At 62.8% G+C, this 56,907-nt stretch carries 52 protein-coding genes and 5 pseudogenes (1 of these 57 only partly in view); 25 read left to right on the forward strand and 32 right to left on the reverse strand.

All coding sequences use genetic code 11. From position 1 onward, the window contains the following. Positions 1-720 (forward strand): acetyl-CoA C-acyltransferase (locus tag AC1RWI_RS21895; RefSeq protein ID WP_492868723.1); only part of this gene is annotated, 720 nt, incomplete at its 5' end. A 128-nt stretch (positions 721-848) separates the two neighbouring features. On the opposite strand, the gene AC1RWI_RS21900 is transcribed toward AC1RWI_RS21895, so the two are convergent. The 14 genes from AC1RWI_RS21900 to AC1RWI_RS21965 form a co-directional block, all read right to left on the reverse strand. Continuing rightward, on the reverse strand, positions 849-1,697 hold the full coding sequence (locus AC1RWI_RS21900) for an IclR family transcriptional regulator (RefSeq protein ID WP_043354061.1): 849 nt from the start codon (positions 1,695-1,697) through the stop codon (positions 849-851). Positions 1,698-1,702: 5 nt separating this feature from the next. Beyond that, on the reverse strand, positions 1,703-3,355 hold the full coding sequence (locus AC1RWI_RS21905; RefSeq protein ID WP_492868725.1) for a fatty acid--CoA ligase: 1,653 nt from the start codon (positions 3,353-3,355) through the stop codon (positions 1,703-1,705). A gap of 32 nt (positions 3,356-3,387) precedes the next feature. Then, positions 3,388-4,179 carry an alpha/beta fold hydrolase gene (locus AC1RWI_RS21910; protein ID WP_492868727.1) on the reverse strand — a complete coding sequence of 264 codons (792 nt, stop codon included), beginning with the start codon at positions 4,177-4,179 and terminating at the stop codon, positions 3,388-3,390. Next, a complete protein-coding gene (locus AC1RWI_RS21915; RefSeq protein ID WP_492868729.1) occupies positions 4,176-5,090 on the reverse strand; it encodes an alpha/beta hydrolase in 915 nt (304 codons plus the stop codon). Before AC1RWI_RS21915 ends, AC1RWI_RS21910 begins: the two co-directional genes overlap by 4 nt. 11 nt (positions 5,091-5,101) lie before the next feature. Then, on the reverse strand, positions 5,102-5,911 hold the full coding sequence (locus AC1RWI_RS21920; RefSeq protein ID WP_043354075.1) for an enoyl-CoA hydratase/isomerase family protein: 810 nt from the start codon (positions 5,909-5,911) through the stop codon (positions 5,102-5,104). A gap of 16 nt (positions 5,912-5,927) precedes the next feature. After that, the gene (locus AC1RWI_RS21925) at positions 5,928-6,401 is read right to left on the reverse strand and encodes a DUF6841 family protein (protein WP_492868732.1); all 474 of its coding nucleotides are present in this window, start codon (positions 6,399-6,401) and stop codon (positions 5,928-5,930) included. Between the two features lie 30 nt (positions 6,402-6,431). Then, positions 6,432-7,418 carry a Bug family tripartite tricarboxylate transporter substrate binding protein gene (locus AC1RWI_RS21930; protein WP_492868734.1) on the reverse strand — a complete coding sequence of 329 codons (987 nt, stop codon included), beginning with the start codon at positions 7,416-7,418 and terminating at the stop codon, positions 6,432-6,434. A gap of 33 nt (positions 7,419-7,451) precedes the next feature. Next, positions 7,452-8,228: an SDR family NAD(P)-dependent oxidoreductase gene (locus AC1RWI_RS21935; protein WP_043354079.1), complete on the reverse strand. Its 777-nt coding sequence runs from the start codon at positions 8,226-8,228 to the stop codon at positions 7,452-7,454. 257 nt (positions 8,229-8,485) lie between these two features. Next, positions 8,486-10,195, reverse strand: a complete 1,710-nt coding sequence (locus AC1RWI_RS21940) for a GMC oxidoreductase (protein ID WP_492868737.1) — start codon at positions 10,193-10,195, stop codon at positions 8,486-8,488. 36 nt (positions 10,196-10,231) lie between these two features. Further along, a complete protein-coding gene (locus AC1RWI_RS21945; protein ID WP_492868739.1) occupies positions 10,232-10,933 on the reverse strand; it encodes an OmpW/AlkL family protein in 702 nt (233 codons plus the stop codon). 199 nt (positions 10,934-11,132) lie between these two features. Continuing rightward, positions 11,133-11,936, reverse strand: coding sequence for an SDR family oxidoreductase (locus AC1RWI_RS21950; protein WP_492868740.1), 804 nt, complete (start codon positions 11,934-11,936; stop codon positions 11,133-11,135). Beyond that, positions 11,933-13,393, reverse strand: a complete 1,461-nt coding sequence (locus tag AC1RWI_RS21955; protein ID WP_492868741.1) for a class I adenylate-forming enzyme family protein — start codon at positions 13,391-13,393, stop codon at positions 11,933-11,935. The genes AC1RWI_RS21950 and AC1RWI_RS21955 overlap by 4 nt, the downstream gene beginning before the upstream one ends. Positions 13,394-13,443: 50 nt before the next feature. Beyond that, a complete protein-coding gene (locus AC1RWI_RS21960; RefSeq protein ID WP_492868743.1) occupies positions 13,444-14,376 on the reverse strand; it encodes an alpha/beta hydrolase in 933 nt (310 codons plus the stop codon). Next, a complete protein-coding gene (locus tag AC1RWI_RS21965) occupies positions 14,373-15,347 on the reverse strand; it encodes an enoyl-CoA hydratase/isomerase family protein (RefSeq protein ID WP_492868745.1) in 975 nt (324 codons plus the stop codon). The genes AC1RWI_RS21960 and AC1RWI_RS21965 overlap by 4 nt, the downstream gene beginning before the upstream one ends. Before the next feature lie 158 nt (positions 15,348-15,505). Between AC1RWI_RS21965 and AC1RWI_RS21970 the strand changes: the two genes are divergently transcribed. From AC1RWI_RS21970 to AC1RWI_RS22030, 13 genes and pseudogenes are all read left to right on the forward strand, one after another. Next, entirely contained in the window at positions 15,506-16,222 is a 717-nt protein-coding gene (locus AC1RWI_RS21970; protein ID WP_082055103.1) for a TetR/AcrR family transcriptional regulator, read from the forward strand. Positions 16,223-16,288: 66 nt separating this feature from the next. After that, positions 16,289-16,900 (forward strand): TetR/AcrR family transcriptional regulator, encoded by a 612-nt coding sequence (locus AC1RWI_RS21975; RefSeq protein ID WP_492868747.1) that lies wholly within the window; start codon positions 16,289-16,291, stop codon positions 16,898-16,900. 150 nt (positions 16,901-17,050) lie between these two features. Further along, positions 17,051-17,224 (forward strand): annotated as a pseudogene (locus AC1RWI_RS21980) (SDR family NAD(P)-dependent oxidoreductase); the annotation flags it as partial. 95 nt (positions 17,225-17,319) lie between these two features. Continuing rightward, complete coding sequence (locus AC1RWI_RS21985) at positions 17,320-17,784, forward strand: DUF2147 domain-containing protein (RefSeq protein WP_043354092.1); 465 nt, start codon at positions 17,320-17,322, stop codon at positions 17,782-17,784. 8 nt (positions 17,785-17,792) lie between these two features. After that, positions 17,793-18,794 carry an NADP-dependent oxidoreductase gene (locus AC1RWI_RS21990; protein ID WP_492868749.1) on the forward strand — a complete coding sequence of 334 codons (1,002 nt, stop codon included), beginning with the start codon at positions 17,793-17,795 and terminating at the stop codon, positions 18,792-18,794. Between the two features lie 247 nt (positions 18,795-19,041). Continuing rightward, complete coding sequence (locus tag AC1RWI_RS21995) at positions 19,042-19,731, forward strand: Crp/Fnr family transcriptional regulator (protein ID WP_043354095.1); 690 nt, start codon at positions 19,042-19,044, stop codon at positions 19,729-19,731. Between the two features lie 154 nt (positions 19,732-19,885). Further along, a pseudogene (locus AC1RWI_RS22000) lies at positions 19,886-20,146 on the forward strand (HD family phosphohydrolase); the annotation flags it as partial. Between the two features lie 101 nt (positions 20,147-20,247). Further along, the gene (locus AC1RWI_RS22005) at positions 20,248-21,627 is read left to right on the forward strand and encodes an MFS transporter (RefSeq protein ID WP_063778461.1); all 1,380 of its coding nucleotides are present in this window, start codon (positions 20,248-20,250) and stop codon (positions 21,625-21,627) included. Between the two features lie 21 nt (positions 21,628-21,648). After that, entirely contained in the window at positions 21,649-22,785 is a 1,137-nt protein-coding gene (locus AC1RWI_RS22010) for an alpha/beta hydrolase (RefSeq protein WP_492868751.1), read from the forward strand. A gap of 1 nt (position 22,786) precedes the next feature. After that, on the forward strand, positions 22,787-24,466 hold the full coding sequence (locus AC1RWI_RS22015) for a fatty acid--CoA ligase (RefSeq protein WP_043354101.1): 1,680 nt from the start codon (positions 22,787-22,789) through the stop codon (positions 24,464-24,466). Positions 24,467-24,507: 41 nt separating this feature from the next. Further along, complete coding sequence (locus tag AC1RWI_RS22020) at positions 24,508-25,266, forward strand: class II aldolase/adducin family protein (RefSeq protein WP_201777400.1); 759 nt, start codon at positions 24,508-24,510, stop codon at positions 25,264-25,266. A 67-nt stretch (positions 25,267-25,333) separates the two neighbouring features. Beyond that, positions 25,334-26,056, forward strand: a complete 723-nt coding sequence (locus AC1RWI_RS22025) for a haloacid dehalogenase type II (RefSeq protein ID WP_144409948.1) — start codon at positions 25,334-25,336, stop codon at positions 26,054-26,056. A gap of 237 nt (positions 26,057-26,293) precedes the next feature. Then, positions 26,294-27,457 (forward strand): porin, encoded by a 1,164-nt coding sequence (locus AC1RWI_RS22030; RefSeq protein WP_043354104.1) that lies wholly within the window; start codon positions 26,294-26,296, stop codon positions 27,455-27,457. A gap of 499 nt (positions 27,458-27,956) precedes the next feature. Here AC1RWI_RS22030 and AC1RWI_RS22035 read toward each other — a convergent pair whose 3' ends face one another. From AC1RWI_RS22035 to AC1RWI_RS22055, 5 genes are all read right to left on the reverse strand, one after another. After that, positions 27,957-28,700, reverse strand: coding sequence for an SDR family NAD(P)-dependent oxidoreductase (locus tag AC1RWI_RS22035; RefSeq protein ID WP_492868754.1), 744 nt, complete (start codon positions 28,698-28,700; stop codon positions 27,957-27,959). An 84-nt stretch (positions 28,701-28,784) separates the two neighbouring features. Continuing rightward, on the reverse strand, positions 28,785-29,648 hold the full coding sequence (locus AC1RWI_RS22040; protein WP_043354108.1) for an alpha/beta fold hydrolase: 864 nt from the start codon (positions 29,646-29,648) through the stop codon (positions 28,785-28,787). 128 nt (positions 29,649-29,776) lie between these two features. Next, complete coding sequence (locus tag AC1RWI_RS22045; RefSeq protein WP_492868756.1) at positions 29,777-30,565, reverse strand: SDR family NAD(P)-dependent oxidoreductase; 789 nt, start codon at positions 30,563-30,565, stop codon at positions 29,777-29,779. A gap of 85 nt (positions 30,566-30,650) precedes the next feature. Beyond that, positions 30,651-31,745 (reverse strand): alkene reductase, encoded by a 1,095-nt coding sequence (locus tag AC1RWI_RS22050; RefSeq protein WP_492868758.1) that lies wholly within the window; start codon positions 31,743-31,745, stop codon positions 30,651-30,653. A gap of 148 nt (positions 31,746-31,893) precedes the next feature. Then, positions 31,894-32,733 carry an alpha/beta fold hydrolase gene (locus AC1RWI_RS22055; RefSeq protein WP_043354114.1) on the reverse strand — a complete coding sequence of 280 codons (840 nt, stop codon included), beginning with the start codon at positions 32,731-32,733 and terminating at the stop codon, positions 31,894-31,896. 133 nt (positions 32,734-32,866) lie between these two features. Here AC1RWI_RS22055 and AC1RWI_RS22060 point away from each other — a divergent pair, with 133 nt between their 5' ends. Together AC1RWI_RS22060 and AC1RWI_RS22065 are read left to right on the forward strand one after the other, a co-directional pair. Continuing rightward, a complete protein-coding gene (locus tag AC1RWI_RS22060) occupies positions 32,867-33,448 on the forward strand; it encodes a TetR/AcrR family transcriptional regulator (RefSeq protein WP_043357917.1) in 582 nt (193 codons plus the stop codon). Between the two features lie 6 nt (positions 33,449-33,454). Next, the gene (locus AC1RWI_RS22065; RefSeq protein WP_492868761.1) at positions 33,455-33,991 is read left to right on the forward strand and encodes a TetR family transcriptional regulator C-terminal domain-containing protein; all 537 of its coding nucleotides are present in this window, start codon (positions 33,455-33,457) and stop codon (positions 33,989-33,991) included. Between the two features lie 78 nt (positions 33,992-34,069). On the opposite strand, the gene AC1RWI_RS22070 is transcribed toward AC1RWI_RS22065, so the two are convergent. Further along, complete coding sequence (locus tag AC1RWI_RS22070; RefSeq protein ID WP_492868763.1) at positions 34,070-35,026, reverse strand: LysR family transcriptional regulator; 957 nt, start codon at positions 35,024-35,026, stop codon at positions 34,070-34,072. A 161-nt stretch (positions 35,027-35,187) separates the two neighbouring features. Here AC1RWI_RS22070 and AC1RWI_RS22075 point away from each other — a divergent pair, with 161 nt between their 5' ends. From AC1RWI_RS22075 to mmsB, 3 genes are all read left to right on the forward strand, one after another. Further along, entirely contained in the window at positions 35,188-36,501 is a 1,314-nt protein-coding gene (locus tag AC1RWI_RS22075; protein ID WP_492868765.1) for an MFS transporter, read from the forward strand. A gap of 111 nt (positions 36,502-36,612) precedes the next feature. Next, positions 36,613-38,136 carry a CoA-acylating methylmalonate-semialdehyde dehydrogenase gene (locus AC1RWI_RS22080; RefSeq protein ID WP_492868767.1) on the forward strand — a complete coding sequence of 508 codons (1,524 nt, stop codon included), beginning with the start codon at positions 36,613-36,615 and terminating at the stop codon, positions 38,134-38,136. A 17-nt stretch (positions 38,137-38,153) separates the two neighbouring features. Then, the gene (gene mmsB / locus AC1RWI_RS22085) at positions 38,154-39,050 is read left to right on the forward strand and encodes a 3-hydroxyisobutyrate dehydrogenase (protein WP_043354119.1); all 897 of its coding nucleotides are present in this window, start codon (positions 38,154-38,156) and stop codon (positions 39,048-39,050) included. A 124-nt stretch (positions 39,051-39,174) separates the two neighbouring features. Here mmsB and AC1RWI_RS22090 read toward each other — a convergent pair. Next, positions 39,175-39,446 (reverse strand): annotated as a pseudogene (locus AC1RWI_RS22090) (transposase); the annotation flags it as partial. Positions 39,447-39,676: 230 nt separating this feature from the next. Between AC1RWI_RS22090 and AC1RWI_RS22095 the strand changes: the two are divergent. The 3 genes and pseudogenes from AC1RWI_RS22095 to AC1RWI_RS22105 form a co-directional block, all read left to right on the forward strand. Further along, positions 39,677-39,877, forward strand: coding sequence for a hypothetical protein (locus AC1RWI_RS22095; protein ID WP_043354123.1), 201 nt, complete (start codon positions 39,677-39,679; stop codon positions 39,875-39,877). A gap of 95 nt (positions 39,878-39,972) precedes the next feature. Beyond that, positions 39,973-43,482, forward strand: a complete 3,510-nt coding sequence (locus tag AC1RWI_RS22100) for a pyruvate carboxylase (protein WP_492868770.1) — start codon at positions 39,973-39,975, stop codon at positions 43,480-43,482. Positions 43,483-43,487: 5 nt separating this feature from the next. Further along, positions 43,488-43,966: pseudogene (locus AC1RWI_RS22105) on the forward strand (cytochrome c biogenesis protein DipZ); the annotation flags it as partial. Positions 43,967-44,789: 823 nt separating this feature from the next. On the opposite strand, the gene AC1RWI_RS22110 reads toward AC1RWI_RS22105, so the two are convergent. The 8 genes from AC1RWI_RS22110 to AC1RWI_RS22145 all read right to left on the reverse strand — a co-directional run bounded on the left by AC1RWI_RS22110 (position 44,790) and on the right by AC1RWI_RS22145 (position 51,269). After that, the gene (locus tag AC1RWI_RS22110) at positions 44,790-46,046 is read right to left on the reverse strand and encodes an MFS transporter (RefSeq protein WP_492868772.1); all 1,257 of its coding nucleotides are present in this window, start codon (positions 46,044-46,046) and stop codon (positions 44,790-44,792) included. Positions 46,047-46,187: 141 nt separating this feature from the next. Then, entirely contained in the window at positions 46,188-46,508 is a 321-nt protein-coding gene (locus AC1RWI_RS22115) for a hypothetical protein (protein ID WP_492868774.1), read from the reverse strand. A gap of 16 nt (positions 46,509-46,524) precedes the next feature. Then, on the reverse strand, positions 46,525-46,992 hold the full coding sequence (locus AC1RWI_RS22120) for a hypothetical protein (RefSeq protein WP_492868776.1): 468 nt from the start codon (positions 46,990-46,992) through the stop codon (positions 46,525-46,527). 20 nt (positions 46,993-47,012) lie between these two features. Next, positions 47,013-47,639, reverse strand: coding sequence for a 3-keto-alpha-glucoside-1,2-lyase-like domain-containing protein (locus AC1RWI_RS22125; protein WP_043354140.1), 627 nt, complete (start codon positions 47,637-47,639; stop codon positions 47,013-47,015). Between the two features lie 35 nt (positions 47,640-47,674). Further along, positions 47,675-48,133: a chromate resistance protein ChrB domain-containing protein gene (locus tag AC1RWI_RS22130; RefSeq protein WP_492868778.1), complete on the reverse strand. Its 459-nt coding sequence runs from the start codon at positions 48,131-48,133 to the stop codon at positions 47,675-47,677. Beyond that, positions 48,130-49,050, reverse strand: coding sequence for a Fe-Mn family superoxide dismutase (locus AC1RWI_RS22135; RefSeq protein ID WP_043354146.1), 921 nt, complete (start codon positions 49,048-49,050; stop codon positions 48,130-48,132). Before AC1RWI_RS22135 ends, AC1RWI_RS22130 begins: the two co-directional genes overlap by 4 nt. A 23-nt stretch (positions 49,051-49,073) precedes the next feature. Then, complete coding sequence (locus tag AC1RWI_RS22140; RefSeq protein WP_052494967.1) at positions 49,074-50,276, reverse strand: chromate transporter; 1,203 nt, start codon at positions 50,274-50,276, stop codon at positions 49,074-49,076. A gap of 30 nt (positions 50,277-50,306) precedes the next feature. Then, positions 50,307-51,269 (reverse strand): chromate resistance protein ChrB domain-containing protein, encoded by a 963-nt coding sequence (locus AC1RWI_RS22145; RefSeq protein ID WP_492868781.1) that lies wholly within the window; start codon positions 51,267-51,269, stop codon positions 50,307-50,309. 722 nt (positions 51,270-51,991) lie between these two features. Between AC1RWI_RS22145 and AC1RWI_RS22150 the strand changes: the two genes are divergently transcribed. From AC1RWI_RS22150 to AC1RWI_RS22160, 3 genes and pseudogenes are all read left to right on the forward strand, one after another. Beyond that, the gene (locus AC1RWI_RS22150; protein ID WP_492868783.1) at positions 51,992-52,306 is read left to right on the forward strand and encodes a hypothetical protein; all 315 of its coding nucleotides are present in this window, start codon (positions 51,992-51,994) and stop codon (positions 52,304-52,306) included. Positions 52,307-52,486: 180 nt separating this feature from the next. Then, positions 52,487-52,849, forward strand: a pseudogene (locus tag AC1RWI_RS22155) (ATP-dependent Clp protease proteolytic subunit); the annotation flags it as partial. A 720-nt stretch (positions 52,850-53,569) separates the two neighbouring features. Continuing rightward, positions 53,570-53,965, forward strand: coding sequence for a hypothetical protein (locus AC1RWI_RS22160; protein ID WP_492868785.1), 396 nt, complete (start codon positions 53,570-53,572; stop codon positions 53,963-53,965). A gap of 21 nt (positions 53,966-53,986) precedes the next feature. Here AC1RWI_RS22160 and AC1RWI_RS22165 read toward each other — a convergent pair whose 3' ends face one another. The 3 genes in view from AC1RWI_RS22165 to AC1RWI_RS22175 are tightly spaced (at most 43 nt apart) and all read right to left on the reverse strand, a layout consistent with a single transcriptional unit that may run on beyond the window. Beyond that, on the reverse strand, positions 53,987-54,652 hold the full coding sequence (locus AC1RWI_RS22165; protein ID WP_492868800.1) for a DUF2894 domain-containing protein: 666 nt from the start codon (positions 54,650-54,652) through the stop codon (positions 53,987-53,989). Positions 54,653-54,695: 43 nt separating this feature from the next. Further along, positions 54,696-55,343 (reverse strand): OmpA family protein, encoded by a 648-nt coding sequence (locus AC1RWI_RS22170; protein ID WP_043354157.1) that lies wholly within the window; start codon positions 55,341-55,343, stop codon positions 54,696-54,698. Then, a protein-coding gene (locus AC1RWI_RS22175) for a DUF802 domain-containing protein (RefSeq protein ID WP_492868787.1) crosses the window boundary here: on the reverse strand, positions 55,340-56,907 show its 3' portion. It continues 1,420 nt past the right edge of the window; the window shows 1,568 of its 2,988 coding nt (coding positions 1,421-2,988); the start codon falls outside the window, past its right edge; its stop codon occupies positions 55,340-55,342. Before AC1RWI_RS22175 ends, AC1RWI_RS22170 begins: the two co-directional genes overlap by 4 nt.

The following is a 56,907-nucleotide window of genomic DNA, read 5'->3' on the forward strand; positions in this document are numbered from 1 at the left end:
ATCCACATGGGCGTCACCGCCGAGAATGTGGCCAAGGAGTACGACATCTCCCGCGTCCAGCAGGACGAAGCCGCGCTAGAGTCGCACCGTCGTGCATCGGCGGCGATCCGCGCCGGCCACTTCAAGGACCAGATCCTGCCGGTCACGCTCAAGGGCCGCAAGGGCGACGTGACCTTCGATACCGACGAGCATGTGCGCCACGACGCGGTCATGGAAGACATGACCAAGCTCAAGCCGGTCTTCGTCAAGGAGAACGGCACGGTCACCGCGGGCAACGCCTCGGGCTTGAACGATGCCGCCGCCGCCGTGGTGCTGATGGAGCGTGCCGAGGCTGAGAAGCGCGGCCTCAAGCCGATGGCGCGCCTGGTCTCCTATGCGCATGCCGGCGTCGATCCCAAGACCATGGGCATCGGCCCCGTGCCGGCCACGAAGAAGGCGCTGGAACGCGCTGGCCTGACCGTGGCAGACCTCGACGTGATCGAAGCCAATGAAGCCTTTGCCGCGCAAGCCTGCGCGGTCACCAAGGCGCTCGGCCTCGATCCGGCCAAGGTCAACCCGAACGGCTCGGGCATCTCCCTGGGCCACCCGATCGGCGCCACCGGCGCGCTGATCACCGTCAAGGCCCTGTACGAGCTGCAACGCGTGCAAGGCCGCTATGCACTGGTGACCATGTGCATTGGGGGCGGGCAGGGCATCGCTGCCATCTTTGAGCGGGTCTGAACCAAGGCCAAATGGTTGCGCTTGGCGCTGGACGAGGGAGGGGCGGTCAGGGCGTGGAAAAAAGGGGGAAATCCGGCAGGAAGCGCGCGGGTTTCGTACCCGCGTCCCTCAGTTCTTTTCGGACCCTGCTAGGCTTGCAGCCAGTTGCGTTTGTAGCGATTCTCGATGATCTTGGCTGCTGTCATCACGCGGGGGCGAACGTCCGAGATGAATGTCTGCGCTGATACCGTCCTGGCGGGCGCAGCGGCGTTGATCACTACCGGGGGCAGCGCATTGCCGAGCTTCAGGGGCACTGCGACAGCATTGATTTCCTTGTTCCAGTCACCGAACGACGTCACGCACCCGAGTTCCGCAATATCAAGGAATGCCTTCGAGATGCCGTGCTCGAGCGCGGGCCAGTTGGCCTCGCTCAACGCTCGCAGACGATCGAGAACGATTCGACGTTCGGCAACGCCCATGATCGTTATGTGCGCGCGGCCCATTGCCGTTGTTCCAAGTGGCAATCGCGAACCGATATCCAGATTCAGCGTAATCGCAGTTGACTGGCTTCGGTGACTGTCGATATACAGGACCGAAAGATCGTCGCGGATGCCGAGCGAAATCATTGTGCGAGTGCTGTCTGCGAGCTCCTGCAGCAATCCCTCGCTCGCTTGCATGAGATCCAGCCGGGAATGGGTCATGCGTCCCAGCGTGAGCGTGGCCAGACCGATACGGTAGCGTCCGAGTTCGTGGATGTGATGCAGAAAGCCGAGCGTCGTCAACGTATAGGTCAGGCGGGTCACCGTCGACTTCGGCAGCCCGCATCGCAGGGCGATTTCGAGATTGCTCAGGCGCTCTTCGCTTGAATGGAATGCCTGGAGGATGCGCAGTCCTCGGGCGAGGGCTTCGACAAAGTTCCGATCGATGCCTTCCTCGCTACCGGATGCAACGGGGTCAACCTTTCCGATTGTCTCGGTTGACGGGTGCTCCTTCGCCATTTTCTTCAACTTGGTCCCCTGACATGCTGGTAGCGTTCGCGCATAGCACGCTTGTCGTACTTGCCCACGCTGGTGCGCGGCAACTCGTCGACAAAGTGTATCGTCTCCGGGATAGCATACTTCGGAATGTGCCCCGAGGTGACGTAGTCTGACAGGTGGTTCCGGATGGCGGCTGCATTGAGCGAGCTTGGGGAGGGCGTCGTTGCAACGACGATCGCCATCGGACGCTCACCCCACCTGGAATCGGGGACGGCGATAACGGCGGCTTCGCGAACATACTGATGCTGGCGAATCAGGTCCTCCAATGTGCTCGACGACAACCATTCACCTCCCGTCTTGATCACATCCTTCAGGCGGTCGGTGATCCGCAAGTATCCGGCTTCGTCGAGAATACCAATATCACCTGTATGGAGATAGCCACCGCGCCAGAGTTCTTCCGTGGCAGACGCATTCATGTGGTACGCCTGCGTAAGCCACGGGGCGCGCAGCACGATTTCCCCTTGGGTATGACTTCCCTCAGGCACCGGCTGCATCGCCTCATCGACGATCTGTATATCCATAAGCGGCAATGCGCGCCCGGCGCGTGTCCGGTATGTCATCGCCTCGGCTGAATCGTCCGTAGCGCAAAGGGACGGTCCCAGATGCGAGGTGGTGACGAAAGGGCAGGTCTCCGACATACCGTAGCCGGCAAATGCATCGATCCCGTGTTCCATCGCTCTGCTTGCCAGACTCGTGGGGAACGAGGCGCCGCCGACCACGATCTTCCACCCCGAGAGGCCGACGCGATCAAGGTCGGCCCGATCGAGAAGCATCTGCAGGATAGTGGGAACGCAATGGGAGAACGTTACGCCCTCCCGAGCGCGCAGTGCCAGGATCCCTTCGGGTGTATAGCGCCCGGGATAGACCTGTTTCACCCCCATCATGGTCGCGACATAAGGCATGCCCCACGCGTGGACGTGGAACATCGGCGTGAGTGGCATGTAGACATCGCCCCTGTGAAAGCGCCCCTGGCTGGCTGGCATGGCAAACGCCGCGCAGACGGCGAGCGTATGGAGCACGATCTGGCGATGACTGTAGGAGACTCCCTTGGGCAATCCCGTCGTGCCGCTCGTATAGAACTGCGTGGCGCAGGTGTTTTCATCAAAGTCGGGGAATCGGAAATCGGCGCGACTCCGGGCCAGCAGCGCTTCGTAGCCGCCAGCCGCGGTGCAGTCCTCCTCGTCATCCAGGATCAGCAGGCACTTCGCGTTCCTGACGACCTCGCTGAACGATTCCACGAGTTCGAGAAAGTCGCGGTGAACCAGCAGGACTTTCGGCTTCGATTGCTCAAGCGTATATTGAAGCTGCTGCGGGCTCAAGCGGATGTTGGCCGTCATCAGTACGGCACCCATCATCGGCACTGCGAGGAAGCACTCCAGGTACCGGTGACTGTCCCAGTCGAGTACCGCCACGGTATCGCCGTGGCCAACCCCCAGCGATTGCAGTCCGAATGCGAGCCTGCCGATCCGCTCCCTGAGTGCGCGGTATGTATACCGGTGATTATCACGGTAGACAATCGACTGATCGGGGGCTTGCGTCAATGGTGAAAGCAGCAGTTGCTTGATTAGCAAGGGGTACTGGCTCCCCGCCGGTGGAGAGGGTGTCTCGCTGGATTGCATCCGAATGTCTCCTGTTTGTTGTCGCCAGCAAGTCAGCGTTGATCTGCAGTCTGTCCTGGCAGCGTGCGGATGAAGTTCGTCAGTGTTTGCGCCAATGCTTCCGGCTGTTCCAGTTGGGGCCAGTGGCCGGCGCCGGCCACCCTGGCCATCGTCCCGTTTGGAAAACGGGCCGCCGCCGCTCCCACAAGTTCTTCGCTGAAGAACTTGTCGTCAGTAGCAATGCAGAGAACGGGATGGTCAACCGATGACGGAGATCTGCCGGCCGGATGGCCTCCGGTCCATGCGCGCAGTTGCGCAAGCGCTTTGTCGCGGCTCGTTGCGAGCGTGCAGCGGACCAGGATATCCAGCCCCCCTTCATCCAGCGCTACGGCGAGGCTTCGCTTTCCTTGGCGGATTGCATCGCTGTCCTTCATGCCTGCGCGCGACATGAAGCGCTCCATGACCGGCGGTGGCAAGGCATAGCCGGCCAGCGGGGCAGAAGTGACCAGAGCCAGCCCCGCTGCGCGAGACCCAAGACGACGGGCCACGAGCTCGCCGATCTGGCCGCCCATGCTATGGCCTACAACAACGACGGCTTCCGAGCCCGAAATGCACGCAAGCTGGACTTCCGCCAGGACCGCGCTGGCGTACTGCTCGAGTTGCAGTTCGGACGTGGATGGCGGTGGCTGGTCTTCTCCCCATGCAACGCAGAGGATGCGCCAGCCGGGCAGCTCGAGTCTTTCGACAACGCGAGCCCAGACATCGGGGCCGTCTAGATAGCCGTGCACGAGCACAAGGATGCCCTCCGGTACCGCAGGATCGAGTGGCGGCGCTATACCCGTCATAGGTGTGTCCCGGGCATCAGGTGTTTCTGATACCAATTCAACGCGGCGCTGCTGGAAGCCTCGAACTCCTTGCGGTAGGCGTCGAAGTGCCCACCGCCGATAATCCTGAGCTGCTTTGGCTCCACGGCCTGTTCATAGGCGGCCAGCGCGAGATCGGTTGGTGTCACCGTGTCGTGCTCCGCCACCACCATGAGCAGCGGCTTCGGCCCAATGCGTGAAATCCACTGACCCGGTTCATACATCTGGGACAGCCTTGTCGAGCGCACGGTAACGAATTCGCTGTGATCGACGCCGTCCGGAATCTCGAAAGCGTCATGGAACTCCATCATCTCCCTGGACCGGTAGACGGCACGCACGGCGGGGTCGAGACTCACCACACGCTGCATCATCGGCGCTTCCCCACGCAGTTGCGCAAGATCGTCCTCGTTGAAGAGCGCTTGCTGAGCGGCGCGGGCGTCAGGTGCGACCCGTCGCAGGCTCTGTTCGTAGCCGCTGACGATAGGGACCTGCGCCGCCACTACCTTGATCCGGGCATCGGTCGCGCCAAGCACCACCGCGTGACCTCCGGCATAACTTGTTCCCCAAATGCCGATGCGTTGCCGATCGATGCCGTCGAGCGTCTCAAGGTAGGTGATGACACGGCGCCAGTCTGCGATTTGTCGCCAAGGATCGATATCGCCGCGAACCTCGCCGCCACTGAGGCCGAAGTTGCGATGGTCGTGGACGATCACGGCAAAGCCGGCTGCCGCAAACCGCTCGGCGTACGCGCGTAGGCCCCGGTACTTGAGGCCGGAAAAGCCGTGCGCCATCGTGATCGCTGGAACTGGTCCCGTGCCGGCTGCCGCCCGGAACACCCATGCGTGGAGTTCAATGCCGCCTTCGGCGGCGATGTAGTGTTCTTCTGCTTGCATGAAAAATGTCCTCACTGCCCGTTGAACGGAATCTCCGGCCGGGCCACGCCCGCGTCGATCGCCTGGATCGCGGAGCTGACGCCACGCTGCACATCGTCGGTGGCGAGCAACACCGAGACATGCTCGATCATCACTTCATCGGCGCTGCGCACGCCGCCCGCGGACCATGCGCCGAGCACCGATTTGGTTACGGCGTGTGCGCGCGTGGGACCTGCGGCAAGTCCTTCGGCGTGAGCGAGTGCCACCTCTGCGAGTTGCTCATCGGCGACCACCTTGGCGACGATATTCAGGGAGAAGGCTTCTGCCGCCGTGATTTCCTCCGACAGCATCACCAGTCGCGCAGCCACGCTGCGGCCACAGCGCTCGGCGATGCGTTGTACGCCGCCTGCCAGCGGAGAGACGCCCAGTGTCGCTTCGGTAAAGCGGAACCTTGCCGATTTGGCGGCGATGATCAGGTCGGTGTGCAGCGCAAACTCGAAGCCGCCGCCATATGCCCGGCCGTTGATCTGGCTGATGGTCGGGATCGGCAGCGATTCGATCGCGTTCAGGATGCCGTTCGAATAGCCAAAGCGTTCGCGTCGCGCGCTGTGTGTTTGGAGATGAGGCCACTCACGGAAGTCGCCACCGAGGCAGAAGTCATCGAGGTTGCTGCGAAACAGCATGCATCGCGCACCTTGGCGAACGCCCTGGCGCACCGCGGCCTCCAGCTCGGCATAGAGCGGGCGATTCAGGCGGTTTTGGGGCGGGCGGTTGAGCGTCACGATGGCGACGCCCTGGTGCAGTTCGTAGAGAACGAGCGCTGCATCGTTGGGTTGCGTCATGTTTTCTTCTCCTCGTTTAAACGGTTTCCCAGATTTCGCTGAGCGCTGTACGGTCGGTCAGCGTGCTTGCCACGGTGACCACTCGCCAGCCCTGGCCGGTGCGATGGATGTCGAAATGGACCGCGCGGCGTTCAATCTCGGTTTCGTCCGCACGTCGGCGCGACCAGATCACATCGATGGAACCGGCGTTGCTGTTGTAGCCCTTCACGTGGCGATCGAGTACCACGGTATGCGTGTACTGCTGCGCCTGCAGTGGCTCCTGGTTCGCGCGAAGCAGGCCGATGACTTCGTCGCCGGTGAGCAGGCACCGCGTCATGTTGACCGACGCGGCGTGCAGCGGCGCCCCCCAGTATTCGAGGATTGCCCCGTTGTTCAAGGTGGCATCGGAACCCATCAGCACCCACGCAGGCAAGTAAGTGTCGAAAAACCAGCTATTCATTTCCCTGACGGCCGTGCGATCGGCTGTCATCGTGGTTGCGGCATTGGTCATGTTGTGTTGTTTCGTATGGGCGGGGATGGATCAGTCCAGTTTTGCGCCGGATTGACGTACGACTTCCTTCCAGACCGGGGCTTCGCGGCGGTATGTCGCGGCGATGCCCTTGGGGTCCTGGTAGCTGGGTGTCCAGCCGAGGTCCAGGATGCGCTTCCGGATATCCGGCGTCTTCAGTGCCTTGTCGATTTCGTCAGCCAGTCGCTGGACGATGGGCTCAGGCGTTCCGGCCGGAGCGGCCACGCCAACCCAGCCCACCGCGCGTAGCGTCGGGTCATTCATGCCGACCTCGCTCAAGATCGGGACATTGGGCAAGGCTGCCAGGCGGGCCGGCCCCGTCACCCCGATGGGCTTCAGCCGTCCGGCCGCAATGAACTGTGGCGCCTGTGCACCGGTGACGAAGGAAAGCTGGATGTTCCCTGCGACGAGGTCGTTGATCATCGGCGCTTCACCGCGGTAGGCGACGTGCGCCATGTCGCCGTCAAGCAGGTCGTTGAGCCGGCTCGCGCTGAGGTGAGAAATGGTCCCGACTCCCCACGACCCATACGACATCTTGCCCTTGTGGGCCTGCACGTACTTGCGCAGGTCCGCGAGGTTGTTGACGCCGAGATGCGAGTTCACGACAAGCACGAGCGGGGCGTCCGCGACTTTTGCAATCAGCGTCAGGTCCTTGCCCGGGTTGTATGGCAGCTTCGCATACAGGAACTGGTTGATCATCAGGTTGGAGCTCAGGGCCACGGTCAACGTGTAGCCGTCTGGCGCTGCCTTGGCGACGGCATCCACGCCAAGGTTGCCTGCCGCCCCTGTCTTGTTGTCGACGACCATGGGTTGTCCGAGCGCGCGGCCTACCGGGTCTGACAGCGTGCGTGCAACGATGTCGATCGCTCCGCCAGCCGCGTACGGGGCCACGACCTTGATCGGGCGAGAAGGGTATGTATCGGCAAAGGAAATCTGGGTCAAGGCGAGCAATGCCGTGCCGAGCATGGCCGCGTAGCGGCGGCGCGATTTCGCATTCATGTCTGTCTCCACGTTGTTTGTTTGAGGTTTTGCTTACATCCAGCTAAGGACTTGTCCGCCGTCGACAGGAATGACCGCACCGGTCATGTAACGGCCGGCATCGGAGGCGAGAAGCAACGTCGCGCCGTCGAGATCGGAGGGCTCGCCAAAGCGGCGCATCGGGATTCGCTTCATGATGCCGTCCTCGATGCCGCGCTCGGTGAATTCCGCCTGCATGTCTGTCTGAATGTTGCCCGGTGCCAGGGCGTTGACGCGCACCCCCTTCCTGGCGAGTTCAAGGGCCATGATTTGCGTCAGGTGTATGAGTGCGGCCTTGGATGCGCCGTAACTCGACATCTGGCCACCGGCGCGCAACCCCGACGACGAGGCGATATTGATGATGCTGCCCTGGCCGTGCGTCGACATATGGCGTGCGGCCTCCTGCGCGACCATGAAGGCGCCTTTCAGGTTGGTGTCGAAGATGCGGGATACCGCTTCGTATGACTGGGAGGTAAAGCGCTCGATGTAGATGACACCGGCGTTGTTGAACAGGATGTCGATCGGCTGGCCGAGTTGATGTTCGGCTTCGCGCCATGCCGGCTCAATGGTCGACGGGTCGGTGACGTCGAGTCTTACTGCACAGGCCTTGTGTCGCTCAGACCGTAGTTCGGCTACAACCGCGTCGAGACGATCCGTTCGGCGAGCCGCCAGGGCAACGGCTGCGCCCGCTTTTGCCAGCATACGGGCAGTGTGTTGACCAATACCGCTTGATGCACCGGATATGAAGGCGGCCTTGCCTCGCAGGTCAAAGATGGAAATTGGACTAGTCATACCTGTGCTTCTAGATTGTGGCTGGACTTCCATTGAGGTCTGGGCGTCGCACGTGGTCGCCTGCATGCGCGAGTACGCGCGGCCGGCCCGCGCGGCTGTGACGCACGGGGCCTGCCAAAAGCCTGTCTCCGAATGGTTTTCTGGAACGCCGTGCAATCGTGCGACGGTGTGGAAAGTCTAGTTGGCCCGCTGAGGCGAACCAATGGTGCGTTCCGCTCTGCGGTCTGCACCTTGGGTAGGGGGAAGGGGGGATATCTTCAGCGTGCTATTGGCGATTCCGGGACAGGTGCCGGAACGGCTGGGGGAATCTGCGCCATGGCGTACTCGGCTAGCGCAGTGATCGTCAGCGCCGGATTCACGCCAGGATTTGCCGGCATCGCGGCGCCATCGCACACCAGCAGGTTCCGGTAGCCAAAAATATGCAGATGACGATCGATCACGCCGCTCGCGTCATCGGCGCCGATGACGGCCCCACCCAGAACGTGAGCGGTGGTCGGAATGTTGCCCAGCGCCTCCAGCACGTTGCTTTGAGCGATACCGCCGGTATGCTTCGCCAACCATTGAGCGGCTTGATTGCCCACTTCGATGTACGTGGGGTTGGGCTTGTCACGATTTTGCTCTGTCACCAGCCGGTAGCCTCGGCCGAACCACCGCTTCCTTGCCCGCAGCTTGATGGCGTTGTCCAGAGTCTGCATCACCAGCAGCATCACCATGCGGCGGCTCCAGCCGACTGGCCACATTGACCTGCACCATTGCAGCGGATGCAGTACGACGTTACCCAGCCACTTAAGGGGTCGCGTCAAGCGATTGCCGTTGCCGACCAGCAGCGTGCAAAGCAGACTCAAGAAATCGGCGTTGCGGCCGTAAGTAAGAAATTCGATGTGCGTATCATGATCGACGTGGACACTGCTGCTGGCGGTGACATCGTTCCATGTTCTGCGATCCTCGGGCAGGCGAACGTTCAGAACCGATTCGCTGTTGGTGCGCACCAGTTGACCAAGACGGTCGCTGATCAGGGGCAGTGACCCACCATGCTTGCAGTTGGCTAGCAAATCATTGGTGCCAAGTGAACCACCTGCGAACACGACGCCGCGTGCGGTGTGAATCTGGCGATCGCTACCGAACCAGAGGCTGCCGGGGCGTTGGGTAGTCACTCGGTAGCCTTCGCTGCCATCCGCCGCGCCCAGCGGGCGCACATCAACGACCTCACGCTCTGCCAAAATCTGCACGCCTCGCTTCTCCGCGAACCAGAGATAGTTTTTCAACAGCGAGTTCACGGCACCCACTCGGCAGCCCACCATGCACGCACCGCAGCGCGTGCATCCTGTACGGTCGGGGCCTTCGCCGCCAAAGTAAGGATCCTTGACAGTCTTGCCGGGCTCACCAAAGAAGACCCCGGTTGGCGCCCGGGTGAACGTGTGTTCGGTCCCGAAATGTTGTGCCAGTTTTTGAGCCAATTGCTGGTTTGGCGAATCGAAGGGCACGGTCTTTACGCCGAGCATGTGTTCGGCGGTGGCGTAGTGCGGCTGTAGCAGCTCCTCCCATCGACCAAGCTCGCGCCACTGCGTGTTCTCGAAGAACTCTTGCTTGGCACGGTACAGTACGCCGCCATAGACTGTGCTGCCACCGCCAACGCCGGACTGACTCGGGAAGAAGACATGCCGGAATAGCGACATGCGCATGATCCCCTTCAAACCAAGACGGGGTGCCCACAAGTACTTTCTGAACTGCCATGCGGATTCCGGGAGGTCCTCGTCTCGATAGCGCCTGCCGCGTTCGAAGACACCGACCCGATAGCCTTTTTCGGCAAGTCGCAGAGCAGAAACACTCCCGCCGAAGCCTGAACCAATGATGAGCCAATCAAAGTCGAAGGGAGTTTTGCGCATAGCAATCGTGTTCGGTACTACAGTCGTTGCCATCCTGATGACGTTCAGGGACGCATCACATGCACTGACATGCACTGACATGTTCTGTGCCCTGACTCAAGGAGGAAGAGGAAGCTGTCAGAACTTATATCCAAGGGTCAAGCCGAATATCTGCGGATACCCCTTGATGTCGATCCGACGGGAGATGGCGCCAATACCTGGCGTTTGTGTGACAACAGTTGCCACAGTTTTCATGCGAAATCTGGAGTACTCCATATTGATGGCCCAGTGCTTGTCAATCGGATACTCAAAGCCGATTCGTGCATAAGGACTCCAGGAGTTCTGCAAGTGAATGGAGCTACTAGTGCCTTGTACTGCCGCTGTATAGGTGCTGCTCGATTTCTCATCGGTAAAGAATGTGTAGGTGACCCCGGCGCCAAGATACGGCCGGATAACAGGTACGTCGGTAAACGTGTAGAGCGCCAGGACGGTTGGAAACCAGATGCGCGCCGTCGCAACCGTTCCTACGGATTGACCAGTGCCCGCGCCGACAGCAGTCAAGGTTGGGGGAACTCCCGCCTGGAGCTGCACTGCCCAGTTGCGGGAAAGCCGCCGCTCAACGCTGATAGCAAGGACGTCCAGATCCTTGACCCCCATCCTGAGACCGGGCGGCGTAGTGCCCGGGGGACCAGTCAGATCGCCAGACTTGAGATTCAAGTTGACATAGGCGTAGCCGATTTTGATGGCGTTGTCGGGCTCATCGGCGTGGGCCGCATTGCATAGCGCGAATGCGATTGGAATCGCCGCGAAAATATTCCGGACAATGATCCTTCCTTGCATTTTGTCTCCTGCTTGAGTTTTTTATATTTTCTTGCCATCACGGAGAACGCCGGTTTTCAACATCGGCCCTTCCTCTTGACGAAAGGGAAAGACATTCGAAATGGCGTTGTTCTTGTTGTCTGGCAAGCTGGCGTTCAATGCGGAGCATCGATCGCATTGACGATTTTGAACGCGCGTTCTTCCTGTGCTTGCCGGACGGCTATCGCGCGAAGTACCGAACCGCCCGCCGGCTGAGCGCAGGCGGTGCGATTCGCGTAAGGGCGGCCAGGAAGCCGGCCTGCAAACCGACGGTCCAATGGGTCTTGTGAAGCCGTGGCCTGGTCACCGCGCAGGCCCACACGGCGTCCGCAACGTCGGCCGGCGTCAGACGAATGCCCAGCGACCTCGCACTGGCGAGCTGCGCAAAGTCCTCCGCCATATCGGTCTTGACAAAACTCGGCCAGATGTCGCAGACGCCGATGCCGAACTTGCTCCACTCGAGATCGAGCCCCTCGGTGAAACCGCGCACGGCAAACTTCGTCGCCGAATAAGTCACCAGTTCGGGCTGGCCGTAGATGGCCGTGGCCGATGCCATGTTGATCACGCGGGCACCTGGGGAGCGTTGCAGGTAGCGAAACGCGCAGTGGCAACCGTTGATCATCCCCTGCACGTTCACGGCCAGCATCGCTTCATGCCGCGCCAGGGCCACGGTCTCGAACGGCCCCGTGGCGAGGATGCCGGCGTTGTTGAGGAGCACGTCAAGCCGTTCGCCGCTGCGCACCCAGAACTCGGCGAGCGCTCGGTGCCACGCGTCGGCGTCGCTCACGTCAAGCGCGCCAGCGACGGCGTTGCCCTTGCCCAAAGTGGCTGCGACCGCTTCGGCGCCTTCCACGTCGACGTCGTAGAGTCCGACGAACCAGCCGCGTTGCGCGAAGAGTTCAGCGCAGGCGCGTCCGATTCCGGAGGCTGCGCCTGTCACGAAAATCGCCGGCCGGCTTTCGTGCAGAATGCCATTCTCGCTCATCCGCGTAGCCCCTTGGTCAGCTCGCGTAGTTTCGGCTTGTCGATCTTGCCCATGGCATTCTTCGGCAGCGTGTCGACGACGTGGATCATCGCGGGGCGCTTGTAGCGCGTCAGGCGGTCGGCACAGTGTTCGTTCAACGCGTTCGAGGTGCCCGTGGCGCCCGGTCGGAACGCGACGCAGGCGATGACGATTTCGCCGAGCGTCTCGTGTGGTGCGCCGATCACCGCAGCCTCGAGCACGCCGGGGAAATCGTGGAGCACATCCTCGATCTCCTTTGGATAGATGTTCTCGCCTCCGCGGATGATCATCTCCTTGATTCGCCCCACGATAGACAGATAGCCGTCCGCGTCGATGCGGCCAATGTCCCCCGTGTGCAGCCAGCCGTCGACCACGGTTTTCGCCGTCTCCACGGGCTTGCCCAGATAGCCGCGCATGACGTTTGGACCTTGCACCAGCACCTCGCCGGTGGCGCCGGGTGGCAGGTGAACGCCCCGCGCGTCTGCGATCGCGATGCGCTGGCCGGGGAAGGGCAGGCCAACGGTACCGGGCTTGCGCAGACCGGCAATGGGGTTCAGCGTCGAGGCGCAAGTGCCTTCCGACAGCCCGTAGCCCTCGACCAGCGCAAAGCCATAGCGTGCTTCGAAGTTCTTGAGCAGGTCCGCCGAGGCGGGCGCCGCACCGCAGACGCCAAAACGCAGGCTTGCCGTGTCGGGACGCACCGTGGCCGGCAGCGCATTGAGCATGGCGTAGATCGTTGGCACCGCGGAGAAGTAAGTTGGGCGCAGTTGCTCGACGTCATTGAAGAACGCCTCGATGTCGAAGCGGCGCCGGAGCGTGACCCGTCCGCCGGCTGACAACGGTACCAGGATGCTGACCACGATGCCGTTGACGTGGAACAGCGGCAGCACCAGCAGGCAGTGGTCGGCAGCCGTGACTTGGAGCGCCTCTCGCCCCATGCTGGTCATCGCCTCGATGTTCGCATGATCCAGCATCACGCCCTTGGGCAGCCCCGTGGTGCCGCTGGTGTAGATCAACAGCGCCAACGCGGCCGGGTCGTCGAGAGGCTCGCCCACGTGGAGCGGCCCATCCTGCAATGACTCGGCAGGGATGGTGGACAGGTCCGCGAACAACGGCTGGCCGCTTTCGTTGAGGAGCAGTTTCGCCTGCGAATCGACAATCTGATGGGTTGCCTCGTTGATGGTCAGGCCGGGGTTGATGGGCGTCACCGCGGCCCCGAGGCGCCAGGCGGCGAACATCGCCACAACGAACTCGACCTGGTTGGGCAGCATGAGGGCGACGACATCCCCGGCGCCGATCCCCCGGTCGGCGAGCACGCCCGCCGCTGCGAGGACGCGCGCTTGAAAGTCGCGGTTGGACAAGGAGGTGTGCGCATCGGCAACGCACGGTGCATCCGGCGCCGAGGCCGCACGAGAGTCTGGAAGTAAGGAAAGTCGCATCTTTGTTCACTCTAGCTAGGGAGTTGGTGGGAATGGACGCTCGAATCCGTTCAGCGGTCCCCGAGCAGGTGCCTGGTCAGGAAGCGTGTCTGGTCGGCCACCAACTGCTCGAAGGCGGCGCCCATGTAGAAGTCGAAGTGGCCGGCGTCGTAGCGCTTGATCTCACCCCGCGGCGCTCGGCGCGCGAGGGCGAGGGTCCTGCCGGGCGGTGTCACCGTATCGGTGTTGCTGACGCAGAAGAGGATCGGCACGGTCACGCGGGCGGCACAATGCCCTGGCCGGTAGGTGACAATCTCGGGAAGCACACGCGCCGCGACGTGGTTGACGAACTTCATCCCCGTCGGCATCAAAGCCATGTAGCCCGGCAACGCGTCATGGGCGTTCATCAGCGCCGGTTGGCCAGGTATCGCGGCGATGGGCACCATCACCGGGGCGCGCCCCATGAGTTTGGCCATGAAATCACGCAGGATCACTGGGGTAACCTTTAGCGTGCCCTTCAAGCCCAAGGCTGCAGCGGAGGCCAGGCCGTCCGTGAATGGGCACTGGCTGATTGCGGCAAGCAGCTCGGGGTGGCGGCTGGCCACGGTGATCGCATGGCCGCCTCCGAACGAACTACCCCAGACCGCGAGGCGGCGGCCGTCGACATCGGTGCGGCGCTTGACGAAAGCCAGCGCCGCGTCCCAGTCCGCTAGCTGCCGTTTCACAGACATCAATTGCCGAGGCTGACCGCCGCTGTCGCCGAAGTAGCGGTAGGTGAAGGCGAGGGTTGCGATGCCTGCTGCGGCGAAACGCTCCGAGAAGGCGTCGAGGCGCATCTCGCGGATGGCGCCCAGGCCATGGCCAAGGACAACGACCGGTGGGCGCTCGACACCGGTGGGCCGGTAGAGCCAGGCCGAGCAGTAGGACTCGCCAGAGTCGAAGCTGACGTCCTGACGGGTGAACGCGCCAGTAGTGGCGGTGCAGGATTGGGGCAGGGCGCTCATTGCTGTATTTCGCTGCGTTGTAGAGGGAATCGACCGTCGGCAAGCGCCTCGTCGTAGATCGCGGGGGCGTACAGTGGCAGGTCGCCGTCGTGTGCCGTGCGATCGAGGTAGCCGACCATCAGTGATTGCGCCGTGGCGGACGGTGCAATCGTGATGAACTCGGTCCGCTCCAGATGAAGGCCCTCGTCGAGCGTCATTGACCCGCCAAGGTAGACCGCGCGCTTGATGGCAGCGATGGAGTCGCGGGGGCGCGAACCGAGGTATCCGGCCAGTTCAAGAGCGCGCTCCAGCAAGGCGTCGGCAGGCACAACCTCGTCGATCAGGCCGATTTCGAGCGCCTTGGCGGGCGGCACCGGCCGCCCCTCAAGCATCATCATGAGCGCGCGATGGGAGCCGACAAGGCGTGTGAGCCTCTGTGTGCCGCCCCCGCCGGGAAGAATGCCAAGGAGTACTTCAGGCTGACCGATGAAAAAGTCTCCGTCCGCCATCAGGCGCATATCGCAGGCTTGTGCGAGTTCGCTGCCCAAGCCCAGTGCGGATCCGTTCAGCGCCGCGATGAAGAGCACGCCGCAGCGGTTCATGCGCAAGAACGTGTCGTGCAACTGGTCCAGTTCCATCCCGCCCTCCAGCGGCGTGACCGATGCCGCCGCTGCCAATGGGGGCATGCCGCGGACCGTCTTTGCCACCCGGGCGATAGCCGAAGCGGCCCCACGCCCTACCTTCGGAATGCTCTTGCCGCCCTCCTGCAACCAACGCACATCCGCATGTCCAATGAAGCGCCCGGGATGCGTGCCGGTGAGTACCACCGCGCTGACCGCCGCATCGGACTCCACCTTGTCCACCAACGCCGCCAGATCTCTGGCCATGTTGAGCCCCATCAGCCCCTGCGGTCCACCCTCCAAACGCGCGATCAGAACGGCGCCGCGGGTTTCTACATCGAGGTGGCCGGGCATCGCCGGTGTCTTTTTCATCTCTGGTTCCTTTCTGCTTTCTGTGTAGGCGTGGAGCGCGTGTGCACTGAGCAACTCGTCAGGTCCGACTGTGTTTGCAACGCCACTCACACGGGCGCAGGTCACTAAATAACAGTGTTATTTGTGGTAGCATAACGTTGTTATTAAGGGCTTGCAATATGACCACTGATAGGACTTTCCCTGATGCGCGCACCCGCCTCGTCGAGGCAGCGATTCGTCTGCTCACGACGAATGGCCCTTCCGAAGTCAAGGCCCGTTCGGTTTCAAGTGAAGCAGGACTGTCAACAATGGGGGTCTACACGTACTTTGGCGGCGTGCCTGAATTGCTGCAGGCCGTTGCGGATGAAGGATTTGAACGGCAGGCTGCGATCTTCAAGCAGGTTGCAAACACAGACGATCCCATGGTCGATCTATGTGCGATGGCTCTCGCGTGCCGTGACTTCGCGAGAAGCAACCCGCACCTGTACGACCTGATGTTCGGTCTTTCGATCCACGGCAGGTATAGCCCCTCGCGAGGCACGCCGGAGTCGGAGTCGAGAGGGCGCTCGGCATCGTTTACCGCGTCCTACGCGTATCTGCATTGGGAGTGCACCCGCCTGGTGGAAGGCGGCATCGTGCGCAAGATCGATCCCGATCGGATTGCGGCCCAGCTATGGAGCGCCTTGCACGGATTCATCATGCTCGAACTCGGCGGTCACTTCGCGGCCATCGACGATCCATCTGCTGAAATCCTGGTGCCGATGTGCGTCAACGTCGTCGTCGGGCTTGGGGCGGATCGCAAGCGTGCCGAGACTTCGGCTGCCAATGCAACAGCCGGATGGGGAGGTTCGCCGAGCGCTGAGCCCGATGGCAAGCGAACGAGGAAGGCCGGTTGAGGGAACGCTGGCTAGGCAGTTGTCGTCTGCGGGAAAACCGCGGCACACGCATCGCGCAAATTTGATATGATACACATCATGCGAAATATGAAAATCAACGCTAGAAGCGCTGCCAAGGAAGCGTCGCACGAACGCATTGTGGCCGCGGCTGCCAGGGCGATCCGACGCAGTGGCTATGACGGCGCTGGCGTCGCCGACATCATGAAGGACGCCGGGCTGACGCATGGGGCGTTTTATGCTCATTTTCCCTCGCGCGAAGCCATGCTGGCAGAAGCTGCGGATCGAGCGTGTGCAGAGTCCGCGGCCGTCGCGCAAGACGTTGTTGCGAATGCGACCCCCAAGACGGCCTTGGAATCCATGTGTCGAGCCTATCTGTCCAAGGAACACCTCGAACTTGTCGAGATGGGATGTCCCTTGGCCGCGCTAGGCTCGGAAACGCCGCGGCAGGCGCCCGAAGTGCGCCGTGCGACGACTCGCCACATCAAGGCGATGACGGACCTAGTCGCCCGACAATCTCCCGATTGGGGACAACCCGATGCGCACGAACAAGCACTCGTGACCGTCGCTACCATGGTCGGTGCCTTGGTGCTGGCTCGTGCAGTCGACGAGCCAGCGCTGTCCGATCGCCTGCTCGAAGCCGCGCTGAAACGCCTGCTCGCCCCGGCATCAAAAATCTGAACTCTCGCCAATGCAACCATCTCGCTCGCTAATTCATATGATATTCATCATGCGAAATAACGATGGCGCTCGTATTGGCGTGCCGCGTCGAATCACCCTCAACGCGCATCCCGGACGATCCCGAACTCCACGCTCTGACGGAGAAACTTCATGAACATGCGGGGCAAGATTGCCCTCGTTACAGGGGCCTCCTCAGGCATCGGCCAAGCCACCGCGGAGCGGCTCGCGAAGGCGGGCTACAAGGTGTATGGGACCAGTAGACGCGCCGACACAACCAGTCAGCGATCGTTCGAGCTGCTGTCTCTCGACGTAGCTAGGGACGAACACCCAGTCAACCAATCTGTGAGAAAGGAATGCCCATGTCATCACGCATCGCCAGGCGGCCACGCGCTGGCCAGGCAACGTTAACCGTTGAGGCCATGGCAACGCTCCGTTTGAAACAAGCGGCCGGCGTCGCTCTGATTCTCGCCGCGGCGCTCGCGGCGGCGCCGGTGCGGGCCGGCGACGCGTCGCCCGCCGGCCTGTGGAAGAATGTTGACGACGCCAGCGGCAAGCCGCGCGCGCTGATCCGCATCACTGAATCGAATGGAACGCTTCAGGGCAAGATAGAAAAGGTGTTTCCCGCCCCGAGCGAGGACCCGAATCCGAAGTGCGAGAAATGCGAGGGCGCAAACAAGAATGCGCCGGTCATCGGCCTGGTCATCCTGAGTGGCCTGAAGAAGGAGGGCGAAGAGTATGTCGGCGGTCAGATACTTGATCCCGACAACGGCAAGGTCTATCGCAGCAAGGTCCGCCTGGCCGACGATGGCAAGACGCTCAGCGTGCGCGGCTACATTGGCGTGCCAATGCTGGGCCGCTCGCAGACCTGGGGGCGTCAGGAATGAGAGCGACCATGAATGCATTTCTTCTCGATCGGTACGGGAAACAGCGCGTGTTGCGTCGCGCGGAGGTACCGAGCCCGATGCTGGGTGAGGATGAGGTCATGGTCCAGGTCCATGCGGCAGGTGTGAATTTGCTGGATTCCAAGATCAGGGACGGCGAGTTCAAGCTGATCCTTCCCTATCGCTTGCCCCTTGTCCTGGGCCACGACGTCGCCGGCGTCGTAGTCGAGGTCGGTTCTCGCGTCCGGCAGTTCAAGCCGGGCGACGAGGTCTATGCCCGGCCTGATGATTTCCGCATTGGCACCTTCGCCGAGTACATCGCGGTCAAGGAAGCGTCTTTGGCGATCAAGCCCAAAGCACTGAGCATGGAAGAAGCCGCATCGATCCCCCTGGTGGGGCTGACGGCATGGCAAGCGTTGATCGAGAAGGCCAATCTGAAGAAAGGACAGAAGGTATTCATCCAGGCGGGTTCCGGTGGCGTAGGCACATTTGCGATCCAGTTGGCCAAGCATGTTGGCGCCACTGTAGCCACCACCACGAGCAGCGCCAACACCAACCTGGTAAGAGGTCTCGGGGCAGACGTCGTCATCGATTACAAGAGCGACGATTTCGAGAAAGTACTGCAGGGCTACGATGTTGTCCTCCACAGCCAAGACGCAACGGCGCTGGAGAAATCCCTGCGCGTCCTTAAGCCCGGCGGAACACTCATCTCGATCTCCGGACCTCCTGATCCCACTTTCGCACGTGGAATCGGAGCGCCGTGGTTCGTGAGATCGGCTGTTCGTCTCCTGAGTTACGGAGTCCGGAAGCGGGCGATAGGTCGTGACCTGAAATATTCATTCCTTTTCATGAAGGCCAGCGGGCACCAGTTGAGCGAGATCACTTCACTGATTGATGGCGGCGCAATACGGCCGGTATTGGATCGGGTTTTTTCATTTGATTCGACCAACGAGGCCATGGCCTATGTCGAGAAAGGCCGAGCCAAGGGAAAGGTCGTCGTCCGGGTCAGGTAGGCGCGATCACCCGTTGGTTCATTTCGGACTCTGCTCCACTGCATGTATGACCAGCCGTGGGGCAGAAACCGCATGCCGCCATCCCACGCCCAAGGGCTGATGCGATCCTTCATCGTGCAGTGTCAACCAAGCGACCAGACGTGCCCTGCCTCCAGCTTGATATGAATGGAAGCCATGCCCTCGCCGTACTGGAGGAGGCGATGCGCAGGCCGGGCGGCTCGCCCCCCCGGTAACAGAGCATCCTCAAATGTCGACGCCATACAAAGAACTCCTGGACATCTTTGGCGACCCGTGGTTCGAGTCGCTTGAACCGGCATCGCAAGAGGTATTGCTAACGCAAGGGCGCCCGTTTCGTGTCAGAAGCGGTGAGTTCGTCGTGCGCAAGGGGGATCCGGCGAACGGATTCTTCGGCGTTGTGAGCGGCGCTCTCGCTGCCTCCTCGGTCCTTGAAGACGGGCGGCAAATGATTTTCGGCTTGCTCGAGCCGGGGGATTGGTGCGGCGAGGCGTCGTCGCTCGACGGATTGCCCCGCACGCACGACATCCATGCCGTGCGCAATGCCGAAGTGCTGCACATCGCGCCGCCACTGTTCGAGCAATTGATGCTGAATGTCCGGTTCGCACGGGCGATCGCGGTCCTGCAGACGGCGCGCACCCGAACCATGTTCAGTTTCTTCGAGGATGCGGCGCTGCGTAGCACACGTGCTCGTGTCGTGAGGCGACTGCTCAGGCTGGCGCGTGGCGACGCTCCGGCGTTGCCCCGTTCCAGGCGGGTGATTCCCATCACACAGGAGACCCTCGCGATGATGCTGGGCCTCACCCGCCAGACTTTGTCCCTGGAGCTCAAGGCCCTGGCCGCGACGGGAGCACTGTCGCTGTCATACGGACGCATCGTCATCGAGTCGGAGCAGACGCTGAACTCGCTCAGCGAGGCCTGATCAGGGCGCCGCGAGCGACTTGCCCTAGGACTTACCCGTGGAATGTCAGCTGCATTGCATTCGCGCGTGCAAGCCCATCCCTACCATGTGCAATCCTTCATCGCATTGGTTGACACCTATGACTGAGCGCGCAACATTTCGCAGATTCCAAGAAAGCACGGCCCAGGATTGGATGGCGATCCAGGGGCACTACTTCTTCCATCATCTTGGCATGGATCGCGACATGCGCGAGCAGTTCGCCGGGCATCCGAACTACGACCGCACGGCGGAGTTCTGCGAGCTGTATGACAGCCCGGCCTTCGACCCGATGGCCGAGACGTTGCTGCTTGCGGAGTTCGAGCCAATGGTGCGCCGCCTGTTCAAGCATCCCGTCAACAGCATCTACAAGAAAGCGGCCGCGATGGCCGAGACCTGACGGGGCCTTGCGGACTGGCCCGCTCGGCCCTAGCCATCCCACGGCACGGCCCTGATGACCGATACGGCCCTTAAATATAAGAAGAATGTTGGAGACCCACGATGAACCGAACGGCAAAGCCCGCCCTGGCAGGTCCTATGGACCATGTGCATGAACTACGCAGGGAGAAGATGTACCGGAAGATCACGTGGCGGCTGGTTCCGCTGCTCTTCCTGGCCTACGTCATCTCGTATATCGATCGGATCAACGTCGGCTATGCCAAGCTGCAGATGAGCTCGGACCTGCACCTGACCGATTCCATCTACGGGCTCGGCGCGGGCATCTTCTTCGTCGGGTATGCGTTGTTTGAGGTGCCCAGCAACATCTTCCTGATGAAGATCGGCGCGCGCCTGACGATCATGCGCATCATGCTGTGCTGGGGCCTGATCTCCGCGGCGACGATGTTTGTCACTACGCCCTCGCAGTTTTACATTGCACGCTTCCTGCTGGGGGCGTTCGAGGCTGGCTTCTTCCCGGGCATTGTGCTCTACCTGACCTTCTGGTTCCCGGCTGCGCGCCGCGCGCGCATCATCGCCTTGCTCATGAGCGCGACGGTGGTAGGCGGCCTCTTTGCGGGCCCGCTGTCAGGCTGGATCCTGCAGAACCTCGACGGATGGCACGGGCTTCGCGGCTGGCAATGGATGTTCCTGCTGGAAGGCTTGCCCTCTGCCTTTCTAGGTTTCGTTGTCTACGCCTGCCTGTCCAACTCGCCTGAAGAGGCCAAGTGGCTGTCGGAGGACGAGAAGCGAATGATCCGCGTCGAACTGCCCACGCAAGCTGCCCCTCACGCCTCGACGCCGGCGCTGGAGGCCGCGGGTGCCGCACTGCGCGACCCCAAGGTCTACCTGCTGTCTTTCCTGTACTTCGCGGCCGTTTGCGGCGGCACCACCCTGAGTTTCTGGATGCCTACGATGATCCAGAGCTTGGGCGCAAAGAGCATGCAGATCATTGGACTGATCTCCGCCGTGCCTTACGCATTCGCGGCCCTAGCCATGATCCTGTACGGCCGCCACTCGGACAAGCGAGCCGAGCGTCGCTGGCACTACGCCGTGGCGGTCGCCATCGGCGGGGTGGGGCTGGCGCTCACAAGCTGGACCGGCGCCTACATGTGGCTGTCGGTCGCGTTGATCGCGATTGCGATTGCCGGCTCGGTGTCGGCGCTCCCGGTCTTCTGGGCGGTCGCGACCGCCCAGCTGTCCCCGCAATCGACTGCTGCAGGCATCGCGATCATCACCAGCTTAGGCAACCTGGCCGGACTTGCGTGCCCGTACGTGCTAGGGGTGATCAAGCAATCCACCGGCAGCCTGACCGGCGGCCTGTTCCTGATCGCCGGCGTCATGCTGGCCGGCGCCTTCGTGATGATCGGCAGCGGGTCGATTCGCCCCCGCGCTGATCATCGATCGCTTCCGGCCGGGAAGATGCCGGATGCCTCCGCGCGCTGAACAATGACCCAGGACCCATCGATGATGACCTTGCCGCTCGAGCCCGGCGTGCGCGCGTGCTATTCCGACAACGGCAATGGCCTTCGCATGCATTGGCTGGAGGCGGGCGACCCGCGCCCCGAGACGCCGATGATCGTGTTGCTGCATGGCTTCCCCGAGCTGGCGTTCAGCTGGCGGCATCAGCTGAACGCGTTGGCGCAAGCGGGATTTTACGTGGTCGCGCCCGACCAGCGCGGCTATGGCCGCACGACGGGCTGGATTGCCGAAGCCGACACGGACCTTGGCACTTTCCGAATGGACAACCTGGTGCGAGACGTACTGGGCCTTGTCCAGGCGCTTGGAAGGACGTCGGTCCACGCCGTGGTGGGCCATGACTTCGGCGCGCACGTCGCCGCCTGGTGCGCGCTGATCCGCCCCGACGTCTTCCGTTCACTGGCGATGTTGGCCACGCCTTTCACCGGGCCGCCGCCGTTCCGGCTCGGCGCACCTGATGCTCCGGACCTTCGTTCCAGGCAACTGGCGGAAGCCGTCGCGGGCCTGTCGGCCCTCGAGCGCCCGCGCAAGCACTACCAACTCTATTACTCCGGCCCGGACGCCAATGCCGAGATGCACGCCGCCCGCCAGGGTTTGCATGAATTCTTGCGGGGCTATTACTACCTGAAGAGTGCGCAGGGCGCCGACGAGCGGCCCGAGCCCTTGCCCGACCTGACCGCGCAATCCTTGGCCCGGCTGCCGACCTACTACGTGATGGACGCCGACGTGGGGATGTCCGAAACCGTCGCCCGCAGCCTTGCACAACGCGAGCTGCGGCCGAGCCCGTGGCTGTCGGATGAAGCGCTTTGCGTGTATAGCCAGGAATTCGGCCGCACGGGTTTCCAGGGCGGCCTGTTGTGGTACCGGGCCGCCACCAGCCGTGAGCTTCAGCAGGGGCTGCAGCTCTATGCCGGGTTGACCATCGACGTGCCCAGCTGCTTCATCGCCGGTGAGCAGGACTGGGGCGTCCACATGCTGCCGGGCGCGCTCGACGCGATGCACCGCGATGCCTGTTCCCGCTTGGTCTCATCCCGGTTCATCGCCGATGCCGGCCATTGGGTGCAACAAGAAAAACCCGAGGCGGTGAATGCCGCGCTCCTCGATTTTCTCAATAGAGGCTGTTGATATGCAATCTGCAACCGTGGAATCGGGTACCACATCTGACGCCTTTGGGCGGAACTCGTTGCTGATCAAGCAACTGCTGGAAGCCGGGCTGACCCGAAACCCCTCACAGGAGGTTGTGTACGGCGACGCCGTGCGCTTCGATTACGCCGAACTGAGCCGGCGCATCGGGCGCCTGGCGGCCGGCCTGGCGTCGTTGGGTGCGGGGCCCGGCAACACCATCGCGGTCATGGACTGGGACACGCATCGCTACCTGGAGTGCTTCTTCGCGGTCCCGATGGCGGGCATGGTGCTGCATACGGTCAACGTCCGGCTCTCAGCCGAGCAACTGCTTTACACCATCAACCATGCGCAGGACGACTTCATCCTTGTCAATGCGGAGTTTCTGCCGATGCTCGAGGAGATCTGGGACCGCGTGGTCCCAGGAAAACAGTTGGTCCTGATGACAGATGAGGCCCAACCGCCTGCGACCCGGCTTCCCATCGCCGCCGAGTACGAGGCGCTGCTCGCTCGCTCGAACGCGGTGACCAAATGGCCCGATTTGGACGAGTCGACACGTGCCACCACGTTCTACACAACCGGCACCACCGGGTTGCCCAAGGCTGTCCACTTCAGTCATCGGCAACTCGTGCTCCATACCCTGGCCAGCCGTTCCGCATTAGCTGGGCCGGGCGCGGGTCGCTTCAACCATGACGACGTCTACATGCCGGTGACGCCCATGTTCCACGTTCACGCCTGGGGACTGCCCTACGTCGCCACGATGATGGGCGTCAAGCAGGTGTACCCCGGGCGATACATTGCGGACCGTCTGCTCACCTTGTTCGAGCGCGAGAAGGTCACCTTCTCTCACTGCGTGCCGACGATCCTGCAGATGATGCTGGACGCTGCGGCCGCGAGAGGTCAGCGCCTCGACGGCTGGACCGTCGTCATCGGCGGGGCGGCGCTCGCGCAGTCTCTGGCCAAAGCCGCAATGACAATCGGGATTGATGTTTTTGCCGGCTACGGCATGTCGGAAACCGGGCCCATCCTCACTCTGGCACAACCCCGATCGGCACGGTCCGAGGTACCCACTGACCAGGAGATTGAAGCCCGCTGCCATGCGGGCTGGGCCATCCCATTCGTCCAGTTGCGTATCGTCGACGAAGCAATGAACGACCTGCCGCCGGACGGCCGCTCGCCCGGTGAACTCGTGGCGCGATCGCCTTGGCTCACGCAGTCCTACATTGGTGATGAACAAGCGAGCCAGGCGCTGTGGGGCGGTGGCTGGCTGCACACAGGGGACATCGCCGTCATGCATGCAGATGGCTGCGTCCGCATCGTGGACCGATTGAAGGACGTGATCAAGACCGGTGGCGAATGGGTCTCGTCGCTGCAGCTTGAGGACATTCTCCTCAAGCATCCGCAGATCCAGGAAGCCGCCGTCATCGGTATTCCCGACCCCCGCTGGAGCGAGCGTCCTGCTGCAGTGATCGTGCCAAAGCCTGGCGCGGCCCTTGATGCTGACGCCGTGCGTGCATATGTCAAGCAGTTCGCGGACGCGGGCGCGATCTCGAAGTTCGCGATCCCGCAAGAGGTGATGTTTGCCGACAGCCTGCCCAAGACCAGCGTGGGCAAGCTGGACAAGAAGCTGATGCGGTCACGCCACGCGCAGCGGTCGCAGCCGCAGACCTCGGGCACCGTGTAGGTCAGAAATTGGCGCAGCCCCCCCATTATTTAAAGGAGTCAATCGTGTATATCCCATCTCTCAAAGAAGTCGTCAGCGCTGAAGAATGGCAACTGCGTTGCGACCTGGCTGCCTGCTATCGCCTGGTGGCGCTGCACGGCTGGACCGACCTGGTGTTCACGCACATCAGTGCGCGCCTGCCGGGTGACGGTCATGACTTTTTGATCAACCCCTACGGCCTGCTGTTCGACGAGATCACGGCGTCATCGCTCCTGCGCGTCGACGCATCGGGCAACCAGCTCACCGAGTCGCCGTTCACGGTGAACCGCGCCGGCTTCGTCATCCACAGCGCCATCCATGCCGCACGGCCGGACGTGCAGTGTGTGTTGCACACGCATACGCGTGCCGGTGTCGGCGTCAGCGCGCAGCAGGCAGGGCTGCTGCCCATCTCGCAGCAGTCGATGGTGATCCAGGGTTCGCTGGCGTACCACGACTATGAAGGTATTGCGCTGCGTGACGCGGAGAAGCCGCGACTGCAATCGGACTTGGGCAAGGCCAACTACCTGATGCTGCGCAATCATGGCCTGCTCACGGTAGGTGCGACGATCGCGGACGCGTTCCTGGCGATGTACATCTTCGAGAGCGCCTGCCAGATTCAGATCGCGGCACAGGCGGGCGGGCCATTGACCATGGTCGATGAGTCCATCCAGGCGACCGCGCAGGCCGATGCGCGCGCGCAGACCGGCGGCATTGGCGGCCGTTTCGTGTGGCCGGCCCTGTTGCGCAAGCTTGAGCGTACCAACCCCGGGTACGACGCCTGATTGGTTCGATGGTTGCGCGAGTGGCCCTGTGCCTTCTCCTGCAAGCGTGGGGCTTGAAACAAACAAGATGATGGAACACATGAATCCTCAATTGGCTGCCGGCACCAAAGTGCTTGCCTTCGATGTATTCGGAACAGTCGTCGATTGGTACAAGAGCGTCATGCAAGAGCTCGGTGCGATGAACCTCGACGTGGACCGCAACAAGTTCACGCTGGCCTGGAGAGCAGGCTACATGCCGGCTATCCAGAAGGTCATGTCCGGCGAACTTGGCTGGACTTCGATTGACGACCTGCACAGGATGGTCCTGGATGAACTCCTGGAAACGTTTCAGGTGCTGCACTTGACGGAGGCGGAGAAACGCAACCTGAACAAGGCCTGGCATCGATTGGAGGCGTGGCCGGATGCGGTGGAAGGCCTTACCAGATTGAAGTCGCGATACACGATCTGCACCATGTCGAACGGCAATATCGGATTGCTGGCCAATATGTCGAAGAGTGCATCTCTACCGTGGGACTGCATTCTTTCGGCAGAGGTCTTTCGCAAGTACAAGCCCGACCCGGCGACTTACCTGGGAGTCGCTCAGGTGTTCGATATCGCTCCAGGCGAAGTCATGATGGTGGCGGCTCATCAGGATGACTTGGCACATGCGCGCGCATGCGGACTGCAAACCGCTTACATCGAGAGGCCGCTGGAATACGGTCCTTTCCAGCACAAGGACGTCTCTCCCAATGCGGACAACACGCTTCACGCCAGGAATCTGGTGGAACTTGCTGTTGCGCTGGGCTGTTGATCGAAGGCCTGGGAACAATTCGGGCAGCACCGCGACAACCCGCCTTCGGGCATTGATCGCCCAGGCGGGTACGGATCCGCGCATCCCCCCAACCCTGCATCGTGGGGACGATGCAGGGATCACGTACGCGCTGCTTGGCTAGTCATCGACACATTGCACGCTGGTTCAGCGATTCCAATCAGAGAACGAATCTGGTTCCATCAGTAGTAACAAGAAGAGAAACGGAGAGAGACACCAATGACCCTCAGGAAAATCGCCTTTGCAGCACTGCTGGCTTGTCCGCCGGCTGCATTCGCGCAGTTGTCCGTCACGCTCTATGGCGTCGCGGACGTCAACGTCGAGTACGCCAATCACGTTGCCGCATTGCCCACGGCAAGCAACGGCTTTAATTCCGGTTCCGGGAACAACGTTGTCCGCATGGATTCCGGTGGTTTGTCAGGTTCGCGCTGGGGCCTACGCGGTACGGAGGACCTTGGCCAGGGACTTCGAGCGCTTTTCGTGCTGGAGAGCGGCTTCGGTCTTGATACCGGCACCCTGCAACAAGGCGGCCGATTGTTCGGGCGGCAGGCATTTGTGGGCGTGCAAGATGCGCGCTTCGGTCAGATCACCCTTGGCCGCCAGTACACCTCGGTGTTTGACGCACTCGCCAACTTCGTGCCAGGAGTCTACTCGACCCAGTATGAGCCCACTGTGTTGCAGCAGGGCGCCAACTACCGCGAGGACAATACCGTCAAGTACACGGGCAAGCTCGGTCCTGTTACAGCGCTCGCTCACTGGTCGTTCGGTGCCGGGGTGGCACTGCCGGCCGCGGCGGGTGTGGCGGTGCCAATCGGCGGCAACGGCGAAGTCCCGGGCCAGTTCCGGCGTGACACCGCGTATGGCGCCGCGCTGGTCTATGGAGCGGGCCCGCTCGGCTTGACTGCTGGCTACGATCAGTGGAATCCGACCATCGGCACCGGCAGCGGCACCGCCAAGAAGGCTGTGATCGCCGCAAGCTACACCTATGGGCCGGCGAAGGTGATGGGCGGCTATCGCTGGGGTCAGACCAAGAATGCGACCGACGTCCTGATCCAGCGTGATGACTACTACTGGATCGGCGGCACCTATCGAGTGACGCCAGCGGTTGGCCTGACGCTCGAGTACAGCTACGACAACCTCAAGAGCCTGTTCGGCAATGCGAACGTGGCCAACCCGTGGCAGATCGCCTTCATTTCGACCTACTCGTTCTCCAAGCGTACCGATGTCTATCTGAGCACGGCATACGCGAAGCACGCCGGTCTGATGATGGAATCAGTGGCGACGACTTTCGCCACCAGCCTCTCCGTGGGCAACAGCTATGCGCTGGGCAATGGCCAGACCTCAATGGTGGGTGTTGCCCTGGGCGTTCGCCATCAGTTCTGAGGGCGCGGGGACACCGGCAAGGAGCAGGTGGTGAAAGTCCACTACGATGAGGTTATGGCGAACCACATCGGCCCCGAGCCGGGCGCACGCCACCGTGCGCGTCGTAGGCGAACGTGAGGGCCAGCCTGGACTGGGGGCGCCCACCGGCTGCTGGCTGAACCAGCGCATGCCGATCAGGTTGGCCACGGGCATTGAGCAGGCTGGCAGGGAGATACAGGTACGGCGCTTTCGGCCGCAAGGTGCGCCGGTAGAGCAATAGGGACCAGAGATGGCGGCGTTGATCAAAGCCCTACTCGAGCTCCGAGCTCCGAGCCTCGCACCGGTCGCGCTACCTCCAGGGGCATCCTGTTGGCAGGACGAAACGCTGATCCCTCGTCGTTGACAGGGCGGAGGGGGGAACGTTTTAAAGCCACCAGAATTGCAAGTTGAGCCGGATCGCAAAACCCATGCTGTCAATGGGCATCGATTCCTGAGCCGGCGGCGGCTTGATTCGGTGTGGTTACCAGTTTTCCTTGAACGGTCTCAGGTCGAGTTCCTGCGTCCACGCCGATTTGGGCTGGCGGTGCAACATCCAGTAGTTTTCGGCAATGGCATCATACTCAAGGAGTCCTTCCGGACCGAGGTGCTCGATCATTTGTGGATAGGCGCCCTGAAGCCGATCTCCCAGGATGCCGCCATCAATGACGATATGCGCGACGTGAATTCCCCTGGGCCCGTATTCGCGGGCCATGCTTTGCGCGATCATTCGAAGTCCCGCCTTGGCGGTGGCGAAGTGCGCAAAGCCGGGCTTGCCGCGCAGACTGCCTGAGGCGCCAGTGAAGATGACTGTGCCACGGCCCAGCGGGACCAGTCGCCGTGCGGCCTCGCGACCGACGAGGAAGCCCGAATAGCAGCCAACGCGCCAGAAGTCTTCGAACTGTGCCGCGGTTAGTTTCGTGAAATCGATCAGGGCGTTGTTGCCAGCGTTGGACACGATGACATCGGCAGGCTCGCGGCCCGGCCCTGGGTTCATCGCCCGGTCGAAAGCGGCGATCACCTGCGCTTCATCGGTCACGTCGGTCCGAATCGCTTCGGCACTGCCGATTCCAGACGCGGTAATCTGCGCAACCACCTCCTCAATTTTGGACAGTGTGCGTCCGGTCGCGATGACGTGATAGCCCTCGCGCGCGAAGCGCCTGCACACGGCGCCGCCGACTCCGCGGACCGATCCCACGCCGAACACGATTGCGGTTGGCTGATTCATGTCATTGTCTCCAATCAGTTAGTGTGGATGCCGATACTGGCGTCATCGCGCAGGCATGCCCCGGCGGCGGCCAGCATGAATCGGTCATTCATTCAAGAAGGAAAGGGCCTTTGATACGAAGTCGGCCTGATTCTGGAAAATTCCACCATGCCCGGCGTCTTCGTAAATGACCAGTTGTGCGTCCGGAATGCGGCGCGCCATGTCGGTACTGTTCACGGTGGGCACCATGATGTCGTTGTCGCCGTTAGCGATCAGGACCGGGATCCGGATGTTGCCGAGATCCTGCGGTGCTTGCCGGCCCCAGGCCTTGATCGCCTTCAACTGCCGCAGGAAGGCGACCGGTGTCGGGTCTTTGTCCCGGTTTCGCTTGCGTTCCTTCAGTCGATCCAGGAAGGCCTTCGCGGCTTGGCGACCATTCGCCGTGGACGTGAAGAACAGGTAGTACTTGGGATCCCTCCGCGTCAGCAGGCCCTTGATGATCAATGGCCAGGAGACCGCGCCGACCTTGTCGATGCCTTGGCCACCCGCCGGGCCCGTACCGGTCAGAAGGAGCTTGCGCACCAAGCCGGGCGCTTTCAGCACCATGTCCTGCGCCACGAATCCGCCGAGGGAAAAGCCGAGCAGATCCACCGTCTCGAAACCCAGTGCGTGGATCAGGGCGATGGCATCGCGTGCCATTTCATCGATGGTCACGGGCGCCGTTCCGCCCGACGCGCCGATTCCCCGGTAGTCGGTGGCAATGACGCGATGCCTGCCGGCAAGGCCATCGACGATCCGCGGATCGAAATTGTCCAGTACCGCGCCCCAATGATTGAGAAGAATCAGTGGCACTCCACTGCGAGGCCCCAGGTCGCGGTAGGCAAAGGCGGTGCCCCCGACGTCGATCAATAGGTTCGCGGCGTTGGCGTAGGTCGTGCCCGATCGAACGTGTTTGTCGGAATGGGTCATTGTTGACTCCGCGTCCCCGTATGGAACCGGAAATCTGGGGATGTGAGGGAGAAGGCCCGCCGTCAAATACGATGGGGCGCCCACGCGTTCATTCGACCATTGTGCGCCGTAGGTTTCTGGAGGGCGCTTTACGAGGCCGTGCGATACCGCTCTGCGGCGTGCGCCTGCCTGATGTCCGGAAGCAGGCCTTGCCGCGCGGCCTCCAGGGCGTCCCAGCGTGAGGCGTTATGCAGGGGCGGGATGGTCACGAGTTCACGGCGATCGAAGCCGACCAGCGCGGCATCGACCAGCTCGTCCACTTCCATCACTCCGGACAGGGTATTGAGGTCGATACCCGCGCGCTCCCAGATCTCCGTGCGGGTGGCCGCCGGTAGCACGGCCTGGATGTAGACGCCCTTGGGTGTCAGCTCCAGGCTCAGCCCCTGTGAGAGGTACAGCACGAAGGCCTTGGTCGCCCCATAGACCGACATGCCGAACTCCGGCGCCAGGCCGACGACCGAGCCGATGTTGACGATGGCGCCTTCGCCAACCTGTGCCAGGCGCGGGGCGATGGCGGCCGCCAGCCGGGCCAGCGCAGTCGTGTTGAGCGTGACCAGCCGGTCAATGCTGTCGGCGGTCTGCTCGATGAAGCCGCCGGACTGGGCGACCCCGGCATTGTTGATGAGGATGCCAATCCTGGCGTCGTCACGCAGGCGCTTCTCGACCGCGGTCAGGTCGTCGGGGCGGGTGAGGTCGGCCTGGAGGACATCAACGGCGACGCCGGTTTCCTCGCGCAGGCGGGCCGCGAGGGTATCCAGCCGCACCTTGTCGCGCGCCACCAGCACGAGATCTTGGCCGCGGCGCGCGAAGCGCTCGGCGTAGGTGGCACCGATGCCGGTGGATGCACCGGTAATGAGGACAGTCGAACGGGTTGTCATGTGCTTGTTCTGTGGCGAAACGTGAACAGGCCGCGATGGCGCGGCATGTTGGCCGGTGCCGCATTGCGGTGCGGCCCCGGAGAACTTACTGGGCGCTGGCCTCGGCCAGCGTCGGGTGGTCGGTATAGCCCTCCGCCCCGCCGCCGTAGAGCGTGGCCGGATTGAAGTCCGCCAGCGGTGCGCCGGTCTTCAGCCGTTCCACCAGGTCGGGGTTGGCGATGAACGGGCGGCCGAAGGCGAACAGGTCCGCTTTGCCCTCGTTGAGGCGGGCGGCGGCCAGGGCCAGGTCGTAGCCGTTGTTGGCGATGTAGGTGTTCTTGAAACGCTTGCGCAGCGCGTCATAGTCGAACGGGGCCACGTCGCGCGGGCCGCCAGTGGCGCCTTCGACGACGTGCAGGTAGACCAGGCCCAGGGCGTCGAGCTGCTCGACCAGGTAGTCGAACTGCGCCTGTGGATCGCTGCTGGAAACGCCATTGGCCGGCGACACCGGCGAGATGCGGATGCCGGTGCGCTCGGCGCCGATCTCGTTGACCACGGCACGGGCCACCTCCAGCACGAGCCGTGCACGATTCTCGACCGAGCCGCCATAGGTGTCGGTGCGGACATTGGCGGCATCCCTGAGGAACTGGTCCAGCAGATAGCCGTTGGCGCCATGGATCTCGACGCCGTCGAAGCCGGCGGCGACGGCGTTGGCCGCGGCCTGGCGGAAGTCGTTCACAATTCCCGGCAGTTCGTCCAGTTCGAGCGCGCGCGGCGCGGAGACGTCGGTGAAGCCGTTGTTGACGAAGGTCTTGGTCCCGGCCTGGATGGCCGAGGGCGCCACCGGAGCGGCACCGTTCTCCTGCAGGTCGACGTGCGAGACGCGCCCGACGTGCCACAACTGCAGGAAGATCCGCCCGCCCTTCGCATGAACAGCGTCGGTGACCTGACGCCAACCGTCGATCTGCGCCTGCGTGTAGATGCCGGGCGTGTCTTGGTAGCCCTGTCCCTGCTGCGAGATCTGCGTGGCCTCGGAGATCAGCAGGCCGGCCGACGTGCGCTGGCTGTAGTAAGTGGCGGCGAGTTCGCCGGGAACGAAGCCGGCGCCGGCGCGGTTGCGCGTCAGCGGCGCTAGCACGACCCGGTTGGATAGGGTCAGGGAGCCAAGCGTGTAGGGCTTGAACAAAGTCTTGTCGGTCATGTCTTTTTCCTTTTCAGTTGATTGATGGTCGTTGTTGCGAGTGCGCGTCGTCGCACGGTCGATCATCCGAATGGGGCTTGTGTCGAGCCCTGCGGGACCGCTCAATTCAGACCAACGCCTCGCAGTGACGGCGACTGCGCGCCAAGTACTACTCCTCCAGGAACTGGATCGCGTGCTTCAGGAAGCGCTCGGGATACTGGTACTGCGCGCCATGCCCGGCATCGGGGTAGATCAGCAACTGGGCGTTGGGGATGTTCTGGGCCAGGTACCAGGAATTGATCGAGGCGATCATGATGTCGTTGACGCCGTTGAGCACTAGAGTCGACTGCTGGATCGCGTTCAGGTAGGCATAGGGGTTCTCACCCGGCAGCGGCGCGAAGTACGCCACGTGCGCCTCGGCCTGGGCCTTGGCCACCTCGGCCGAGCTGGGCGGGTCCTGGTCGACGCGCTGGTGGCGCCGCTCCCAGAACGCCAAGCCCGCTTGCTTGGCGGCCTCCGAGCGGCCGAAGAACAGGTAGAGGAAGTCTTCCGCGGTCGGCACTGGATTCGGCGCGACCTGCAGCACCTTCGGTTCCATCGTCGGATCACCACCTCGCAGGCCGGTGCCGAGCAGTAGCAGCTTGCGCACCAGCCCGGGGTGGCGCAGCGCGACCTCCTGCACCTGCATTCCGCCTATCGAGAAGCCGAGCAGATCGACCTGCGACAGGCCCAGCGCCCGGATCACCATGGCGATGTCGTCGGCCATGTCCTCGATCCGGTTGCGAGGCGTACCGGTGGACGAGGCAACGCCACGACCATTGAACAGGATGACCTCGCGGCCCTCGGCCAAGCCATCGGTCAGCAGAGGATCCCAGTGGTCCAGGCCGCCTCGGAAATGCTGCACGAAGAACAGTGGGACGCCGGAGGGCTTGCCCCAGCGGCGGTAGGCGAAGCGGTCGCCGTGCACTTCGATGAAGCGGGTGGGTGCAGTCAGGTGAGTGTCGCTCATTGTCTAAGTCCTTGGAAAAAGACGAGCTACTATGATGATGACCGTAATCTAAAATGTCAATAGCTTTGATGATGGTCAACATCAATGTATATTGAAGCTTTATTTCTTGGCTTACAGAAAGAGGCTCACGGGCATGAAAGTCACCAAAGCACAGGCACAGGAGAACCGGGCGCGCATTGTTGAGACAGCGTCCACGTTATTCCGTGAGCGCGGCTATGACGGCGTGGGTGTGGCAGAGCTCATGGCGGCCGCCGGCTTCACCCATGGCGGGTTCTACAAGCACTTCCGCTCCAAAGCCGACCTGATGGCCGAGGCGGCCGCCTGCGGGATCTCACAAACCGAGGCGCGGACCGGGGGAGTGGACATCCCGGAGTTCATCCATCGCTACGTTTCCCGGGAGCACCGCGACGCCCGTGGCAGCGGCTGCACGATAGCGGCCCTTTGCGGCGATGCGGCGCGTCAACCAGAAGCCATCAAGGCCACGTTTGCGGCTGGAATCGAAAGCCTGCTGACTACCCTTGAACGCGATGGCGTGACGTTGGGTACGCTGGATCAGCGCGAGGCGCGCGCAAAGATGATCGACATGCTTGCCCATTCGGTCGGCGCAATCGTGCTGTCGCGAGCCTGTCCGGATGACTCCCCGCTGGCCGACGAGATTCTGGAAGTTTGCCGCTCGGAAATTCTCGCGCCATTGTCGACGTCGGTGGGCAACTAGCAAGTCGTGTCGAAGAGCCGCATCTACCAGCACTTCGAATCCCGCAGCGCGCTACCCGCAGAGACCGTCCTTGCTTTTGCTGAGGCCCTCTCGGCCGACGCGATAAAGGCTGCCGCGCAAGCGCCAAAAGGCTTACGCTGGCTAGTACGCATGCTGGACGTCTGGCTCGGCGACTATGTATTGCGCGGTGGTTGCCTCATCCTGCGCGCCGGCAGCGAATTGGCTGGGCGAGCAGAGAGCGCTGTCAGTCTTAGCGTGGCACAGGCGGTAACCACCTGGCGTGGCCTGTTGGCTTCGCAGCTAAAGGACGCCGCGCATATAGGGGAAATCACCCCGAGTGTTGATGTTCGACACCTCGTGTTCGAGGTTTTCCGCTTTGCTCTGGGTGTTCAGCATGACCACCTGTTCCTGGGTTATTCGGTGGAATTCCGGCATTCGGTTCTGAAGGGAATCTTCGGCCGTCATGGCATTGAGGTACCGGTAGCGGCGAGCCGCCGCGTCTTACCATCCGGCGCGCTCAGGCACGCTTGGACGACCTACTGAGGCATCCTGACGAAGCCGGCTTGCCTCAGCAATTCTCTTGGAAACAGCGGAAGTGGATCGGGGGGGCGTGCAAGGGAATCAGGTGTCTGCCACAAGCCGGAGCTCTCCCGATTCCCCCGCCAGAAGAGCGCGGTTTTCCTCGGCGGCCGCGCGTAGGTACTCCCACAATACCGTGATGCGGCGCAGCTTGCGCAAGTCCTCGCGGCAATACAGCCAAAAGCAGCGGGTTACCACTACCTCATCGGGCAGCACCGGTACCAGCGCCGGCTGCTGCGCGGCGATGAAGCAGGGCAGGATGGCCAGCCCGCCGCCCTGTAGCGCGGCGAAATACTGCGCGATCACACTGGTGGTACGAAGCCCGGCCGTGGCGCCTGGCACGGTGCGCTCCAGGTAGAGCAGTTCGCTGCTGAACGCCAGGTCGTCCACGTAGCTGATGAAGGCGTGATCGGGCAGGTCGGCCTTGCTGGCAATGGGCGAGTGGCTTGCCAAGTATTCGCGGGAGGCATAGAGCCCGAGTCGGTAGTCGCACAGCTTGGTGCAGACATAGGGGCCGCGCTCGGGCCGCTCGAGGGCAATGGCCAGGTCGGCCTCGCGTTTGGTCAGGCTGACGAAATGCGGCACCGGCAGCAGGTCCACCGTGACATGTGGATGCGCGGCGCGGAAGCGGGTCAGCTGTGGCGCCAGGAAAAAGCAGCCGAAGCCTTCCGTCGAGGCGATCCGGACATGACCCGAAAGAGCCTGCCCGGTGTTGGCCACCTGGTCGCAGGCGGATTGCACGGTGCTCTCCATGGCGTCGGCATAGGCCACCAGCTGCTGCCCTTCCGCGGTAAGCGTGAAACCGCCGGAACGGGACTTGTCGAACAGCAGCGTGCCCATCGCGTCTTCCAGCACGCGGATGCGGCGCGCCACGGTAGTGTAGTCAACGCCTAGCCGCTTGGCGGCGCCGCTGGCGCGCTGGGTGCGCGCTACCTCCAGGAAAAAACGCAGGTCGTCCCAGTTGAGCTTGCCCGGGACCAGGTCAGGATGAATTGGCATGGGAAGGATTGTGGTATTGCAGCACCAGCATCGACAACTGGTTCGGATGTGCATTTTTACATATCGAACCAGTTTATTTGTGACTACATCATGATTGTTTGCATAACTATACTCGCCGAGACTTGCACGCCGACAGGCTGCAGGAGAACAACGGAGACACGATGCAAACACCATCCACCCTCGACGACGGCGCAGCTGTCACCACCCCGACACGCACCACCAGGCACTATCTGCTTGCCGGCTGGGCCAGCATGGCGGGTACCACCATCGAGTGGTATGACTTCTTCCTCTACGGCACGGCTGCTGCGCTGGTCTTTAACCGCATTTTTTTTCCTTCGCTGGACCCCACCGTCGGCACGCTGGCCGCCTTCGGCACCTTTGCGGTAGGTTTCATTGGACGGCCATTGGGCGGTATCGTGTTCGGTCACTTCGGCGATCGAATCGGCCGCAAGTCCATGCTGATGGCTACCCTGTTGCTGATGGGCGTCCCCAGCATGATCATCGGGATGATCCCTTCGTATGACAGCATCGGCTACTGGTCCACTGCGCTGCTGGTGGCCATGCGGTTCCTGCAAGGCATGGCGGTGGGCGGTGAATGGGGCGGCGCGGTGCTAATGGCGGTGGAGCATGCGCCCAAGGGACGTAAAGGTCTTTTTGGCAGCCTGCCGCAGACTGGCGTGGGGCTTGGCCTGATCCTGTCCTCGCTGGCGATGACTTCCGTGGCGGCCATGGCCGAGGCCGACATGCTCTCCTGGGGCTGGCGCATTCCCTTCCTGGCCAGCATCGCACTTGTCGGGCTGGGCGGGTTCATCCGCCTGAAGGTGCCGGAGTCGCCAGACTTCCAGAAGATGAAGACCCAGGGCAAGGCGGTGAAGGCCCCCGTGCTGGCAGCTATCCGCAATCATCCGCGCGCGGTGCTAACCATCATCGGTGCCCGCGCTGCTGAGAATACCTGGTTCTACATGGTAGTGACCTTCTCGCTGGCCTATGCGGCGAACCATCTGCATCTCCCCAAAGCCGACGTGCTGCATGCCATCACGGCAGGCGCGGTTCTGTCTCTGGTGACGATGCCGCTGTGTGGACACCTGAGCGACCGGATTGGCCAGCGGCGCATGTTCGCCATCGGCCTGGTGCTGATGTGCTTGTTCGCCTCCCCTTTCTTCGCCATGCTCGGCACGCGCGAGCCGACAGCGGTGTGGTGGGCTATGGTGCTGGGCCTGGGCGTGGTGTTCCCGATCCTATATGCCCCGCAATCGCTGTTGTTCGCGACACAGTTCCCGGCGGAGATCCGCTACAGCGGTATCTCGCTGTCGGTGCAGCTGGCCGGCATTCTCGGCGGCGGCTTCGCGCCGATGATCGCGACCTCCCTGCTGGCGGCCGGCGGCGGCGATCCACACTATGTGATCTATTACCTGGTCGGACTCGGCACCTTTGCCATCCTCTGCACGCTCCTGATGCGCAGCCCTCGCGCCTGACATTCCGCCTTTTCAATCCCGTTGTCCGATTGCCTGATGTCGGCGCAGTGATGCGCCGGCTGGCAATCCCTTATTCCCAAATTCCCAAATTCCCAGTCACGGAGACTACTCATGAATTCCGCTGTACCTCACGCCACCCTCCAACTGCCCACCGCAAAACTCCTGATCGACGGCAAGTTCGTCGAATCCGATAGCAATCAGTGGGGCAACGTCGTCAACCCGGCCACGCAACAAGTCATCGGCCGCGTGCCCTTTGCCACGGTGGAAGAAGTCGATGCCGCCATTGCCTCGGCCCAGCGCGCCTTCCTGGCCTGGCGCAACACCCCGCTTGGCGCGCGCCTGCGCGTCATGCTGAAGTTCCAGGACCTGGTGCGCCGCAATATGGAGAGCATTGCCCGCACGCTCACAGCCGAGCAGGGCAAGACCTTGCCCGATGCGCAGGGCGACATATTTCGTGGCCTGGAGGTCGTGGAGCATGCCTGCTCTGTCGGCACACTGCAAATGGGCGAGTTCGCCGAGAACGTGGCAGGCGGCGTCGATACCTACACGCTGCGCCAGCCGATCGGGGTGTGCGCTGGCATCACGCCGTTCAACTTTCCCGGAATGATCCCGTTGTGGATGTTCCCGATGGCGATCGTGTGCGGCAACACCTTCGTGCTCAAGCCGTCGGAACAGGATCCGCTCTCGACAATGGAACTGGTGGAGCTGGCCATGGAAGCCGGCGTGCCGCCCGGAGTGCTGAATGTGGTGCACGGTGGCAAGACCGTCGTGGACATGCTGTGCACCCATCCCGACGTGAAGGCGATCTCTTTTGTCGGGTCGACCCATGTTGGCACGCATGTCTACAACCTGGGCAGCAAGCACGGCAAGCGCGTGCAGTCGATGATGGGCGCCAAGAACCACGCCGTTGTGCTGCCCGACGCGAATCGTCAGCAGACCCTGAACGCACTGGTGGGTGCAGGCTTCGGCGCCGCGGGCCAGCGCTGCATGGCCACATCCGTGGTGGTGCTGGTGGGCCAGTCGCGCGATTGGCTCCCCGAACTGGTCGCAAAGGCGAAGCTGCTCAAGGTCAACGCCGGGCATGAACCAGGCACTGATGTTGGCCCGGTAATGTCGAAGGCAGCCCATGCGCGCATCACCGGGCTGATCGAGGAGGGCGTACAGGCCGGCGCCGCGCTGTTGCTCGATGGCCGCGATGTGAAGGTGCCCGGCTACGAGAACGGCAATTTCGTTGGCCCCACCATCTTCTCGGGTGTGAGCCCCGACATGTCGATCTACACGCAGGAGATATTCGGGCCGGTGGTGGTAGTGCTGGAGGTCGACACGCTGGACGACGCCATTGCCCTGGTCAACCGCAACCCGATGGGCAATGGCGTGGGCCTGTTTACGCAGAGCGGGGCCGCGGCGCGAAAGTTCCAGAGCGAGATCGACGTCGGCCAGGTCGGCATCAACATTCCCATTCCGGTGCCCGTGCCCTACTTCAGCTTCACTGGCTCTCGCGGCTCCAAGCTTGGCGACCTGGGCCCGTACGGCAAGCAGGTTGTTCAGTTCTACACGCAGACCAAGACCGTCACTGCACGCTGGTTCGATGACACGCCGGCCGAAGGCGTGAACACCACCATCGCGCTGCGCTGATAGGAGAGCACCTCATCATGGAAATTGCATTCATCGGTCTCGGCAACATGGGCGCCCCCATGGCTGCCAACCTGCTCAAGGCAGGACATGCGCTGACGGTGTTCGACCTCGACGCCAACGCCGTGGCCGCTGCGTTGCTGGCGGGGGCGACCTCGGCTGGGTCGCCGCGTGAGGCGGCAGCCCGGGCAGACCTCGTCATTACGATGCTACCGGCCGCGGCGCATGTCAGGCAGGTCTACCTTGGCGAGGACGGTGTGCTGGCCGGCGCCCGACCCGGCGTGCCGATGGTCGACTGCAGCACAATCGACCCGGCGACCGTGCGCACAGTTGCCGAAGCCGCCGCAAGCCAGGACAGCCCGTTTGCCGACGCGCCGGTATCCGGCGGCACTGGCGGCGCCCAGGCCGGCACGCTCACCTTCATGGTGGGCGCGGACCAGCCGCTGTTCGAGCGCATCCGCCCTGTGTTGCTCGCCATGGGCAGGAACGTCGTGCCTTGCGGCGCGCCCGGTACCGGGCAGGTCGCCAAGATTTGCAACAACCTCCTGCTAGGCATCTCCATGATGGGCGTCTCCGAGGCCATGGCGCTTGGGGCGGCGCTGGGTATCGATCCCGCCGTGCTAGCCGGCATCATCAACACCTCGACTGGCCGCTGCTGGAGCTCCGATAGCTACAACCCGTATCCGGGCGTGCAGCCCGCGGCCCCGGCCGCGCGGGGCTATGTGGGCGGTTTTGCCGCTGACCTGATGCTGAAGGACCTGGGCCTGGCCACCGATGCGGCGCGTCAGGCCCACCAGCCGCTGTGGATGGGTGCCCTGGCTCAACAGCTCTACCAGTCCATGAGCCAGCAGGGCATGGGTCGGCTCGACTTCTCGGCCTGCCTCAAGCTGTACGAGAAACAGGATCCTTCTGCCTGAACGACGAGCAAAGGCCGATCGTCGTCCCCGATGACCAGCCGCGGTCCGCTGCACAACACGCGGGCCGCCTCCGAAGACCCATGCTGTCACTGCACCGACCCGAAAACCATAACTCCTAGACGTTCAGCGTGCCGTCCACGCTGAAGTGCTCGCTCGACAGCCAGTCCTTGTTCTGCGCAATGGCCAGCACTTCGTTGAAGAACTCGATCACCGCGTCGTGCCGGATCAGCCGTTCGCGGTTCTTGCTGAACACGGTGGGCACCCAGACCGTATCGTCCATCGACAGACCGATGAACCGGCGGAACAGCAAGTTGTACTGCCCCTGTTCCCCATCCGTTGGCGTTCGGAACGAAGACTGTAGAGCACCTGCTGCAGCATTACCCGCAGCAGCTTCTCGGTTTCACAGATGAAATATTGAATTTCAATTATGAAATTCATTGAGCCGAGGCACGTGACAATCTCTCGCTAAATCAATCGGATACACGATTTGGCTGCCACTGGTCCATTTCTTGCGCAAGAAGATCGGGCGGGCACGCGTCTGGTTGTGTCCGCAAATTTGCCGTCGCCTGGCTATCGCGTTGCGTGGAAGGGCAGGCGCCCTTGATCTTGACGAGGAAAGCACCGCGATGTACTACGGAAGAAATGGAGCCGGCGCGGACAGCCGCGAGCTTGTCGACGATGACGGCAAGCCACGCGCTGGCCAGAAGCGAGGCGAGCGTTGCGATAGCAATGAGCAGTCGCCATGGCGAGCAAACTGGGCCTGGGAAGCGACGACCGGGCACTACGACTGGATGGACTCGCACACCCCGTTTGCTCACTACGACTAGCGGCCAGGCGAAGCCTCAAGCCATATCCTGCCCTCCGATCACTTGACCACGCCGTACCGTTGTGCCCGGCTGGTTCATTTCCTTGCGCGCCCCCTATGGACTACACCCCAATCAAATCCCTGCTGGTTGCCAACCGTTCCGAGATCTCGATCCGCGTGATGCGCGCGGCCGCCGAGATGAATATCCGCACGGTAGCGATCTATTCGAAGGAAGACCGCCTCGCGCTCCATCGCTTCAAGGCTGACGAGAGCTACCTGGTTGGCGAGGGCAAGAAGCCGCTGGCCGCTTACCTTGATATCGACGACATCCTGCGCATTGCCAGGCAGGCGAAGGTCGACGCTATCCATCCGGGCTACGGTTTTCTTTCTGAGAATCCCGAGTTCGCACAGGCTGTCATCGACGCCGGGATACGATGGGTCGGTCCTTCGCCGCAGGTCATGCGCATGCTTGGCAACAAGGTGGCTGCGCGCAATGCGGCAATCGCAGCCGGTGTGCCCGTCATGCCGGCAACGGATCCGCTGCCCCATGATCTGGACACGTGCAAGCGTCTTGCAGCCGGAGTCGGCTACCCGCTGATGCTCAAGGCGAGCTGGGGCGGAGGTGGACGGGGCATGCGCGTTCTGGAAGGCGAGCAGGATCTCGACACCGCGCTTGCCGCGGCCCGGCGCGAGGCGCTTGCCGCGTTTGGCAACGACGAGGTGTATCTCGAAAAGCTGGTGCGCAACGCGCGCCATGTCGAGGTGCAGGTGCTCGGCGACACGCATGGCAACCTCGTGCATCTCTACGAGCGGGACTGTACCGTGCAGCGGCGCAACCAGAAGGTCGTCGAGCGGGCTCCCGCCCCGTACCTCGACGATGCCGGCCGGGCAGCGCTGTGCGAGTCGGCACTGCGGCTCATGCGCGCGGTCGGGTACACGCACGCCGGCACGGTCGAATTCCTGATGGATGCGGACTCCGGGCAGTTCTACTTCATCGAGGTCAATCCCCGCATCCAGGTCGAGCATACGGTCACGGAGATGGTCACCGGGATCGATATCGTCAAGGCGCAGATCCGCGTCACCGAGGGCGGCCATATCGGTATGACCGAAAACACGCGCAACGAGAACGGCGACATCATCGTGCGCGCCGCGGGCGTGCCTGCCCAAGCGGAGATTTCGTTGAACGGGCACGCGCTGCAATGCCGGATCACGACCGAGGACCCGGAAAACGGCTTCCTGCCCGACTATGGGCGGCTCACTGCCTACCGCAGTGCGGCAGGCTTCGGTGTGCGCCTCGACGCTGGTACCGCATACGGCGGCGCGGTGATCACCCCATACTACGATTCGCTGCTGGTCAAGGTCACGACCTGGGCGCCTACGGCTGCCGAGTCGATCCGTCGCATGGACCGAGCGCTGCGCGAGTTCCGTATTCGCGGCGTCGCGTCAAACCTGCAGTTCCTTGAAAACGTCATCAAGCATCCCGCCTTCGGGCGCGGCGATGTCACCACGCGCTTCATCGACCTGACCCCGGAACTGCTGGCCTTCACCAAGCGGCTGGATCGGGCCACCAAGCTGCTGCGCTATCTGGGTGAGGTGAGCGTCAACGGCCACCCGGAAATGAGCGGCCGCTCGCTGCCGTCGTTGCCACTGCCCAGGCCGGTGCTGCCCTCTTTCGATACCAGCAAGCCGCTGCCTTACGGCACGCGCGACCGGCTGCGCGAGCTCGGCGCGGAAAAGTTCTCGCGCTGGATGCTGGAGCAGAAGCAGGTGCTGCTGACCGACACGACCATGCGCGACGCGCACCAGTCACTGTTCGCCACACGCATGCGCACCGCGGATATGCTGCCAATCGCGCCGTTCTACGCGCGCGAGCTGTCGCAGTTGTTCTCGCTGGAATGCTGGGGCGGCGCCACCTTCGACGTGGCGCTGCGCTTCCTCAAGGAAGACCCGTGGCAACGTCTTGAGCAGCTGCGCGAGCGGGTGCCCAACGTGCTGTTCCAGATGCTGCTGCGCGGCTCGAACGCGGTCGGCTACACCAACTACGCAGACAACGTGGTGCGCTTCTTCGTGCGCCAGGCCGCCAGCGCGGGCGTTGACGTGTTCCGCGTGTTCGATTCGCTGAACTGGGTGCGCAACATGCGTGTAGCGATCGACGCCGTATGCGATAGCGGTGCGCTGTGCGAGGGCGCGATCTGCTATACAGGCGATCTCTTCGACCCCTCCCGTGCCAAATACGATCTGAAGTACTACGTCGGTATCGCGCGCGAACTGCAGCGCGCCGGCGTGCACGTGCTGGGCATCAAGGACATGGCCGGCATCTGCCGACCGCAGGCGGCGGCTGCGCTGGTCAAGGCACTCAAAGAGGAAACCGGACTGCCTGTGCATTTCCATACGCACGACACCAGCGGCATCTCGGCCGCTTCCGCACTGGCTGCCATCGGGGCCGGCTGCGATGCGGTGGACGGCGCGCTCGATGCCATGAGCGGGCTCACCTCGCAGCCTAACCTGTCAAGCATCGCCGCAGCCTTGGCGGGCAGCGAACGCGATCCCGGCCTCAGCCCGGAGCGCCTGCATGAAGCATCGATGTACTGGGAAGGGGTACGTCGCTACTACGCCCCGTTCGAATCCGAGATCCGCGCCGGCACCGCCGACGTGTACCGCCACGAGATGCCCGGCGGGCAGTACACCAACCTGCGCGAGCAGGCCCGCTCGCTGGGCATCGAGCATCGCTGGACCGAGGTGTCGCGCGCCTATGCCGAGGTCAACCAGATGTTCGGCGACATCGTCAAGGTGACGCCGACTTCCAAGGTCGTGGGGGACATGGCCCTGATGATGGTGGCCAACGACATGACCGCCGCCGATGTCTGCGACACCGCCAAGGAGATAGCCTTCCCCGAGTCGGTGGTGTCCCTGTTCAAGGGCGAACTGGGCTTCCCGCCCGACGGCTTCCCGGAAGCACTGTCGCGCAAGGTGCTGCGCGGCGAGCCGCCCGCGCCGTACCGGCCCGGCGACCAGATCCCGGCAGTGGACCTCGACGCGGCGCGCGCCGCGGGCGAAGCGGCGTGCGAGCAGCCGCTCGATGACCGCCAGCTGGCTTCGTACCTGATGTACCCGAAGCAGGCCAGCGATTACCACGCGCATGTGCGCACCTATAGCGATACCTCAGTGGTGCCCACGCCGGCCTTCCTGTACGGCCTGCAGCCGCAGGAAGAAGCGGCAATCGACATCGCGGCGGGCAAGACCCTGCTGGTTTCGCTTCAAGGCACGCACCCTGATGCCGAAGAGGGCGTCATCAAGGTCCAGTTCGAACTGAACGGACAATCGCGCACAACGTTGGTCGAGCAGCGCAGCGTCACGCATGCGAGTGTGGTGCGCAGCAGCCGTCCGGTTGCCGATCCCGACAATCCACAGCATATCGCCGCACCCATGCCGGGCTCGATCGTGACGGTGGCGGTCCAGCCGGGACAGCGCGTTGCAGCGGGCACGACGTTGATGGCGCTGGAGGCGATGAAGATGGAAACCCACATCGCGGCTGACCGCGACTGCGAAATCGCCGCCGTTCATGTTAAGCAAGGAGACCGTGTGGCTGCGAAGGATTTGCTGATCGAATTGAAGGGCACGGAGTGACATCGGCTATGTGGCGAGCGTTCAGTTGCGCGTTCAACAACAACTACTGGCCCGCCGCCTATTTCGTGGATGCGCGTGGCAACATCCGCCATCATCAGTTCGGCGAGGGCGACTACGCCAACTCGGAGCGCGTGATGCAGACGCTGCTGGCCGAAGCGGGGCGTCCGTCCACGTCGCGCGATGTGGTGGTGCCGGACGGGCAGGGCGCGCAAGCCGCCCCCGACCTGCGTAATACGCGCTCCGGCGAGACCTACGTTGGCTACACCCAGCCGCCGATGGCCGCGCCGTGCGCTTCCTGGTGACGGTCGACGGCAAGCCCCCCGGCGACAGCCACGGCGCGGACACCGATGCAGCCGGCAACGGCGCCGTTACCCAGACGCGCCTCTACCAGTTGGTGCGTCAGGCCGGCAAGGTCGGCGAACACACGTTCGAGATCCGCTTTCTGGACCCCGGTGCCCACGCTTACGCCTTCACCTTCGGTTGATGCGGGCTGGGTGCGGGCTGTGCGGCGGTCGCACGGCAACTTCACGGGAGATAGCAGGAAACGCCATCCCACAACAGTTTCAGTGCGGTCACGACCAGTAACCCGTAGCAGGTTCGATAAACCTGGCGCTGGTCCAGTGCGCCGCGAAGCCGCCAACCGAGCTAAACGCCGGTGGGAATGGCGAACAGGCAAATCGCCATCCATGCCCGGACATCCGCGGTTGGTCTCACCAGCAGCAGCCAGGGCACCGCCTTGGTCGCGTGCCCACGGTGAAGAACATGCTTGTCGTGCCCGCATACACTTCCTTGCCGAGGCCAAGCGGCAGGAGATACATCGCAAGCGGCGGTCCGCCCGAGTGCGCCACCATGTTAGTGACCCCCGAGGCGAACCGGCCGTGACCGCCTTCGGCGTCGAACGCGGACGCGTCTTCAGCTGCGCGCCCCCGGCAAGCCACAGGCCAACAAAGAACAGGGTGATCGCCGCCATCAGGATCGCGATGGCGCGGTGGTCAAGGAAGTTGAACAAGGGCGCAAGCAGGCCGCCGGCGGTGACGGGATCCATCATGAGTATCGGTGATGCGTCGGGAAGAGCCGATGACGACCTAGCTCACGAAGGGCGCCTGCCGGCAGTTCCGACCATTCGACGCCGCCCCAGTGACGATTCGCTGAGATGGGCGCTATCCACGTCCGAAGTGCGATAGGCGGCCGGGTGCTGCAACGGCAGAAGAACCACCCACAAACAGCTGTCTGGTCAAAGATACTTCTTAAAGAACTTCCACTGTATCCGCGCCAGGTGCCATGTACGGATCAAAGTCGACTTACGGTCAATCGACCGGTCTGATACGTCGAAAGGTGCCCAGGAGCGCCAGATCATAGGCAATTTTGAGCAGGCCGCAGGCGACCAGCGGTGCGCCGACCCAGCCCATGGCAAACAGCGCGCCCGCTAGGGTCGGGCCGAGTGCGGACGCCAGGCTCCTGGGCACGGCGGTCAGGCTAGCGGCCGCCGGTCGCTCCGGCGGCGTGACCACGGCCATCACATAGGCAGTCCGGGTCGGTACGTCCATCTGGGACAGCGCGCTGCGCACGAGCAACAAGGCCAGGGCCGCCACCAGGGAGGGGGAGAAGGCGGCGGCGATCAGGCAGAGGCTGGATGGAATATGCGTAAACACCATCGTGTTCAACAAGCCAAACTTGCGGGACAGCGGCACGGCAACGAGTTGGGAGCCGGCCGCGAGCATCCCCGCCCAGAAAAAGAACTGGCCAGCGGCGCCAAGGGAAAGACCGAAGCGCTGCATCAACCACAGTGCCAGCAGCGAGTTCACCACCAGTCCGCCGGCAAAGGCGTCGACGCTAAAGAGCAGTGCAAGGCGGGTAACGATCCGGCGAGACGGACCAAGCGGCACTCGCACCGATGTCGCGTGCGGGTGTGGCTCGGGGATGCGCGCATAGAGGAACCAGAGTGCGACACCCGTCAATGCATAGATCATGAACATCACGCGCATGGCGCTGAGGAACGATATCCCCAACTGCGGGGCAAGCCAGCCCGGCAGCGCTGCCGCCAGTGCGCCGACGGCGGCGGAGAAGGCGCCAGTCAGGCTATAGCGGGCGAATAGCGCAGTGCGAGCATCAGAGGAGGACGAGTCGGCGAGACGAGCCTGCTCCAGCGGCAGGAAGACACTGACGTCTCCGGAACTCGGGTTGAGCGTGCCGACGAATGCGACGAGCAACAGTGGCCATAGGGAGGACAGTCCGGCGAAGCCGATGCCGGTTGCGACCATCAATGCAGCCGCCAACACCAGCAGGCGGCGCTGCGGGTAGCGATGGCCGAGGATGCCTACCAGTATCGTCGCCAGTGCGGAGCCGATCAGGGTTGCACTGCTGATCAACCCCACTGCCAGTTGCGCGAAGCCGAGCGCTAGCAGGTACGCTGGCAGCAGGACGGCGATGAACCCGTCACAGAAGCCGCGTAGCGCGCGGCCGACGAGAAGCGGTAAGGCGCCGGCGTGGACGCCTGTCGGCAACACCTGGCGCGCAAGCCAGCCTCGGCTGTTGGGTGCAACGGGGTCTTTAAGGGTATGCATCGCGAAGGTCCCGTCTACGTGATATGGCATCGCCGGCCGTGCCGAAGTGGATCAGGCCAATCCAGGTGGGTTCTTGAGCAATAAGATCCATGAGGGTCTCCCGATCGGCCGCTTGAACCGTTCTCCTGTGGCCAACTTGCGTCAATCATCTTCGTCATCATCATCGTCGGCACGGGCGGCGAGCTGTTTGCCGTCTTCGCCAATGAGAACGGTTTGTTTCTCGCTGCCGGTGCCGAGCGTAACCTCATAGCGGATCTTGCCGTTTGCTGTCTGCTTCTTGATCTCGCCGACCGTACGGCCCTGCGCTTGCTTCTCGATTGCCGCTTTGACCGGAGCAGGTACTTGCGCAATATCAATGGCCTGGTGACTGCGCTCACCGAATGGATTTTTCCCGCAACCAGCCACGATGAGTCCTAAGGAAACTAGAACGGGTGCAGCGAGCTTAAGGATGGGATTTGACATGACACACTCCGCCACTTCAATTGGCCGCCAGCTCGCCCTCGGCGATGGTGACGTCATCCCGTCGATATTCGATCCGTTGTTGATGCCGCCAGACCTGATAGCACTCCTCGGCGTTCGCATTGCTTGTCGAAAAGGTCATACACAGGTCGTTGTTCCTCAGCCTCCAGTGCCCCTTCTGGATTTGGCCGTGCATGATGGATTCAAGGGTGCCGTCGGCCTTGAACTTATCTGACCAATGGGCACCGTCAGTGACAACTTTGCCAACGATCCCCTTCTTGATTTCAACGGCAGATAGGCGCTTGAATGCGCCCTCGGCCTGGGTCGCGGTAGCAGAGCAGAGAATTGCGACGCCGATCCATAGGCTGGCGCGCGACATCGGCGTCCGAGCGGGGCCGGTTTCGGCCGCTGCCAGCCGTGGCACGACCGCCAACGTCTGCCATTCCGGGTTGGCAGCGCTGTCCCGCACTTGTTCTGATGTGAGCATTGTTTTACGCTGCCTTGTTGTCACTTCGTGCTGGCGTTTCCGAATGAGACGGTGTCGAACAAGGTCACGCTATCCGCCTTGGTCCAAACGCCGACCCTGCCGGCGCCACTGATGTGATCGTCCGCCACATCGATATAGCGCTTGCCGTCCAGCGCCACCTGGATGCGGTTTCCCACGAAGTCCACGCGCAGCGTATGCCAGACCCGGGCGGCGACAGGGGCTTCCTGGTACTGGATCGTGTGCCGGCGGCCCCCCGTCGTGTAGTACAGCGAGACATTATTCTCCAGTGCGTTTGCCCGCGCGACATAGTAGGTATCGCCGTCCTTCCAACGCCAGACAACGCCGCCAGCTTGATCTTCGCGGCCGGAAACGGGCTTGAACTTCGCCTCCACGAAACCATCGGCGATAGAGACATCTTGCTTCACGCACCAGGGGAAATCTCCGGAGCCCGATTGCTTGAGCACGTTGGCGCCGTCCTGCGCGGTCGGGTCTGTCTCGACGGTCCATTTCGGCGTGCCGCGGCCGGTGACACCCGCCACCCATCCCGCCGGCAACGCACCTTGTTTGTCCTGGTTGAACATAAGCGTTTCTCCAGTTGCCGGCATGGCTGTCAGGAGCATCGATACCATGAGCAGGATCGGTTTCACGGAGCACCTCCTGGGCGATGAGGTAACGGAACGATTTACGCCGGCATCTTCGGCGGCCATCGATGCGTTTCCGCCTGGCAATGCTGGCACCAGGCATACAAGGCGTCGTACATCACCATGCCGTGTCGGAGCATCTCGTGATCGTCGGCGAACACTTGCGAGAGACCCAGTGACATAGCGTAGAGCCCTCCGGATTGCGGGGTGAGATCCAGCTTTGACGTGTCCGCGCCCCGCACAATGCCAGCGAGTTGTTGCAAGGCAGGATCGTTCAGATGGTACTTATCCAGGAACGCGTCGAAGCTGCACAGTTCGCCGACATGCGATAGCTCGACGCCGGGGATGTCATAAGGAACGGCGCCGGTCTCGCCTGCGACTTTCACCACGTCGCCGGTGGGCACATACAGAAATTCCGGCTCGTTGTCGATAAAGCGGGCGATCAGCCAAGGGCAGGCAATGCGGTCGATCTTCGGGCGTTCGCGAGTGATCCATTTCATGACACCACCTCTTTGGGCTGAAGCGGCTTGCCTGCTTCTCGCCAGGCATCGATGCCGCCGTTGAGGTAGCGAACATCGAAGCCACGCCCTCGCAGCCACAGCGCCGTGGAGCGACCAATGTCCAGCCCCTTCATGCAGTACACGAAGAGCGGCTGCGTGGCATCGATCTTGTCGCTCCACTGATCGACGGTCGCTGGGTCATGCCAAGTAGCACCGGCCACCATGTCCGGAGCGACGGCGAAGTCCTCCGCGCGTCGCACGTCGATGACATGCGGCGCGCCACCATCGAGGGCGCTGATGCCCACGCCGAGCGGCACGGCATCGCCCGCCACGGCTGCTCCATAGCGCCGGTAGATGGCATCCCAGCGGATGTTTCGCATGAAGGCATCGACGTAGGCCGCCGCCTTCGCGCCGAAGTCCATCTGGTACGCGTGTTCGTACATATCCAGGGCAAGCACCGGAGTTGCGCCGGCGAGCAGGTTCGTGTGGTCTGCGGCCCAGTGGTTTACGAGCCGACCCTCGCGCGCGGACCATGCCATGATCGCCCAGCCGGACCCACCGCCCATCGCCTTGGCCAGCGCAGTGAACTCGGATCGCCATTGCTCGACGGAGCCGAAGTCGCGCGTCAACGCCACCGAGAGCCCGCACGAGGGCAGCACCCCATCACCGCCGAGCGCATCGAAGTACAGTTCGTGCAGGACAGCAGAATTCGCAGCGACCAGCTCCTCGCGCTTGAGCCCATTGATCAGAAAGCCCTGCGTCGTGCCCCAATCCAGTTCGGCGAGTTGGCCGCGAATGGCGTTCAGACGTTTCACAGCGCCGGTGTAGTTGTTCTCGTAATGGCTGACGATCAGTTTTTCCGAGAGGCCAGTGAGCTTGCCTGGGTCGACGCCCAGCGGCTTCATTTGATAGGTCATGATGGATTCCTTGTTCGTGTGGCTCATGCGCGGAGGAATGGGTAGGCGACCAGGCCGATTAGTGCGGCGCCGACGACGATGACTGGCTCAGGCAACTTCTTGAATTTCCAGAGCAATGCGACCGTGACAAGCGCAAGCAAGACAGTGGGCAGATCGATAATTGAGCGTTTGGCCAGGACGATCACGGCGCCCGTGATGGCCCCGACAGCCGCCGCCGTCACGCCATCGACGAAGGCGATGATGCCGGGGCGCTTCCCGTACTTCTTGAAGTAGGGTGCCGGGATCACGGTGAACAGGTAGCAAGGCAGGAAGGTGCCCAGCGCGGCCACGGACGCCCCCGGCAGGCCGGCAACCAGATAGCCGATGAACCCGACCGTGATCACCACGGGGCCGGGCGTGATCATGGCCACTGCCACTGCGTCGACAAATTGCTTGTCGTTCAACCAATGGTGCTCGGTCACGACGCCGCCGTACAGGAACGGCACGATGGCAAGCCCGGAACCGAAGACGAAGGCGCCGGCTTTGGCAAAGAACACGCCGATCTGCGTCAGCAGCGGCCAATCCACGGTGCTGACGATCCCGCCCACCGTGGGTACTTGCGTCACCGCAAGGGCATTGAGGCCGCCTTGTCGTAGCCACTTCGGTGGCGCGCGCCAGAACCACACCACGATGCCGGCCGCCAGGAACAGCCAGGCGATCTCGGACTCGGTGACCACCGTCACCGTTGCCAGCACCAGGTAGATCACCCACAGCAGCTTGTCCTTGCCCACGCTCTTGTTCGTGAGCTTGTAAGCGCTGATCGCGATGATCCCGATGACCGCCGCACCCACCCCATAGAATACCGACTGCATCCAGGTGAGTCCGCCAAACCGGACGTAAGCCCAACCCAGTGCCACCACCATCAGGAACGAAGGGGTGACGAATGCAATGCCGACCAAGGTCGCCCCGACGATGCGGTAGTGCACATAGCCGAGATAGATGGCGAGCTGCGCGGCCAGCGGCCCGGGTGCCAACTGCGCCAGCGCCAGGCCTTCCTTGTAGTCGGCATCGGTAATCCACTTGCGCGTATCCACCAGGTCCCGGTGCATGTAGCCTGCGAGGGCCACGGGGCCGCCGAAGCCCAGCGTACCCAGGCGCAACATATAGAGCACAAGTTGCCAGAGCGTATAGCTCGGCCGTTCGGCCGCCGGGGCCTGCGGAATGTCGGTTTGCTGCAGGTTGCTCATTGATCTTCCTTGAGATGGGTTTGGTGACGGCTAGCGTTTCCGGTTATTCAAAAAGTGGGCATGCAGGGAATCCAGCACCAAGCCGATTTCGGCCAGCAGCGCATCGTCGTCGGCTAGCCGCTCGCGGGCGCCGGCCAGAATCGCCTCGAACCCGCTCGCTTCAGGGACCGTCGGGCCGCCGACATCCAACGCGTGGACCATTCCCGCCAGACGCTGCAATCCAGTGTCCGCGTCAAGGCCAAAGCTCGCTAGCAGCACTTCGAAGGAAACCTTCTCGCCGACATGGGTGAAGGTCGCCCCGTCGTAGTCAAAGCCCAACGCGTCTGAGGGGCAATCGCCGGGGCTTTCGAGCCACAGGAATCGGGCGTGGGGGTCAATAAAGCGCTGGATTAGCCAGGCGCAAGCCACCCGGTCGACCCAAATATGGCGGCGGGTGGCCCATAGCCGTCCCTGATACTGTGTGGGGTCACGCCGGGCGATTGACCCGGAAGCGAGATGCGGTTCTCCCGGCGACAGGATCGTTTCAACGGCGCCCGTGAAATCTCGCCACTGCGCTTCAGCACGCAAGGACGCCTCGTTGGGAAAGAAGTCGACCTTGCGGATCGCTTCATAAATGCGTCCAAGCCGTCGCAGCAAGCGGTTGAGTTCGGCCTCACTTAGTCCGGAAAGGGTCTGGCGGGCTTCCGAGACAGATGCAAGGAGTTCGGCGTATTCGCTCGCTCGGTCGAACAGTGCGCGATATGCGGCAGCGTCGTCGTCCTCTTGGGGATGCACCGTCAACAGCCATGCTTGGCCGTCCTGCTGCTGCGTTTCGTCGGCCAGCTCGCGGAACTGCTCCACCTGTTCTGCGCGGGCAGGCAGCAGATAGGCTCCGTCGCGCAAGGCGGCTCCGCCTAACGCCTTGAGGGTGCGCCAAATCCGCATGCGTGCAGTCGCGCCCGATGTGGGAAGGCTGACAATCAGCAGGATCCAGGAGTCTTGAGGTGTGGTCATGGAAGGCAGCATAGGGAGACATCGCACAGGTTTCAATGATGTAGAGATCATTACAAAAGTTCGTGCGATTATGGGATTTTGTCCCAGAAATCTTGATGGATCTATCCCTCGAGTGCCGACTGCCAGCGCGCAAAGCCATCGTGGTAGCCGCGCGGCGTGCGCGCCGGTTTTGGCGTGGTAAGTACTTGTCAGTGGGAGAGTAAGGCTGGATCAGATCACGTCTGATGCCATGCTGGGTGCGGCAAAAGGCAATCTGAGTTCCGAACTCTGGCGTTCGGGGTGTTCGCCGGCAAGTCGTCGGCGATCGCGGGCCAGAACCGTCGGACATCGTCAATCGACGCCGGAAACGTACCCTGCGCTATGTTTCTGGAAGTGGCGAGATCCAGGAAATGCTGCATCACAGCATTTCCACTAAAGGCGGACACCCGGCGTACGACAAGCGCACTGAAGGGCGAGTGTTTGCACCACGCGATTGGACGGCCAGTCGACGGCATTCCGCATGAACACGCACCTCGGACCGTACCGCGTGAGGTCGGGGTTCCGTTCGGTTGCGGTACAGACAGTCGCCAACAAGAAGTGCAACCGCTCCACTCCATCGCGTGCTCCCCAGCTTTCATGCTATTCGATCGGCCAGTGGATATATCTTCCATCGCGCCGCACCGAATATGCTTCCAACGGGCTATGCACTAGAGCCACGCAGCTAAAACCACGGAAAAGTGGATATGCGTAGATTCTCGACTTTCTTGTGCCTCGCACTTTCAGCGGGCACCGTGTTTGCCGATGATGTGCCAAAGGTGGATATTCGCGGAGTGATTGTCGTGACCAAGCCTGCTACCCGTGCTCAGGGATTTGACTTTTCTGCCCAACGCATCCGGATGATTCAGCTTCCAAACGGCAAGCAGCGGATTCCCCTAAGGGAGTTCATGCTGACGTACTGCCAGGGGAAATACTCGAACGAGACGTGTGCACGAGGATCAAAAATTCTCAGCATCGACAGTTCGTCGGGCCCGCGTGAGCAGTTGCCGGCGGGCCTCTGATCCAAGGAACGGGCATGGCATCGAACATTCCACGCCCCTACCACATAGCCGTCGATGTGATGGCGGTGGTAATGGGTGCGATTGCGGCTCGGGCAGCCTATGAGAGGCTTGGAGAAGGTCTCACGCCCACCCCTCATGAGGGGTGCCACTGAAAGCGGGTCATTGATCAGTTTCTTCATCGTGATGTTCCTGAACGGTGAGGTCAACGATGCGGTATCCGCATTGGTCTGTGCGCGACTCCTGCTCCTGGAAGCCGAGAATCCGGCGAAGACGATCCATCTCTACATCAACTCGCCCGGTGGGGTCATTACCAGCGGTCTCGCCATGCATGACACCATGCGATGCATGAAGGCGCCGGTGCATACGCTGTGCATGGGAGCCGCGCGCTCCATGGGCTCGTTTCTGCCGATGGCCGATGAGCCAGGCGAAAGGGCGGCGCTCCCCAATGCGAGTCTGCACGCCCATCAGCCGCTGGGCGGTTTTCAAGGGCAGGCCTCGGATTTCCTCATTCATGCCGAGGAGATGCAGCGGACCAAGCGCAGGAATGGGGGCTGATCGACCGCGTTCTCACGCAACGGGAGCTGACATCGTTGCGGTGAGCGAGCGAGCCGAGCTTCCTGGCGCTGGCCGGGGCAGCTTCGATCTTGATGTGGAAGGACGACAGTCGTCATCGCCGCCTGTAAACTGGCGGCATGCCTTGCACTGCCTTGCTTCCCACAGGCATGCCCGCCTTGCGGGCGATCATGGTTGCGCATGTGGGGGTGCCGGCGAGCGAGAAGCGAAGACGGTTACCGCCTGACGACAATTTTCGTGATCCGGGGCTGGCGTACTCCCTCGCGCGCGCAGTTGCGAGGCAGCCTGGCCGCGCGACAGTGGCGCCGCCGGGAACGCATCAGCTACACACTCAACGGAGAGTAGACATCGAAGACATCGCGTTCGGCCTCGGCCTGCTTGTGGGGGGCATCTCCGCAACCGTGGGGAGCGTGCGGCTGCGCTCGGTAATATGGCGCGTGGTGTTGCCAGCCAGCATGGCAATTGCAGCATTTGCCGCTGCGACCATCTGGGGGCGGCCGTACTCTGGCCTTCTGGTTCTATTCGTCAGCGTGGCCACCGGCAGTGGCTATCTGATCGGGATGCTGGCAACGGTTTTTACGCGGCGCGCCATCCATCGAAGGACGGGTTGACGCGCGGCGCTGGCTTGCGAAGCGCCGCCAATCGCCATGGGCAAAGACCAGATAGCCGACCAAGCAGACAGATCAAGCCATGCCAGGCGTTTCATTCTCCATCCGTTTTCTGTTCGCCTGCTGTCTTTTGGTTGCGACAGCCAATCACGTGCGGGCGGATTTTCAACATGGCTTTCTCTGGGACTACGGCTATGGGAATGGCGCGTATTGGGCCAGCCGGGTGTTCTGGGGCGCGCTGACGATTGTCGATCCCTTGGCGGCACTGCTTCTTTTCATCAAACCAAGGGTGGGCATTGCGCTCACCGCGGCGATCATTATTGTCGACGTCGTTCACAACACGTTTTACGTCGCATTGAATCGGCAATGGCTCGAGCCGTTCTATCTTTCGCAGGTGGCGTTCCTTCTGGCGGTGCTGCTGCTCTCGCCTGTGGCGTGGCATCGTATGGCTCGCAGTGATGAATCAAGCCGATATTGATCCGCCGTTCCCCAAACTGCGCTAGCGTGGCCTGCCGCGAGCGCTCGGCTTGATGCTTCCTGCGCGCGGCGCGTCTTTGCCCGCCATGGCGCCGCCGCCGTTCATCTGCTCCATCCACGACAAGGCGTCAACGTACGACAAGAACTGGTGGAGATATTCAGGCGACAGTTCACGCATCAGGCAGAGCGAGCGATGCACGAGGCGGCTCGAATTGAGCGGGCCGGCGTTATCGGGCACCTGCTCAAGCGACTGCCGTAACCGTCGATCGGTGCTGACCCTGGACCAGGTGTCCCGGAAGTAGTCGAGCACCTCCATGTCCGGCAGGGACGCGCGGCGGGGCATGCCAGCAATCGCCGCGGGGGGGGCGCCGCGATCCGACGGCGCCCGGATGGCGAGGTAGTTGACCAGTGCGGCCAGCGGCCCGCGAGGGGGAGCGCCTGGCAATGCCGTGCCGCCGACATCGCCGCTCTTGCCGTCTTTGCAACCGGCGCTTTCAAGATCGCCGGCATAGGCTTCGAGTAGTTTGGCCAGCCTGCCATCCAGGATGTGTCGCGCATCGCCGCTGTGGGCGGCTGCGCGTCGGGCCAGCGCCTCGATGAATCGAAAGCGGACAGGATTCAGGCGATCGGCGCCACGCGCGCGCCATGCGTCGAGCGTGGCAAGGGCGTCGCGGCTTTCGCCACCAATCTCGCCACCAATCTCGCCGCAAATCTCGCCACTGATCTCACCACTAATCACGCGGCTTCCCCGTTTCGTTGGACGGCCTTGGGATCGGCGCGATTTCCACGCGCCGGTTCTTGGCTCGTCCCTCGTCGTTGGCATTCGAGGTCACGGGCTGCTCGGCGCCGAAGGCGGCCGCAAACACCGAGGAGGGCGGCACGCCCTCATCGATCAACGCGCGGGTTACCGTCAGCGCGCGCTGGGCGGACAGCTCCCAGTTGTCGGCAAAGCGGCGGTTGGCCTCGCGCATCTGGCGGTCGTCGGTAAATCCGCTCACCATCAGGATCTCCTCGCGGGCCTGGAGGTAAGCGGACAGCGGCGCGGCCAGGCTCTTCAATACCTCCCGGCCTTCGGGCTGCAGCTGATCGGAGTTGAGGGCAAACAACACGCTGCCCTTGATGCCGATGCGCCCGTTGACCAGCGTCACCCGGCCCGCCGCCAGCGGGCCAGCCAGCGCTTGCTCAAGGGCCTCGCGGCGATGCTTTTCCACCTGCCGCTGCTTGACCTCCTCCTCCAGCCTGGTCGAGAGCTCCAGCTGCACGCCGATGACGCTCACCAGGATCAGCACAAAGGCGCCCAGCAGCACCGACATCAGGTCGCCGAAGACGGCCCAGATCGGCACGGCCGGCTCCACGCCGGCATCGATCTCTTCGCTCATGCCGCTTCAGCGCTGGCGGGCGCCCGCTGTCCTGCGAGATGTTGCAGGTTTTCGACGATCTGCTTTTGCGACAGCATGCTCAGGTCGATGACTTCCCGGGCCTGAGCGACGTAATAGGCAAGCTGTTCGTCGCTACGCGCGACGGACTTGTCCAGTGCGGCTTCGATGCGCTGCAGGTGAGCCACCAGCTTGTCGTTCGACTCGCCGAACAGCTGCACCGCCATGCCGAAGGCTTCGCCCAGGCTTGCCACCTCGACGGCGCTGCCGGTGACCTGCGCGGCGACGGCTTCCAGCTTCCCGGCTTCGGCCTCGACCTTGTCGGTGAACCGGGTGCCAACACGATCCAGCAGATCCGCCGTCGTGCCTACCAGCGCGTCGACGGCCGTGCGCTGCTCGGTGGAGGCATGGTTCACGGCATCGAGCAGGGTTTGCAGCGTTTGCAGCAAGCGGCCGCGCTCCTCCAGCATCGCGTTGTCGCGGACCATGCTGTCGGAGAGCTTCTGGCGCAGTTCGCCAATGACATCGGCGGCTGCCTTGGGGGCTTCCGAAGCGGCTTGCACGAGCTGGGCGATCTCGGCGATGGTGTTGCTGGCGTGCGCCTGCGTCTGGGCCGAGATGTCGCGCGCGGTCTGTGCCAGCGTGTCGCAGACTTCCTGCTGCCGGCTGACGTTGTGCGTGCCTGCCTGCTCCCACTCCTGGCGCAGCGTTGCGGCCATCGCGCCGAGCGTATCGGTCCAGGCCGCCAACCGTTGCTGGTCGCGCGCAGCCAGTTCCGCTTGCAGGTCCGCATGCGACTGGCCCACGGTGCGCACCAGCGACGCCGCGTGTTGCTCGAACGTCGCCGCGGCCGCCGCCAGGGCGTGCTGGTTGTCGCCCGCCAGTTTTTCGCTGACGCGTTCATGCTGGGAGAGCGCATTGTTCCACGCTTGCGACATGCCGCTTGTCGCGCTTTCCAGGCGGGCGGAGACGCTTTCCAGCAGCTTGGGGGCTGCCGAGGCGGCTTGCACGAGCCGGTCGATCTCGGCGACGGTGTTGCTGGCGTGCGCCTGCGTCTGGGCCGAGATGTCGCGCGCGGTTTGTGCCAGCGTGTCGCAGACTTGCTGCTGCCGGCTGGCGTTGTGCGTGCCTGCCTGCTCCCACTCCTGGCGCAGCGTTGCGGCCATCGTGCCGAGCGTATCGGTCCAGGCCGCCAGCCGCAGCTGGTCTCGCGCAGCCAGTTCCGCTTGCAGGTCCGCATGCGACTGGCCCACGGTGCGCACCAGCGACGCCGCGTGTTGCTCGAACGTCGCCGCGGCGGCCGCCAGGGCGTGTTGGTTGTCGCCCGCCAGTTTTTCGCTGACGCGCTCGTGCTGGGAGAGCGCGTTGTTCCATGCTTCCGACATGCCGCTTGTCGCGGTTTCCAGGCGGGCGGAGACGCTTTCCAGCAGTTTGGGGGCCGCCGAGGCGGCTTGCACGAGCCGGTCGATCTCGACGAGGGTGTTGCTGGCGTGTGCTTGCGTCTGGGCGGAAATGTCGCGCACGCTCTGCGCCAGCGTGTCGCAGATTTCCTGCTGCCGGCTCGCGG

It is taken from the genome of Cupriavidus sp. MPR-AND1C (assembly GCF_058809705.1).

Coding starts and splice junctions, on each gene's coding strand:
- AC1RWI_RS21955 (WP_492868741.1), bottom strand. CDS start 13,393: ATGCGACTTTCCTTACTTCCAGACTCTCGTGCGGCCTCGGCGCCGGAT.
- AC1RWI_RS22130 (WP_492868778.1), bottom strand. CDS start 48,133: ATGAAATGGATCACTCGCGAACGCCCGAAGATCGACCGCATTGCCTGC.
- AC1RWI_RS21950 (WP_492868740.1), bottom strand. CDS start 11,936: ATGAGCGAGAATGGCATTCTGCACGAAAGCCGGCCGGCGATTTTCGTG.
- AC1RWI_RS22110 (WP_492868772.1), bottom strand. CDS start 46,046: ATGCATACCCTTAAAGACCCCGTTGCACCCAACAGCCGAGGCTGGCTT.
- AC1RWI_RS22100 (WP_492868770.1), top strand. CDS start 39,973: ATGGACTACACCCCAATCAAATCCCTGCTGGTTGCCAACCGTTCCGAG.
- AC1RWI_RS22005 (WP_063778461.1), top strand. CDS start 20,248: ATGAACCGAACGGCAAAGCCCGCCCTGGCAGGTCCTATGGACCATGTG.
- AC1RWI_RS22150 (WP_492868783.1), top strand. CDS start 51,992: ATGCGTAGATTCTCGACTTTCTTGTGCCTCGCACTTTCAGCGGGCACC.
- AC1RWI_RS21930 (WP_492868734.1), bottom strand. CDS start 7,418: ATGAATGCGAAATCGCGCCGCCGCTACGCGGCCATGCTCGGCACGGCA.
- AC1RWI_RS21940 (WP_492868737.1), bottom strand. CDS start 10,195: ATGTCAGTGCATGTCAGTGCATGTGATGCGTCCCTGAACGTCATCAGG.
- AC1RWI_RS22060 (WP_043357917.1), top strand. CDS start 32,867: ATGAAAGTCACCAAAGCACAGGCACAGGAGAACCGGGCGCGCATTGTT.
- AC1RWI_RS22070 (WP_492868763.1), bottom strand. CDS start 35,026: ATGCCAATTCATCCTGACCTGGTCCCGGGCAAGCTCAACTGGGACGAC.
- AC1RWI_RS22010 (WP_492868751.1), top strand. CDS start 21,649: ATGATGACCTTGCCGCTCGAGCCCGGCGTGCGCGCGTGCTATTCCGAC.
- AC1RWI_RS21960 (WP_492868743.1), bottom strand. CDS start 14,376: ATGAGCGCCCTGCCCCAATCCTGCACCGCCACTACTGGCGCGTTCACC.
- mmsB (WP_043354119.1), top strand. CDS start 38,154: ATGGAAATTGCATTCATCGGTCTCGGCAACATGGGCGCCCCCATGGCT.
- AC1RWI_RS21945 (WP_492868739.1), bottom strand. CDS start 10,933: ATGCAAGGAAGGATCATTGTCCGGAATATTTTCGCGGCGATTCCAATC.
- AC1RWI_RS22050 (WP_492868758.1), bottom strand. CDS start 31,745: ATGACCGACAAGACTTTGTTCAAGCCCTACACGCTTGGCTCCCTGACC.
- AC1RWI_RS21910 (WP_492868727.1), bottom strand. CDS start 4,179: ATGACGGGTATAGCGCCGCCACTCGATCCTGCGGTACCGGAGGGCATC.
- AC1RWI_RS21920 (WP_043354075.1), bottom strand. CDS start 5,911: ATGACGCAACCCAACGATGCAGCGCTCGTTCTCTACGAACTGCACCAG.
- AC1RWI_RS22145 (WP_492868781.1), bottom strand. CDS start 51,269: ATGACCACACCTCAAGACTCCTGGATCCTGCTGATTGTCAGCCTTCCC.
- AC1RWI_RS22055 (WP_043354114.1), bottom strand. CDS start 32,733: ATGAGCGACACTCACCTGACTGCACCCACCCGCTTCATCGAAGTGCAC.
- AC1RWI_RS21965 (WP_492868745.1), bottom strand. CDS start 15,347: ATGAAAAAGACACCGGCGATGCCCGGCCACCTCGATGTAGAAACCCGC.
- AC1RWI_RS21925 (WP_492868732.1), bottom strand. CDS start 6,401: ATGACCAATGCCGCAACCACGATGACAGCCGATCGCACGGCCGTCAGG.
- AC1RWI_RS21990 (WP_492868749.1), top strand. CDS start 17,793: ATGAATGCATTTCTTCTCGATCGGTACGGGAAACAGCGCGTGTTGCGT.
- AC1RWI_RS21915 (WP_492868729.1), bottom strand. CDS start 5,090: ATGCAAGCAGAAGAACACTACATCGCCGCCGAAGGCGGCATTGAACTC.
- AC1RWI_RS22045 (WP_492868756.1), bottom strand. CDS start 30,565: ATGACAACCCGTTCGACTGTCCTCATTACCGGTGCATCCACCGGCATC.
- AC1RWI_RS22170 (WP_043354157.1), bottom strand. CDS start 55,343: ATGAGCGAAGAGATCGATGCCGGCGTGGAGCCGGCCGTGCCGATCTGG.
- AC1RWI_RS21970 (WP_082055103.1), top strand. CDS start 15,506: ATGACCACTGATAGGACTTTCCCTGATGCGCGCACCCGCCTCGTCGAG.
- AC1RWI_RS22120 (WP_492868776.1), bottom strand. CDS start 46,992: ATGCTCACATCAGAACAAGTGCGGGACAGCGCTGCCAACCCGGAATGG.
- AC1RWI_RS22035 (WP_492868754.1), bottom strand. CDS start 28,700: ATGAATCAGCCAACCGCAATCGTGTTCGGCGTGGGATCGGTCCGCGGA.
- AC1RWI_RS21905 (WP_492868725.1), bottom strand. CDS start 3,355: ATGCAATCCAGCGAGACACCCTCTCCACCGGCGGGGAGCCAGTACCCC.
- AC1RWI_RS21995 (WP_043354095.1), top strand. CDS start 19,042: ATGTCGACGCCATACAAAGAACTCCTGGACATCTTTGGCGACCCGTGG.
- AC1RWI_RS22030 (WP_043354104.1), top strand. CDS start 26,294: ATGACCCTCAGGAAAATCGCCTTTGCAGCACTGCTGGCTTGTCCGCCG.
- AC1RWI_RS22140 (WP_052494967.1), bottom strand. CDS start 50,276: ATGAGCAACCTGCAGCAAACCGACATTCCGCAGGCCCCGGCGGCCGAA.
- AC1RWI_RS21975 (WP_492868747.1), top strand. CDS start 16,289: ATGATACACATCATGCGAAATATGAAAATCAACGCTAGAAGCGCTGCC.
- AC1RWI_RS22075 (WP_492868765.1), top strand. CDS start 35,188: ATGCAAACACCATCCACCCTCGACGACGGCGCAGCTGTCACCACCCCG.
- AC1RWI_RS22015 (WP_043354101.1), top strand. CDS start 22,787: ATGCAATCTGCAACCGTGGAATCGGGTACCACATCTGACGCCTTTGGG.
- AC1RWI_RS22135 (WP_043354146.1), bottom strand. CDS start 49,050: ATGACCTATCAAATGAAGCCGCTGGGCGTCGACCCAGGCAAGCTCACT.
- AC1RWI_RS22095 (WP_043354123.1), top strand. CDS start 39,677: ATGTACTACGGAAGAAATGGAGCCGGCGCGGACAGCCGCGAGCTTGTC.
- AC1RWI_RS22025 (WP_144409948.1), top strand. CDS start 25,334: ATGATGGAACACATGAATCCTCAATTGGCTGCCGGCACCAAAGTGCTT.
- AC1RWI_RS21900 (WP_043354061.1), bottom strand. CDS start 1,697: ATGGCGAAGGAGCACCCGTCAACCGAGACAATCGGAAAGGTTGACCCC.
- AC1RWI_RS22080 (WP_492868767.1), top strand. CDS start 36,613: ATGAATTCCGCTGTACCTCACGCCACCCTCCAACTGCCCACCGCAAAA.
- AC1RWI_RS22115 (WP_492868774.1), bottom strand. CDS start 46,508: ATGTCAAATCCCATCCTTAAGCTCGCTGCACCCGTTCTAGTTTCCTTA.
- AC1RWI_RS22160 (WP_492868785.1), top strand. CDS start 53,570: ATGCCAGGCGTTTCATTCTCCATCCGTTTTCTGTTCGCCTGCTGTCTT.
- AC1RWI_RS21935 (WP_043354079.1), bottom strand. CDS start 8,228: ATGACTAGTCCAATTTCCATCTTTGACCTGCGAGGCAAGGCCGCCTTC.
- AC1RWI_RS22040 (WP_043354108.1), bottom strand. CDS start 29,648: ATGACCCATTCCGACAAACACGTTCGATCGGGCACGACCTACGCCAAC.
- AC1RWI_RS21985 (WP_043354092.1), top strand. CDS start 17,320: ATGGCAACGCTCCGTTTGAAACAAGCGGCCGGCGTCGCTCTGATTCTC.